The sequence below is a fragment of the Pseudoalteromonas sp. H105 genome (genome assembly GCF_001469215.1).
GTDB lineage: Bacteria > Pseudomonadota > Gammaproteobacteria > Enterobacterales > Alteromonadaceae > Pseudoalteromonas.
In genome coordinates this window covers 115,344-173,014 of sequence record NZ_LOFH01000009.1, presented here as the reverse complement: position 1 = coordinate 173,014, position 57,671 = coordinate 115,344, and the positions used below count along the sequence as shown (strand labels likewise).

47 protein-coding genes (2 of these 47 cut by a window edge) are annotated in these 57,671 nt (G+C 41.7%); 10 read left to right on the top strand and 37 right to left on the bottom strand.

What is annotated here, in order from left to right; translation table 11 throughout:
* The 6 genes from ATS75_RS15450 to lpxB all read right to left on the bottom strand — a co-directional run.
* Positions 1-223 carry the 5' portion of a hypothetical protein gene (locus ATS75_RS15450; RefSeq protein ID WP_058561317.1) on the bottom strand. 116 nt of this gene lie to the left of the window's left edge, so 223 of the gene's 339 nt are visible here — the first part of the coding sequence; the start codon lies at positions 221-223; the stop codon falls past the left edge of the window.
* Entirely contained in the window at positions 220-1,533 is a 1,314-nt protein-coding gene (gene tilS / locus ATS75_RS15445) for a tRNA lysidine(34) synthetase TilS (RefSeq protein ID WP_058561316.1), read from the bottom strand. The genes ATS75_RS15450 and tilS overlap by 4 nt, the downstream gene beginning before the upstream one ends.
* 99 nt (positions 1,534-1,632) lie before the next feature.
* Positions 1,633-2,589, bottom strand: coding sequence for an acetyl-CoA carboxylase carboxyl transferase subunit alpha (gene accA, locus ATS75_RS15440; protein WP_058561315.1), 957 nt, complete (start codon positions 2,587-2,589; stop codon positions 1,633-1,635).
* 16 nt (positions 2,590-2,605) lie between these two features.
* Entirely contained in the window at positions 2,606-6,097 is a 3,492-nt protein-coding gene (gene dnaE, locus ATS75_RS15435; protein ID WP_058561314.1) for a DNA polymerase III subunit alpha, read from the bottom strand.
* A complete protein-coding gene (gene rnhB, locus ATS75_RS15430) occupies positions 6,097-6,693 on the bottom strand; it encodes a ribonuclease HII (RefSeq protein ID WP_058561313.1) in 597 nt (198 codons plus the stop codon). Before rnhB ends, dnaE begins: the two co-directional genes overlap by 1 nt.
* A complete protein-coding gene (lpxB, locus tag ATS75_RS15425) occupies positions 6,683-7,840 on the bottom strand; it encodes a lipid-A-disaccharide synthase (protein WP_058561312.1) in 1,158 nt (385 codons plus the stop codon). Before lpxB ends, rnhB begins: the two co-directional genes overlap by 11 nt.
* A 571-nt stretch (positions 7,841-8,411) precedes the next feature.
* Here lpxB and ATS75_RS15420 point away from each other — a divergent pair.
* From ATS75_RS15420 to cydC, 5 genes are read left to right on the top strand one after another with little or no spacing between them, the layout of a single operon-like run.
* Positions 8,412-9,998, top strand: coding sequence for a cytochrome ubiquinol oxidase subunit I (locus ATS75_RS15420; protein ID WP_058561311.1), 1,587 nt, complete (start codon positions 8,412-8,414; stop codon positions 9,996-9,998).
* Entirely contained in the window at positions 9,995-11,134 is a 1,140-nt protein-coding gene (gene cydB, locus ATS75_RS15415; RefSeq protein WP_058561310.1) for a cytochrome d ubiquinol oxidase subunit II, read from the top strand. Before ATS75_RS15420 ends, cydB begins: the two co-directional genes overlap by 4 nt.
* 11 nt (positions 11,135-11,145) lie before the next feature.
* On the top strand, positions 11,146-11,298 hold the full coding sequence (gene cydX, locus ATS75_RS15410) for a cytochrome bd-I oxidase subunit CydX (protein ID WP_058561309.1): 153 nt from the start codon (positions 11,146-11,148) through the stop codon (positions 11,296-11,298).
* A complete protein-coding gene (cydD, locus tag ATS75_RS15405) occupies positions 11,288-13,048 on the top strand; it encodes a thiol reductant ABC exporter subunit CydD (protein WP_058561308.1) in 1,761 nt (586 codons plus the stop codon). The genes cydX and cydD overlap by 11 nt, the downstream gene beginning before the upstream one ends.
* The gene (cydC, locus tag ATS75_RS15400; protein ID WP_058561307.1) at positions 13,041-14,774 is read left to right on the top strand and encodes a thiol reductant ABC exporter subunit CydC; all 1,734 of its coding nucleotides are present in this window, start codon (positions 13,041-13,043) and stop codon (positions 14,772-14,774) included. Before cydD ends, cydC begins: the two co-directional genes overlap by 8 nt.
* A gap of 55 nt (positions 14,775-14,829) precedes the next feature.
* On the opposite strand, the gene lpxA is transcribed toward cydC, so the two are convergent.
* From lpxA to rpsB, 13 genes are all read right to left on the bottom strand, one after another.
* Positions 14,830-15,600 carry an acyl-ACP--UDP-N-acetylglucosamine O-acyltransferase gene (gene lpxA / locus ATS75_RS15395; protein WP_058561306.1) on the bottom strand — a complete coding sequence of 257 codons (771 nt, stop codon included), beginning with the start codon at positions 15,598-15,600 and terminating at the stop codon, positions 14,830-14,832.
* Positions 15,601-15,602: 2 nt separating this feature from the next.
* On the bottom strand, positions 15,603-16,055 hold the full coding sequence (fabZ, locus tag ATS75_RS15390; RefSeq protein WP_058561338.1) for a 3-hydroxyacyl-ACP dehydratase FabZ: 453 nt from the start codon (positions 16,053-16,055) through the stop codon (positions 15,603-15,605).
* Positions 16,056-16,065: 10 nt separating this feature from the next.
* Positions 16,066-17,106 (bottom strand): UDP-3-O-(3-hydroxymyristoyl)glucosamine N-acyltransferase, encoded by a 1,041-nt coding sequence (lpxD, locus tag ATS75_RS15385; protein ID WP_058561305.1) that lies wholly within the window; start codon positions 17,104-17,106, stop codon positions 16,066-16,068.
* Between the two features lie 7 nt (positions 17,107-17,113).
* Positions 17,114-17,632, bottom strand: a complete 519-nt coding sequence (locus ATS75_RS15380; protein ID WP_058561304.1) for an OmpH family outer membrane protein — start codon at positions 17,630-17,632, stop codon at positions 17,114-17,116.
* Between the two features lie 11 nt (positions 17,633-17,643).
* Positions 17,644-20,115, bottom strand: a complete 2,472-nt coding sequence (bamA, locus tag ATS75_RS15375; protein ID WP_058561303.1) for an outer membrane protein assembly factor BamA — start codon at positions 20,113-20,115, stop codon at positions 17,644-17,646.
* A 96-nt stretch (positions 20,116-20,211) separates the two neighbouring features.
* Entirely contained in the window at positions 20,212-21,564 is a 1,353-nt protein-coding gene (gene rseP / locus ATS75_RS15370; protein ID WP_058561302.1) for a sigma E protease regulator RseP, read from the bottom strand.
* A gap of 1 nt (position 21,565) precedes the next feature.
* Entirely contained in the window at positions 21,566-22,771 is a 1,206-nt protein-coding gene (ispC, locus tag ATS75_RS15365) for a 1-deoxy-D-xylulose-5-phosphate reductoisomerase (RefSeq protein ID WP_058561301.1), read from the bottom strand.
* On the bottom strand, positions 22,768-23,634 hold the full coding sequence (locus ATS75_RS15360; RefSeq protein ID WP_058561300.1) for a phosphatidate cytidylyltransferase: 867 nt from the start codon (positions 23,632-23,634) through the stop codon (positions 22,768-22,770). The genes ispC and ATS75_RS15360 overlap by 4 nt, the downstream gene beginning before the upstream one ends.
* Before the next feature lie 16 nt (positions 23,635-23,650).
* Positions 23,651-24,430, bottom strand: coding sequence for an isoprenyl transferase (locus ATS75_RS15355; protein ID WP_058561299.1), 780 nt, complete (start codon positions 24,428-24,430; stop codon positions 23,651-23,653).
* Positions 24,431-24,511: 81 nt separating this feature from the next.
* Positions 24,512-25,033: a ribosome recycling factor gene (gene frr / locus ATS75_RS15350; protein WP_414858292.1), complete on the bottom strand. Its 522-nt coding sequence runs from the start codon at positions 25,031-25,033 to the stop codon at positions 24,512-24,514.
* A gap of 50 nt (positions 25,034-25,083) precedes the next feature.
* On the bottom strand, positions 25,084-25,833 hold the full coding sequence (pyrH, locus tag ATS75_RS15345) for a UMP kinase (protein ID WP_058561297.1): 750 nt from the start codon (positions 25,831-25,833) through the stop codon (positions 25,084-25,086).
* A gap of 158 nt (positions 25,834-25,991) precedes the next feature.
* Positions 25,992-26,843: a translation elongation factor Ts gene (gene tsf, locus ATS75_RS15340; protein ID WP_058561296.1), complete on the bottom strand. Its 852-nt coding sequence runs from the start codon at positions 26,841-26,843 to the stop codon at positions 25,992-25,994.
* A gap of 103 nt (positions 26,844-26,946) precedes the next feature.
* A complete protein-coding gene (gene rpsB, locus ATS75_RS15335) occupies positions 26,947-27,675 on the bottom strand; it encodes a 30S ribosomal protein S2 (protein ID WP_058561295.1) in 729 nt (242 codons plus the stop codon).
* Positions 27,676-27,920: 245 nt separating this feature from the next.
* On the opposite strand from rpsB, the gene map reads away from it, so the two are divergent.
* Genes map through dapD form a run of 3 tightly spaced genes read left to right on the top strand, consistent with a single transcriptional unit; the run spans position 27,921 to position 32,198 of the window.
* Positions 27,921-28,733, top strand: a complete 813-nt coding sequence (gene map, locus ATS75_RS15330; RefSeq protein WP_268801574.1) for a type I methionyl aminopeptidase — start codon at positions 27,921-27,923, stop codon at positions 28,731-28,733.
* A 12-nt stretch (positions 28,734-28,745) separates the two neighbouring features.
* On the top strand, positions 28,746-31,361 hold the full coding sequence (gene glnD, locus ATS75_RS15325; RefSeq protein ID WP_058561293.1) for a [protein-PII] uridylyltransferase: 2,616 nt from the start codon (positions 28,746-28,748) through the stop codon (positions 31,359-31,361).
* Positions 31,362-31,370: 9 nt separating this feature from the next.
* Positions 31,371-32,198, top strand: coding sequence for a 2,3,4,5-tetrahydropyridine-2,6-dicarboxylate N-succinyltransferase (gene dapD / locus ATS75_RS15320; protein ID WP_058561292.1), 828 nt, complete (start codon positions 31,371-31,373; stop codon positions 32,196-32,198).
* A gap of 139 nt (positions 32,199-32,337) precedes the next feature.
* Here the strand turns inward: dapD and ATS75_RS15315 are convergent, their stop codons facing one another.
* Positions 32,338-33,366, bottom strand: a complete 1,029-nt coding sequence (locus ATS75_RS15315; RefSeq protein ID WP_058561291.1) for a DUF2804 domain-containing protein — start codon at positions 33,364-33,366, stop codon at positions 32,338-32,340.
* A gap of 233 nt (positions 33,367-33,599) precedes the next feature.
* Here ATS75_RS15315 and ATS75_RS15310 point away from each other — a divergent pair, with 233 nt between their 5' ends.
* Entirely contained in the window at positions 33,600-36,710 is a 3,111-nt protein-coding gene (locus ATS75_RS15310) for an efflux RND transporter permease subunit (RefSeq protein ID WP_058561337.1), read from the top strand.
* A complete protein-coding gene (locus tag ATS75_RS15305) occupies positions 36,707-37,792 on the top strand; it encodes an efflux RND transporter periplasmic adaptor subunit (protein WP_235591195.1) in 1,086 nt (361 codons plus the stop codon). The genes ATS75_RS15310 and ATS75_RS15305 overlap by 4 nt, the downstream gene beginning before the upstream one ends.
* Positions 37,793-37,864: 72 nt before the next feature.
* On the opposite strand, the gene ATS75_RS15300 is transcribed toward ATS75_RS15305, so the two are convergent.
* The 17 genes from ATS75_RS15300 to rimP form a co-directional block, all read right to left on the bottom strand.
* On the bottom strand, positions 37,865-39,820 hold the full coding sequence (locus tag ATS75_RS15300; RefSeq protein WP_058561290.1) for a methyl-accepting chemotaxis protein: 1,956 nt from the start codon (positions 39,818-39,820) through the stop codon (positions 37,865-37,867).
* A gap of 211 nt (positions 39,821-40,031) precedes the next feature.
* Positions 40,032-40,622, bottom strand: a complete 591-nt coding sequence (locus ATS75_RS15295) for a hypothetical protein (RefSeq protein WP_058561289.1) — start codon at positions 40,620-40,622, stop codon at positions 40,032-40,034.
* Positions 40,623-40,733: 111 nt separating this feature from the next.
* Complete coding sequence (locus tag ATS75_RS15290; protein ID WP_058561288.1) at positions 40,734-41,066, bottom strand: Na+/H+ antiporter subunit G; 333 nt, start codon at positions 41,064-41,066, stop codon at positions 40,734-40,736.
* 9 nt (positions 41,067-41,075) lie between these two features.
* Complete coding sequence (locus ATS75_RS15285) at positions 41,076-41,345, bottom strand: K+/H+ antiporter subunit F (protein WP_016707651.1); 270 nt, start codon at positions 41,343-41,345, stop codon at positions 41,076-41,078.
* Positions 41,339-41,875 carry a Na+/H+ antiporter subunit E gene (locus tag ATS75_RS15280; protein WP_058561287.1) on the bottom strand — a complete coding sequence of 179 codons (537 nt, stop codon included), beginning with the start codon at positions 41,873-41,875 and terminating at the stop codon, positions 41,339-41,341. Before ATS75_RS15280 ends, ATS75_RS15285 begins: the two co-directional genes overlap by 7 nt.
* On the bottom strand, positions 41,875-43,392 hold the full coding sequence (locus ATS75_RS15275) for a monovalent cation/H+ antiporter subunit D (RefSeq protein WP_058561286.1): 1,518 nt from the start codon (positions 43,390-43,392) through the stop codon (positions 41,875-41,877). Before ATS75_RS15275 ends, ATS75_RS15280 begins: the two co-directional genes overlap by 1 nt.
* A complete protein-coding gene (locus tag ATS75_RS15270) occupies positions 43,389-43,736 on the bottom strand; it encodes a Na+/H+ antiporter subunit C (RefSeq protein WP_058561285.1) in 348 nt (115 codons plus the stop codon). Before ATS75_RS15270 ends, ATS75_RS15275 begins: the two co-directional genes overlap by 4 nt.
* Complete coding sequence (locus ATS75_RS15265; RefSeq protein ID WP_058561284.1) at positions 43,736-46,528, bottom strand: monovalent cation/H+ antiporter subunit A; 2,793 nt, start codon at positions 46,526-46,528, stop codon at positions 43,736-43,738. Before ATS75_RS15265 ends, ATS75_RS15270 begins: the two co-directional genes overlap by 1 nt.
* 211 nt (positions 46,529-46,739) lie before the next feature.
* Complete coding sequence (locus ATS75_RS15260; RefSeq protein ID WP_058561283.1) at positions 46,740-47,828, bottom strand: hypothetical protein; 1,089 nt, start codon at positions 47,826-47,828, stop codon at positions 46,740-46,742.
* Between the two features lie 106 nt (positions 47,829-47,934).
* Positions 47,935-48,813, bottom strand: a complete 879-nt coding sequence (gene nlpI / locus ATS75_RS15255) for a lipoprotein NlpI (protein ID WP_058561282.1) — start codon at positions 48,811-48,813, stop codon at positions 47,935-47,937.
* Positions 48,814-48,948: 135 nt separating this feature from the next.
* Entirely contained in the window at positions 48,949-51,075 is a 2,127-nt protein-coding gene (gene pnp, locus ATS75_RS15250; protein WP_058561281.1) for a polyribonucleotide nucleotidyltransferase, read from the bottom strand.
* A gap of 341 nt (positions 51,076-51,416) precedes the next feature.
* Positions 51,417-51,686, bottom strand: coding sequence for a 30S ribosomal protein S15 (rpsO, locus tag ATS75_RS15245; RefSeq protein WP_016707659.1), 270 nt, complete (start codon positions 51,684-51,686; stop codon positions 51,417-51,419).
* 107 nt (positions 51,687-51,793) lie between these two features.
* The gene (truB, locus tag ATS75_RS15240) at positions 51,794-52,744 is read right to left on the bottom strand and encodes a tRNA pseudouridine(55) synthase TruB (RefSeq protein WP_058561280.1); all 951 of its coding nucleotides are present in this window, start codon (positions 52,742-52,744) and stop codon (positions 51,794-51,796) included.
* Positions 52,744-53,148, bottom strand: a complete 405-nt coding sequence (gene rbfA, locus ATS75_RS15235) for a 30S ribosome-binding factor RbfA (RefSeq protein WP_058561279.1) — start codon at positions 53,146-53,148, stop codon at positions 52,744-52,746. Before rbfA ends, truB begins: the two co-directional genes overlap by 1 nt.
* 110 nt (positions 53,149-53,258) lie before the next feature.
* Entirely contained in the window at positions 53,259-55,916 is a 2,658-nt protein-coding gene (infB, locus tag ATS75_RS15230) for a translation initiation factor IF-2 (protein WP_058561278.1), read from the bottom strand.
* A gap of 25 nt (positions 55,917-55,941) precedes the next feature.
* On the bottom strand, positions 55,942-57,441 hold the full coding sequence (gene nusA / locus ATS75_RS15225) for a transcription termination factor NusA (RefSeq protein ID WP_058561277.1): 1,500 nt from the start codon (positions 57,439-57,441) through the stop codon (positions 55,942-55,944).
* A 38-nt stretch (positions 57,442-57,479) separates the two neighbouring features.
* A protein-coding gene (rimP, locus tag ATS75_RS15220) for a ribosome maturation factor RimP (protein ID WP_058561276.1) crosses the window boundary here: on the bottom strand, positions 57,480-57,671 show its 3' portion. 264 nt of this gene lie beyond the right edge of the window; the window shows 192 of its 456 coding nt (coding positions 265-456); the start codon falls outside the window, past its right edge; the stop codon is at positions 57,480-57,482.

Here is a 57,671-nt window from a genome sequence, read left to right as displayed (position 1 = left end):
CAAGAGGAATACTTACACCAATAATAAAAAAGGCTCCCCCCCTTCCCAACCAGTAAGCAATCAAGGTCATTCCACAGACTAAACCACCCACGAACGAGTATAATAAGGTCAGTACATTTGGTTCAAAAACTAAGTGCGCAATCACCGCTATTAGCGCTGTAACTAACAGGCCTAAAGGCGCTTTATTAACTAACGATAAACCGACATGCGGTTGTGAATTCATCTATCAATCTCCCAAAAAACACCATCATCTGATGCATGTTTTGCACTAACGAACAACCCTACAACTTGAACTAATTCATCATTATAAAAAACCAGAGGCACATTTGCACGCAACCAAGGTGCGACTTTAGCGTCTTTAAACCAATGCTTTAGCGTATTGTGACCCGGCTTATTTAACGGTTTAATTTTCGCCTTTGGGCAATCAAATTTCACTGTGACACACTCATCGCCATGCGGAGGTCTTATCCCTTTGCCTTTGCTAAAAATGATACTCCTACCATTACTAAGGATAAACGTGTTATCGGATTGTGCTGTTACAACTAGTGGTGGTTGCTCTGTCAGCATTACAAAATACAAAAAGCCTTGATGACGATGTATGCGTCCTTCTTTTAATTGTATTGTTAACTGAGCATCGAGTTGCGCATTCATACCTTGGTTTAGTATTTGCTCGGTCTGTTTTTGTGATGGCATTAAGGTCGTAAATTGCTCAAGCCATGCGCGCAATACATTTGCTCGGCGCGCAGCATTGTAAATAGCAAGCTCATTACAGCTTAAACCCTGAGATTCATTTTGGCATTGAGCTAAATCTTGCTGAATATATTCATCAAGTAAATCTTGCTGCTGCTGCAGTAGCGAAATGCTGCGTGATGCGCTTTTTTCAAAACCTGTAAATTTATCCGATAAAACAGGCACAACTTTTTGACGAATAAAATTACGATCAAAACGTTCATCGGTATTTGAATCATCAGTAATATGTTCAAGCGAAAACGCTTTTGCAAATGACTCGATTACTGAACGTGTAATATTAAGTAGGGGCCTAAAGCAAACACGACCGCTTTTGAGTATGCGGGTTTGTCGCATAGACGCTAACCCCTTTAAACCTGAGCCACGCTTAAGGCGCAGTAAAAAAGTCTCAAGCTGATCATTCAAATGCTGGCCCAATAAAATAACACTGCCCTTGGCACTGTATTTATCTAACGCTAAATAGCGCGCATCACGAGCTTGCGCTTCTAAACTAGTGCGTGAACGTTGCTCAATAACCACAGATGCTGCGTGGAATGGCACGTTTAGTTGCAGGCACAACTTAGCACAGAACTGCTGCCAATCATCGGCATAATGACTTAACCCGTGATTCACGTAAACAGCTTTCAGTTGAAGTGTGGGTATTTCACGTTTCATTTCATGCATGACATGCAATAACACCACCGAATCCACTCCACCAGAGAGTGCGACTGTAAACGATGTTTGGTTATCATCGACAAACGGAGTAAGGGTATTTTTTACTTGTTGATATAAAGGTGTTGAATGCATGTATTAAACCGCAAAGTAATAATTGATTAGCATCTAGCTGACAAACAGTTTAAAACAAAAAAGCCGCTAAAGCGGCTTCTTTTTATCATTCAGATTATTTTAGCAATAACCAAACGACATCAAACGTTTATAACGTTGATCAAGCATTTCATCAAGCGATAACGCTTGTAGGTCTGCAAGGTCACGTTTTAGTTGGTTTTTAAGGTTACGTGCCATTGCATCGTAATTACGATGTGCACCACCTAAAGGCTCTTCAACTAAGCTGTTGATCAAATCAAGCTCTTTAACACGTGCTGCTGTTACACCCATCGCTTCTGCAGCGAGTGGCGCTTTATCAGCACTTTTCCAAAGAATTGACGCACACCCTTCAGGTGAAATCACAGAGTAAGTACTGTATTGCAACATGTTAACGCGGTCGCCAACACCAATCGCTAATGCACCACCCGAACCACCTTCACCAATAACCGTACAAATAGTTGGCACCTTAAGTGCAGCCATTACTTTTAAGTTACGTGCAATAGCTTCTGATTGACCACGCTCTTCAGCACCAACACCTGGGTATGCACCCGGCGTATCGATAAAGGTCATGATAGGCATTTTAAAACGCTCAGCCATTTCCATTAAGCGAAGTGCTTTACGGTAACCTTCTGGCTTTGGCATACCAAAATTACGCTTAATTTTTTCAGCTGTATCACGGCCTTTTTGTTGACCGATAACCATCACTGGTTGGCCTTCAAATCGCGCAACACCGCCAAGAATCGCGGGGTCATTTGCAAAAGTACGATCACCGGCTAGTTCATCAAATTCCGTAAAAATACGCTCGATATAATCTCGAGTATAAGGACGCAACGGATGACGGGCTAACTGAGAAACCTGCCAAGCACCTAACTTAGAGAATATTTCCTCTTTTTGTTGGGCACTTTTCTCTTTTAATCGGCTGACTTCCTCTTCTAACTCAAGGTCTAATTCGCCAGCGCGGCTTATATTTTGTAACTCTTCAATTTTTGCTTCTAATTCTGCGATCGGAAGCTCAAAATCAAGATAATTGAGGCTCATGCTCTAAACTACCTAATTAGTTAAATTCTAGTTCTACATCTTGCGCCGCCATCAGCGATAACTTATGAATTAAGTCATCGCTAGGCGTAACACACCATTCTGTACCTAGGGTTAATTCAGCCAACGCATCTGGACGTTGATAGAAAACCCTAATTGGACATGTACCAAACTTATAAGGTTCAAGTACTTTTTGTAAATTATCGAAGAAGTTCGCCTCGATTTGCACCATGTTCAGCGTCATTTTAATCGCTTTTATACGCTTTTCGCGCGCTTGAGCTATGGTGCATATGTCTCTAGCGGTCATTGTAATGCCACCGGAGAAGTTATCAAAGCTGACCTGTCCAGATATTACCAAGATATTGTTGATTTGCAGCATATCTTGGTACATTTCAAACTGTTCTGGGAATAAGCGTACATCAATACGGGCACTCTTGTCATCTAAAGTTATAAGCCCCCAACGATTTCCCTTCTTATTTACTAATGTACGGGCTGCAATAACAAGGCCTGCAGCCGTTGATTGGACATCACGATTAGTTGGCTGTAAGTCCACTAAACGGCCTGTGGTGTAATGCTTAAGCTCTCTGCGATATTGGTTAATCGGGTGACCTGTTAAATAAAGGCCCAGCGTTTCTTTTTCACCGTCTAACCATTGGTTATCAGTCAATGGGGTGGCTTTTATAAACGCCTGCTCTACTTCATCTGGCTCTGTGGCAAGTAGCCCAAACAAATCCGTTTGACCAAGAGACTCCGCTTTATTATGTTGATCAGCGGCGCGCATCGCATCTTTAAGGCTCGCTAATAGTATTGCGCGCCCAGGTTGGCTTTTATCTGGACCAAGTTGATCCAATGCCCCGGCGTAAATTAACTTCTCTGTGACTCGTTTATTTAAACGCTTTAAGTCAACTCGGGCGCAAAAATCAAATAAGTCTTTGAACGGCCCACCTTCACTGCGCGCCTCTAAAATTGCATCAACCGGTGCTTCACCTACGCCTTTAATAGCCCCTATGCCGTAAACAATTTCGCCTTGCTTATTTACAGTAAACTTAAACTCCCCCGCGTTTACATCAGGCGGTAATAAGGTGAGTTTCATGTTTTCACATTCATCCACCAAAATTACGATTTTATCGGTGTTATCCATATCCGCCGACATAACCGCGGCCATAAACTCAGCAGGGTAATGGGTTTTCATCCATAACGTTTGGTACGACACTAGTGCATAGGCTGCAGAGTGCGATTTATTAAAACCATAACCTGCGAACTTCTCTACCAAATCGAAGATTTTAATAGCTAGTTCGCCGTCAATGCCGTTATTTCTTGCGCCATCTTCAAATGTCGAACGTTGCTTAGCCATTTCTTCTGGCTTTTTCTTACCCATTGCACGACGAAGCATATCCGCCCCGCCAAGCGTATAACCCGCCAATACCTGAGCGATTTGCATTACCTGCTCTTGATACAAGATTATGCCGTAAGTGGGTTCGAGAATAGGCTTTAAACTTTCATGTTGGTATTGTGCGTCTGGGTATGATATTTCTTCGCGGCCGAGCTTTCGGTCGATAAAGTTATCAACCATGCCCGATTGAAGAGGACCAGGACGAAACAAGGCCACCAATGCAATCATATCTTCAAAGCAGTCAGGTTTTAGCCGCCTGATCAAATCTTTCATACCCCGAGATTCTAGCTGGAACACCGCGGTTGTCTCTGCACGCAGAAGTAATTCGATACTCTTTCTGTCATCCAGTGGGATCGCATTAATATCAACCGATTCTTTGCCTTCACGCGTTAACCGCTCATTGGTCATGTCAATTGCCCACTGTAAAATAGTGAGCGTTCGCAAACCCAAGAAGTCAAACTTAACTAGACCTGCAGTTTCAACGTCATTTTTATCAAACTGGGTAACTGGAAATTTACCCTCATCATCACAATAAAGTGCCGCAAAATCAGTAATGGTGGTTGGCGAAATAACAACACCACCCGCGTGTTTACCAGCGTTACGTGTACACCCTTCAAGAATACGACACATGTCGATGAGATCTTTAACTTCAGAGTCGCCATCGTAAGCTTCTTGCAAACGCGGTTCAACATCAAAGGCTTTAGCTAGTGTCATGCCCGGATCGCCGGGTATTAGTTTTGAAATCCGGTCAACAAAACCATATGGATGGCCAAGTACACGCCCTACATCTCGTATTACGGCTTTCGCTGCCATGGTACCAAACGTAATGATCTGCGATACCGCATCACGCCCGTATAGGGCTGATACATGATCTATAACTTCATCACGCCTATCCATGCAAAAATCGACATCGAAATCCGGCATTGAAATACGTTCAGGGTTTAAGAAGCGTTCGAAAAGTAGGTCAAACTCGAGCGGATCAAGATCGGTGATTTTAAGTGCATAAGCGACCAGTGAACCCGCACCTGAACCACGTCCAGGCCCAACAGGGATATTGTTATCCTTACTCCACTGAATAAATTCCATTACGATCAAGAAGTAACCAGGGAAACCCATTTGGTTAATAACGTCGAGCTCTATTTTCAAACGCTCATCGTACTCGACTCGCTTTTCTTTGCGGTCATTTTCATCTGGAAATAAAAACTGCAGTCGTTCTTCTAAACCATCTTGCGATACTTTAACTAAGAAGTCTTCAATGTTTAATGAGCCAGTGGGATAATCTGGTAAAAAATATGTGCCCAGTTGCACTGTGACATTACAACGCTTCGCTATTTCGACACTGTTATGTAACGCTTCTGGAATATCACTAAACAGATCAGCCATCTGCTGTGGCGTTTTGAGGTATTGCTCTTCTGAAAAGCGTTTCGGGCGACGTTTATCATCCAGGGTATAGCCATCAAAAATAGCAACGCGTATTTCATGCGCTTCAAAATTTTCAGGTTTTAGAAATACCACTTCATTCGTTGCAACAACAGGTAACTGTTCAGCTTCGGCAAGCTCTACAGCTAAATGCAGGTATTCTTCTTCTTGTGTACGTAGAGTACGAATAAGCTCAATGTAGTAATGGTCGCTAAAATGCTGCTTGTAAAAGCTAACAACTGATTCAATTGTCCCCACATTACCTTTTAAAAGCGCTTTACCTAAATCACCATCTTTCGCACCAGAGAGCAAAATAAGGCCTTCTTTGTGCTCCACCAACCAATCACGCTCAATCACTGGACGATGAAATAAATGCCCGCGCTGATATGCCTTGGAGATTAATAAGGTGAGGTTTTTATACCCTGTATTATCTTTCGCTAAGAGAACAAGTCGGCACGGCTCTTCAGGAAATTCTGGGCTATGCAACCAAAAATCAGCACCGACAATTGGTTTTATGCCTGCGTTATGTGCAGTATCATAAAAACGCACTAAACCACATAAGTTCATTTGGTCTGTAATAGCCAATGCAGGTAATTGTAATTCTTGTGCTTTAGCAACAATCGGTTTGGTTTTAGCTAAACCATCCACCATTGAAAAGTCAGAATGAACGCGTAAATGTACAAAATCTGGCGCTGCCATTATTGCTCCTGCATGGCCAGTACACGTTGTACTGGTTTAAAACTTTTACGATGTTCATCTATTGCACCGTATTGCTCAAGTGCCGCAAAATGAGCTTTGGTAGGGTAACCCTTATGCCCAGCAAACCCGTATTGAGGGTAACGCTTATCAAGCTCAACCATTTCATCGTCACGCGCTACTTTGGCTAATATAGAGGCTGCTGAAATTTCAGCTACAAGGCTATCGCCCTTTACCACGGCTTGTGCTGGCATGTTTAGGTTAGGTAGTCGATTCCCATCAACAAACACAAACTCAGGCGTGATAGTCAAGCCTTCAACAGCACGGCTCATTGCCAGCATGGTTGCATGTAAAATATTAAGCTCATCGATTTCAATAGGGCTACACCGCCCTATTGACCAACACAGTGCTTTTTCTTTTATCTCAATAGCGAGTGCTTGGCGTTTCTTATCAGTCAGCTTTTTTGAATCTGCAAGTCCATCTATGGGTTTACTTGGATCCAGTATTACCGCTGCGGTAACTACGTCACCAACCAATGGGCCACGGCCAACTTCATCAACACCGGCGATAAAGGTTAGGTTAGGTCGTTCAATTTGCATTTAGTAACTCCGCTACTGCCGCCGCGGCTTGCTCGCTGGCATTTAAACGTATTTGCTGATGAATGGCTAAAAAGCGCGCTTTTAATTCACGATTGTCGCCGTTGAGCATGGGATCAAGAGCCTGTGTTAAGTTTTGAACATTGCAGTCTTTTTGCATAAATTCAGGGACGAGTTCTTCATCGGCCAATAAGTTAGGTAAAGAAAAATATTTAATATTAAAAGTGAATAATGTTTTAAATATCCAATAACTCATCGGTTTAATTTTATACCCGACGACCATGGGTTTCTTATACAACATGCCCTCTAATGTCGCCGTACCTGAGGCTATCAAAATAGCATCTGCGGCTTGCATCGCAAGGTTAGATTGCCCATCAAGCAGCTGTATTTTAAGCGAGGGTGCGGTGGCTGCTAAAATTTCACTAAATTGCGCTTTTCGTTTTTCATTTACCAAAGGCACAACAATTTTCAAGTGAGGGTTTTTAGCTTGTAACTCGGCTGCTGTTTGAATATAGGTCTCACTTAATAAACCGACTTCTGAACCACGACTACCGGGTAACAATGCCAATACTTTATCATCATTACTTAAACCAAGCTGTAAACGGGCAGCACTGTCGTCATGTTCGAATGCAATGTCATCAGCAAGTGTATGACCTACAAAAGTGCAAGGAACGTTGTGCTTATCATAAAAAGCTTTTTCAAATGGCAGTAGAGCAAGCACCATATTGGTTGCGGCACTGATTTTATGAATACGTTTTTCACGCCACGCCCACACTGACGGGCTAACATACTGTACGGTTTTAATACCGGCATCTTTTAAAGGCTTTTCAATACGCAGATTAAAATCCGGTGCATCAATACCAATGTATATATCTGGCGGGTTATCGAGTAGGTGCTGAATGAGTTGTTTACGAATCTTTAATAATCGAGGTAAACGTCCTAACACTTCAACCAAGCCCATAACGGCAAGGTCTTCCATATCAAATAGGCTTTTACATCCCTGCGCCTGCATTTTAGGCCCTGCAATCCCTTCAAAAATGGCATTGGGAAAACGCTTTTTTAACGCATTGATTAAGCCCTCGCCTAGGATATCACCTGAAAGCTCTCCAACAACAATAGCTATTCGCAATGGCTGCGTCTCATTATTCATGTAAATTTATTTCGCATGTGGCTCAAAGGAACATGTAAGCAGTTTACCGTGTTTTAAGATTTCAATAAACGTTTAAGGGCACCATTTTATATAGGTACCTAGGGTCTGCTGACCTTTGCGGATTGAGATTTGTTCAAACTAGGGGCGATTTAATCGCGGCACGAGGTGTGTAACCTAGTGGGCCAAGCAAAACCGAGCAAAGCTTGAGCCTCCTGCTCACGCCCCTTACCATCATCCATGGTAGCAACAAAGAGTAAATCGCCCCTAGGCAAAACACGAAAGACAGCGCCTGTTTGCCATTGATGCTGAATTATCGACTATTTATGGGGAATAACCACACCACATAGGTGCAGCGTTGCCGAAAGACCAAACAGACTGCTGCAAACTTAACCTTAAAAGGTCAACAGACGCTAAACGAATGTGTATTTTTATAAATGTGAAATAGCGTCTATTATATATTAAGTTTTTCTAATATATGTTGACAACGATTGTTTTTTAATGAACAATAATTAAACTTTCAGTAATTTCTGAAACATAAATACACAAGCTACTCACTTTTTAAGGAGCACACATGATAGATGAAGCGTTTGTCGATCTATCGCGATTGCAATTTGCGATCACCGCCCTCTTTCACTTTATCTTCGTCCCCTTAACATTAGGCATGACGTGGATTTTAGTGATCATGGAGTCGGTGTATGTAATGACTGGCCGTGAAATATACCGAGACATGACTAAATTCTGGGGTAAATTATTTGGGATTAACTTTGCGGTTGGTGTGGCTACAGGCTTAACCATGGAGTTCGAGTTTGGCACCAATTGGTCGTACTATTCACACTATGTCGGCGATGTATTTGGTGCTCCACTGGCAATTGAGGGCTTAATGGCTTTCTTTTTAGAGTCGACGTTTGTGGGCATGTTTTTTCTTGGTTGGCAACGACTAACTAAACGACAGCATTTAGGTGTCACGTTCTTGATGGCTATTGGCACCAACTTGTCTGCACTTTGGATACTCGTCGCGAATGGATGGATGCAAAACCCAGTCGGTGCAGAATTTAATTATCAAACAATGCGCATGGAAATGACCAGTTTTGCTGAGCTTGTATTTAACCCCGTTGCACAAGTTAAGTTTATTCACACCGTGTCGGCAGGTTATGTTGCTGCATCCATGTTCGTCCTTGGTATTAGTAGCTGGTATATTTTAAAAGGACGCGATTTAGCATTCGCCAAACGTTCATTTTCAGTTGCGTCTGGTTTTGGTTTAGCATCAATCTTGTGCGTCATTTTGCTGGGTGATGAATCAGGCTACGAAGTCGGTGAAGTGCAAAAAGTAAAATTGGCGACCATTGAAGCCGAGTGGCATACCGAAGAAGCCCCTGCTGCATTTACAGCACTTGGTTTTCCCGATTCAGACGAACAAGTCACCCACGGTGCAATTAAAATACCGTATGCATTAGGTATTATTGCAACTCGTTCATTGGACGAGCAAGTCATCGGTATCAACGATTTAGAAAAGAAACACGAAGTCCGTATTAGAAACGGCATGATAGCCTATAAATACCTTGAAAAATTGAGAAATGGCGAAGATACCCCTGCGAATATTGCCAAATTTGATACTTTAAAAAATGACCTAGGTTATGGCTTATTGCTCAAACGCTATACCCCAAACGTGGTGGATGCAACAGAGGAGCATATTCAAAAAGCAGTGAAAGACTCTTTTCCACGGGTTGGCCCTATGTTTTGGTCGTTTAGAATTATGGTTGGCTGCGGCATGATTATGCTCGTTGTATTCGTTCTTTCTTTCTACTATAACGCTCATCGTGTCATTGAACAAAAACGCTGGCTACTCAAAGCGGCCGTTTGGAGCATTCCTCTGCCTTGGATTGCCATTGAATTTGGTTGGATTGTTGCTGAGTATGGCCGCCAGCCTTGGGCAATATCAGAGGTCTTGCCGACATTTTTAGCGACCTCGTCGTTAACTGTGAATGACTTACTTTTCACCATTACTGCGTTTGTGATTTTTTATATTTGCTTAGCCGCTATCGAAGGTTGGTTAATGCTCAAGTTTATAAAGCTCGGGCCAAGTTCGCTGCACACAGGTAAATATCACTTTGAACTTGAACAAAAAGAACAAGCAACAATTCAAGGGGTAACATCATGATTTTTGATTACGAGACACTAAAATTTATTTGGTGGCTATTGATTGGTGTTCTCTTGATTGGCTTTGCTATTACCGATGGAATGGATATGGGCGTGGCTATACTTCTTCGCCTCGTTGGTAAAACCGATTTAGAAAGACGCACTGTAATCAACACCATTGGAGCTCATTGGGATGGCAACCAAGTTTGGTTCATCACCGCTGGGGGTGCCTTGTTTGCTGCTTGGCCAATGGTTTACGCAGCTGCATTCTCTGGCTTTTACTTTGCGATGATGCTCGTGTTATTTGCATTGTTTTTACGCCCACTCGCCTTTGACTACCGATCGAAACTAGAATCAGCAAAATGGCGCAATAACTGGGACTGGGCTTTGCTCATAGGCAGTTTCGTACCCGCATTGGTGTTTGGTGTCGCGTTTGGTAATGTGCTGCAAGGGGTCCCTTTTGATATCGACAACTTATTACGTACGACCTATCAAGGGTCATTCTTCGCTTTGCTTAATCCCTTCGCCCTCATTGCAGGATTAGTAAGCATTACTATGCTGGTTGGTCATGCTGGCATGTGGTTACAACTAAGAACAGACGCTGAAGTCTCTATTCGCTCAGCTAAATTTGGTCGTTACGCATTAATTGTTTTTATTACCCTTTTTGCCGTGGCTGGCTTTTGGGTAACAAAGATGGATGGGTATCAAATTGTTTCAATGCCAGATACACAAAGCTATGCAAATCCACTTGGCAAAGTGGTTACAACAGCACCTGGTGCATGGCTTGATAATTACAGTAAAATGCCACTCACCATGGTATTCCCTGTGCTGGCTTTTGTATCAGCAATCTTAGCCATTATACTATCTAAGCTAAACAAACCGGCGTTGGCATTAGTCACAACGAGCACAATGCTAATTGGCGTTATTATGACAGCAGGCAGTGCGATGTTTCCATTTGTAATGCCCTCTATTAATAACCCAAATATAAGCTTAACAATGTGGGACGCTGTATCTAGCCATATGACATTAAATGTAATGTTTATAGCAGCGACCATTTTTGTTCCCTTGATTTTGTGTTACACGACTTGGTGCTACGTAAAAATGTGGCGTAAAGTCACACAATCTGAAATTAAAAACAACACTCATGGCAGTTATTAAGGAGACTCAATATGTGGTATTTCGCATGGATACTCGGTGTTTTACTCGCGTGTACCTTAGGCGTGATCAATGTCATGTGGTACGAATTTCAGCAACATAAAGACAGCATTGCTGATGATGAATTAGCATTACATGAAAAACTTAAACGCCAAGATGACAACTAAACATCGCCCAGATCGCGCGCAGCAAACTAAACTGCGCGCATTCTTAAAGCACCACAGTCAAAGTGGTGCCCGTTTATTAAAAACAAGCATTGCATTTGGCACACTCAACGCGGTGCTGATGATAGCGTCCTGCTATTTACTGGCTAATGCGGCACACCTTGTCATGTTTGAAAGCAAAGCTATGAATGAGGTCAGTTTTCTATTATGGCCTTTGGCTGGGCTTATACTATTAAGGGCTCTATTTTTAGCGCTAAGCGAACGATTAAGCCACTATGCTGCGCAAAAGATCAAATCTTCGATGCGCCAAACATTGCTCGCTAAGTTAAACCGTTTAGGGCCCGCGTACATTGAAAGTAAAGGCCAAGGTGCGATGTTAAACACGTTGCATGACGGTGTTGAAGCACTGCACCAATACTACGCGAGCTACTTGCCGAGCATTGCATATAGCGCGCTCATCCCCTTTGCGATCCTCATTGTTATTTTTCCAACAGATTACAAAGCAGGCTTGATCTTTTTACTGACTGCGCCCCTAATCCCCTTTTTTATGATTTTAGTAGGCCACAAAGCAGAAGAGCTAAACCAACAACGCTGGCAGCAGCTATCTGTTTTGGGGAATTACTTTTTAGACCGAGTGCAAGGCTTAACACAATTAAAACTATTTAACGCAACTCGCACTGAGCTAGCGCACATAGCAAAAATCTCTGATGATTTTCGCTCCTCGACAATGAGCGTACTCAAAGTCGCATTTCTATCTGCATTCGCGTTAGAGTTTTTTGCCACCATTAGCGTCGCTTTAGTGGCGGTAATTATTGGCTTTAGATTATTTTTTGGCACACTTGATTTTGCTACCGGCTTTGTAGTCCTGCTGCTAGCCCCTGAGTTTTATTTACCCTTGCGTCAAATGGGCACCCATTATCATGCTCGCTTAGAAGGTATTAGCGCAGCGGCAGATATGATTGACATAATAAACGCAGAAGAACAACTCCCCTCTGCGCAAAAAAAACCAGTCCCATTACCCATAAATAATATTAGTGCTAAGCAGTTAAGCTTTTTATACCCCGATAGTAAAGAAGGGATATCCGATATAAATATCAGCTTACCTGAAAGAGGGTTGTTTGCATTTGTGGGCGACAGTGGCGCAGGTAAAAGCACCTTATTTGATTGCTTACTTGGCTTTCATCATCAAGCAAATACACATATTTTTATCAATGACACCCCCCTATCTCATTATGAAAACCAGAGCTGGCTGCAAAATATAGCCTGGATCCCACAAAAACCGACTTTATTTTACATGAGTGTTGCTGACAATTTACGCCTAGCTAATGCCAAAGCGACACATACACAACTGGAGCACGCTGCCGCCAAAGCGGGGGCACTTGAGTTTATTCAGGCATTACCTCAAGGGTTCGATACACTTCTCGGTGAACAAGGTGAAGGCCTCTCTGGTGGACAAAAACAGCGTATCGCACTGGCACGTGCATTTTTAAAGGATGCACCTATCCTGATGCTAGATGAACCTAGTGCACACCTTGATAGTCAAACTGAACAGCTAATAAGTAAGGCGATCACTGACTATGCAAAACACAGCCTCGTTCTCGTTATTGCCCACAGGTTAAATACCGTTAGTAAAGCAGACAACATTTTTGTGATGCAACACGGCCACATCATCGAACAGGGTAGCTACAAACAGCTTAATAAAGAAAAAGGCACGTTCTGGCAACTTCTCAACGCAGGTGCTCAACATGGCTAACTTTATTCGTTTATTGAAACTCTGTAGGCCCCACATCGGTATGCTACTGCTTGGTGCTTTTTTATCGACCCTAACCGTTTTAGCTAATGTCGGCTTACTTGCAATATCCGGGTGGTTTTTGGCTTCAATGGCCGCGGCGGGTATTGCATCTGTCCATATGAATTACTTTACGCCTGCCGGTGTCATTCGGTTTTTAGCCATTGTAAGAACCGCTTCTCGCTATGGCGAACGGCTCATCACGCATAATGCCACGTTTTTACTGTTAAGTGACATTAGAACTCATGTATTTAAAACACTCAGTCAGTTAAATAATGTTGACTTAGCGATGAGTCGCAGTGCTGATTTAGTTAATAGAATGCAAAATGATGTCGATGCACTAGACACGTTCTACTTACATGTTTTGTTGCCGATTATCGTTGCCATATTTGCTATACCCGTCGTCATGCTATTCATGAATGCATACAACCCTAATGTTGCCCTTGTCTGTTTTACCGCATTAATGATCGTGGGCATGATAGTACCCACTTACTTAGGCATAAAGTTTAGTAAAACAGCAATACAAGAGCGAGAACAATCAGCCCTGTTAAGGGCACAGTTATCAGACACCTTACAAGGTTCGCGAGAACTAATGCTCTTCCAAGCCTCAGCTAAAATGCTAGCAACATGCGATCACTCAAGTAAAGTGTATAACCAGCAATTACATAAACGCCATTGTGCACTTGCAAACAGTAATGGCCTCACTTTACTAATCACACAATTGACAATGCTAGCGAGTGTTGTGATTTTAATCCCACTTATCAGCAGCAACCAAGTGGCTCATGTCGAGCTAGCTATGATGAGCTTATTTGTGTTGGCAAGCTTTGAGACCGTTCTTAATCTACCTAACGCGTTCATACAGCTCCCTAATACCCTCAGCGCTGCGTCGCGTATTTTTGAATTAGAGGATAAATTGACATCAGCGCCTGTCACCACAACGATGAGTGTTGAAAAGCAGCCTTTAGGTGTCTCATTTACTCATATTGATTATCGCTATAATGAACAAATTCACGCTCTGAAAAAAGTTAGTATCACTATTTCAGCAAAGCAAAAAGTCGCATTAGTGGGCCCCAGTGGCAGTGGAAAGAGTACGTTAATCAATTTATTAACAGGGCTTTGGCCAACGCAAAGTGGACAGATAAAACTGCACACACGTGAAGGTGATGTTGATATTAGTACCCTATCAACCGATAACCGCTTTGACTTACTGACCATACTTGCACAACATCACCATATATTTGATGGCTCTTTAGCTGAAAACTTACGCTACGCGCAGCCCGATGCGACTGATGAAATGCTTTTAAAGGCGTGTGAACAAGCGCAATTAGGTCTATGGCTATCGCAATTATCTTCTGGCTTAAATACACGCTTAGGGACAGCAGGACGTGCAGTGTCACAAGGGCAAGCAAGGCGCATAGCCATTGCACAAGCTTTACTTCGCAATAGCCCTATTATGATTTTAGATGAACCAACTGAAAGCCTAGATAACCACACTAAACACGAAGTGATCAATACGATAATGAGTGTCATGGCCGATAAAACAATTATCACCATTACACATGACCCCGCATTGTTGGACTCAATGGATAAAGTAATATGGCTGGAGGAAGGAGCTGTAAGAGCTGTCGATACACACAGCGCCCTACTTGAAAGTGAAATAGACTACGTGTCTTTAGTGACACGATTTTAAACATAAAAAAACCACCGATTATTACAAAGCGGTGGTTTTTTATTAAGCGGTGTAATTAACGAATAATGCCACGCTCAGAGCTTTTTACAAAATCAACCATTAGCTGAACTGCTGGGTATTTAGCCGCATCTTCACTTAATGCAGCGATAGCCTCTTCAACACCCAAACTTTTACGATACAGTGTTTTGTAAGCACGGCGTGTCGCCATCACTTCATCACTGTCAAAGCCTCGACGCTTCATGCCTTCAGTATTAATAGCCACAGGGCCTGCGGGTGTGCCAATTGTCGTTACAAATGGTGGCACATCTTTGTTAATTCCAGAATACATACCCACAAACGCATGCGCACCAATTTTACAAAACTGATGAACACCCGAGTTACCAGCAAGAATAACCCAATCACCAACATGAACATGGCCTGCAACCGAGGCATTATTTGCAAAAATAACGTTATCACCAATTACCGCATCATGCGCAACATGGGTATACGCCATAAATAAGTTATTACTACCAATTTTAGTAATACCTTGGTCTTGAATCGTACCGCGGTGTATTGTGGCACATTCACGAATAACATTATTATCACCGATAATAAGTGTTGTTGGTTCGTTATTGTATTTTTTATCTTGGCAGGCTTCACCTACTGAAGCAAATTGAAAAATATGGTTGCCAGAGCCAATAGTAGAAGGCCCTTTAACAACCACATGAGATTCAATAATACAATTATCACCTATGACTACATCGTTACCAATGTAGCTGTAAGGGCCAACTGATACGTTATTGCCTAACTTCGCACCTGATTCGATTATCGCTGTAGGATGGATCACAATTAAAGCTCTCTTCTCGCACACATGATTTCAGCAGTACACACTACCTTACCATCAACTTTAGCTTCTGCTGCAAATTTCCATATATTGCGGCGCTCTTTTAAAAACTGTACATGTAAATGCATAGTATCGCCAGGAACAACCGGTTGTTTAAATCGAGCGTTATCAATTGCGGCAAATAAGTAAAGCTCGTTTTCACTGCGATTTTCAACCGTTTTGAATCCGAGTAGGCCTGTGGCTTGTGCCATAGCCTCTAAAATAAGAACACCTGGAAAAATTGGCTGATTTGGAAAATGACCAGTAAATATAGGTTCATTCACGCTTACATTCTTTATGGCGTGTAGTGACTCGCCTGGCGTGTGATCAAGCACTCTGTCCACTAATAACATAGGGTAACGGTGCGGCAGTAAGCTCAATATTTCTTGTATATCTAAGCTATTTAATTCGTTTGCCAAAATAGCATCCTTATTGATTATCAACATTTAATGACTGAGTCAAAGTCTCTAGTGCTTTAAGGCGGTCTTTCATCTCTGGTAAATTACGCAAATGAGCAATATTACGACGCCACTCTTTATTGGTTGAGTGCGGCATACCAGAAGAATAGATACCAGGCTCTTTAATTGACTTAGTTACCATACTCATACCGGTAAGTATAACACCATCACATATATCAATGTGACCATTTATGCCTACAAGCCCTGCAAATTGGCAATTTTTACCTACTGTTGTACTACCCGCGATTACTGTGCAGGCGGCAATAGCCGTCCCCGAACCGATCTCTACGTTATGTGCTAAATGCACTTGATTGTCGATAATCACATTACTATGAATTATTGTGTTATCTAGCGCACCACGGTCAATCGTAACTCCGGCACCAATTTCAACATTATCGCCTATAACAACAGTACCGATTTGAGGTATTTTTATCCACTGCCCTTTATCATTCGCATAACCAAAACCATCGCTACCTATGATTGAGCTTGCTTGAAATAGACAATTTTCGCCAATTTCAACATCGTGATAAATAGATACATTCGACCACAGTTTAGTGTTGCAGCCTATTTTAGCCATCGCACCGATAAAGCAATTAGCACCTATTTGCACATTATCAGCAATCTGTGCCCCCGCTTCAATCACCACATTGGCACCAACAGATGCCGAATCAGCAACCTGCGCCTCAGGATGAACAACTGCGCTGGGGTGTATACCTGTTGCTGCTGATGTAGGCGTAGTATCCATTATCTGAGCAAGCTGTGCATAGCTATTATAGGGGTTAGCTGCAATAAGCTTATTTCCCTGATAATAAGAGGCATCTGCTGCAGATAATATCACCGCACTGGCATGTGTATTATCCAATTGCGGGCGATATTTCTTGTTCGCTAAAAATGCAATATGCCCAGACTGGGCATTTGCAAGTGTCGCTATTTTTGAGATTTCTATAGCGCCGTCCCCATCGAGTTCAGCGCCAAGAAGTTCCGCAATCTGCGAAAGCGTATAATTTTGCATATTTCTTCTATTGTTTACTTACTTTTTCAACAACTTTTTCTGATAAATCAGAAACTGTCTTAGGGTTAAAGTAGACAGTAGTGTCTTTTACTTTAACTTCATCATACTTGCCATCTTTAGCAACTGTTTGGATTGCATCGATAATAAGCTTTTGTACTTTAGCTAATTCCTGATTTTGACGCATTTTAATTTCTTGCTCTAAAGGACGACCTTTTTCTGCAAGGTTTTTTTGCATACCCTCAACTTTTTCGCGAAGCGCGTCTTTTTGCGCTTGGCTCATTGTTGTGCTTTCACGTTTAAATTTCTCCGCTTCAAAACGGATATCACCTTGAAGCTTCTCAATTTCTTGGCGACGTTCAGCAAATTCAGCTTGTAAAGTTTGCTCTACTTTAGCCATTTGAGGAATTTGCTTGTAGATTTCTTGCATATCTACAATACCAACTTTATGAGCAAATGCACTCGCTGAAGTACCCATCATAAGTGTGGCTAATAAGGCAATTGCCGATGATTTAAATGATTTCTTCACAAAAAACTCCTTTAGAATGTATTACTAATATTAAAACTGATGGTCTTCGTATCGTCATCTTCTTCTTGTTGCAATGGATACGCAAAACTAATCAGCATTGGGCCCATAGGTGAAACCCATTGTAATGATAAACCTGTTGATACTCTAAAACGTGCAGGATCTGAGTAGTCCTCTAATTTAGCACGCTCATCCGGCCCTAAATTCTGATAACGATCCACATTAAATTCTGTATCCCACACATTTGCAGCGTCAACGAAGAAACTAGTACGCACAGAACTCGTGTTCTCTTCATCTAAGAATGGCGTCGGTACAATTAACTCCATACCCGCAACCGCTTTCGCATTACCACCAATTCGACCTTGTGTATTTAGTACGTCAAACTCTGATGCGCCGCCTATACTGCCAGTCGGTGTGCCATCTGGCAATGGGGTGCCCGGAATTAATTTTGGTGTTCTAGATACTGCACGAGGTAGAATTGTATTACGGTCAAAACCACGTAATTCCATTTCTGTAATACGGAAGTACTCTTGGAATGGTAATGTTTGGTCGTAACCGTTCGTTTCACCATAACCATTGCCGTAGCCAAGTGCCGCACGCGTTGAAAACACCCAACGATGATCATCACTAATAGGCCAATAAAAACGCGAATCATAATTTAGCTTAAAGTAAGTTAAATCAGAGTTAGGCGTAGTGCCTGTTAAATTAAGTGTTTGACGTGAACCTGCTGTTGGGAATAAACCGCGGTTTACCGTTATACGTGACCAACCTACGCTTAACTCATACTTGGTAAAGTCAAAGCCTGCATCTGGGTTCTCTGGGTCTAAGAAGGTTTCACGCATAACGCGTGTTTGCTCATATTCAGCAATTTCAGAGAGCTCTTCTTGAATCCATTTAACACCAAAATTCACACGATTAACGGCATCGATTGGGAAACCAACATTTGTACCAATACCGTAGCTCTTCGATTTATAATCGATAAGACTAAACTTACTTGCATCATAGTTACTGTAAAATATGCTGCTACCTTGTGATACACCATCAGGCGTAAAATAAGGGTCTGTGTATGATAGGCTTACACGCTCAGAACCACGTGACGTATTGATATTAAAACCAATTTGGTTACCCGTTCCTAAGAAGTTTGACTCAGTTACACCAATATTAAACTGCAAACCAAGGTAAGAACCATACGCAAGTCCTGCATTAAAGCTACCGGCGGATTGCTCTTTAACATTAAAGTCAACGTCCACTTGGTCATCTACACCAGGGACTGGCACTATATTAAAGTCAACTGTTTCCATATAAGGTAAACGTTGAATTTGCAATTTAGAACGCTCTAGATTTTGGTTTGAAAGCCACGCACCTTCGAGCTGCGTCATTTCACGGCGTAATACTTCATCTGAGGTATTTTGGTTACCACCGACAATAATACGTCGTACATAAACACGCTTACCTGGGTTAACCGATAATGTTAGTTGTACTTCTTTGCTTTCATCATCAATCTCAGGAATCGTACGCACTTCAGCGTTAGCATAACCAAAGCGGGCTAAGTAGCTTTTGATAAACTCTTCAGACGATGTGACCACTGAACCATTGTAAAGCTCTCCTGCTCGAAGTGGGATTACGCTTTTGATTAATTCTTCACGCCCAAGCAAGTCACCGATGAAATCAAAGCCTTTTACTTTATATTTGACACCTTCTGTGATGTTAGCCGTAACATAAACAGATTCACGTTCTGGACTGACAGATACTTGAGTCGAATCGATATTAAAGCGAAGATAGCCACGATCTAAGTAATAACTACGAATATTTTCTAAGTCACCTTCAATGGTTTGTTTTTGGTAACGATCGCTACCCATAAACTGCCACCAAGGTAAATCTTGCTGTGACTCAGCAAGTGCTAATAACTCTTCATCAGGGAATAGTTCATTACCCACTAAGTTAATTTGGCGAATTGAAGCAGCATCACCTTCGTCAAACTCTAATTTCAATTTAACGCGGTTTCGTGGCAACTTTGTGATGCTAATATCGATTTTTGCATTGTATTTACCAATACTATGAAAAAACTCAATTAAGCCTTTCTCAATATTATCAACCACTGTTTTGTCTAGCGGTTCACCTTGGCGAATATCCTGCTGCTCTAAAGACTGAGTTAACTGCTCGTCCTTAATATCTTTATTGCCATCAAATTCGATAAAACTGATCGTCGGGCGCTCTGTTACTTTAAAAATAACATTGTTGCCATCTCGTAATGCTTTTATGTTGTCAAAGTGACCTGAGCTATACAACGACTTAATTGTTTTTGAAATTGTATAGTCATCTACACTGTCACCGACATTGATTGGAATATGCGTTAATGCAGCACCCAGTGCTACACGCTGTAAACCTTCAACTTTTAAATCGTCAACAATAAAGGAGTTTTGGCCAAGGGCTGCAAAACTTGCCCCTAATAAACTTGTTACTGCCAAATGTTTTTTTATAGCCATTTTATTATCTTTATCCTTTACAACTGTATTACCGCTCAACACCACATTAAAGCAGTGTTTTACAATCGTGTTTTTTAATTCGAGACTGTCGCCATTCTATAATCGCGATACATCATTGAACAAAGCGAAACATGTTAGAAAAATGAGTAGCAAGGCTCCCACTTTAAAACCAAATTCTTGTGTCTTTTCAGAGACTGGCTTTTTACGGAAAAGTTCAATTATGTAATACATTAAGTGCCCACCATCAAGTACTGGTAAGGGTAATAAATTAAATACACCCAAGTTAACACTTATTAATGCTAAAAAGCTTAAAAAGGCAACAAAACCATAGCTTACGCTGGTTCCTGCGCCGACAGCAATCCCCACGGGACCACTTAAATTCTTAACGGATACTTGACCTGTAATTAAATTACCGATCATATCAAAACTTAAACTAATTAAACGCCATGTTTCTTTTACGCCGAGCACAATACTATCCAGTGGACCGTAATGTCTAGTCTCTACGTAGCCATCTGGCCATTGTTCAACAACTGGCGCAACACCTAAAAATCCTTGTTGTACACCGTTGCCTATTGCTCTCCCTTGAGGAGTTACAGTTAACAACACCATACTATCTTGTCTTTTTACACTAAATTGTAAAGATTTGTTAGCTGATTGCTGAATAAGATTAACTAATTGCTGCCAACTGGCTATTGTTTCGCCATCCACCATCACAATTTTATCACCCACCCTCAAATCAGCCATTGAAGCCGCTGAGTTTTTAGTGATTGCTGCAACTTCTAGCGTTGCATCTGGCCTAAACGGCACAATTCCCAGTGATGCCAAAGGAGGCACATCTTGTTGGTCTAACTTCCAACCATCAATATTAATGGTTTTAACTTGCTCAAGGTACTCATTAGTGCGAACGGTCACATCAACACGTTCATCACCAAGGCTTGCCATTAACGCAAATGTCGCGTCTTGCCACGTGGCTATATCATCATTACCAATTTTAATAATTTGTTGGTTAGGTGCAATACCAGCAAGTTCGGCTCGACTGCCCTCTTGTACCGTACCCACTACTGGCTTTATTGATTGCACACCGATTAAATACATGACTGCTAAGGCAACAATGGCGAAAATAAAGTTTGCCATAGGGCCTGCTGCAACAATGGCAATACGCGCTTGAACAGACTTTGCATTAAATGAAAGGTGACGCTCAGATTCAGGCACATCATCAACACGCTCATCGAGCATTTTGACATAACCTCCCAAAGGAATAGCTGCAATGACATACTCTGTGCCAAGCTTATCGTGCCACTTTAACAATGGTTTACCAAAACCAATTGAAAAACGCAGGACTTTAACCCCTGCTTTACGCGCAACCCAAAAATGGCCGTATTCGTGAACGGTTACTAAAATACCCAGTGCTAGAATAAAGGAACCTAAATTCCAAAAGAAATCGAACATATCAACGTTGTACCTTACGTATTTGTTGTACCGCTTGCTCTCGGGCTAATTTATCACACATTAAAATTTCATCTAAGGTGTGGACGTTCACATCGCTAGTTGCATCCAGTGTTTGTGAATTTACACGGTAAATATCCGTGAACGCAATTTCCCCCTTTAAGAAGGCCGCAACAGCAACCTCATTGGCTGCATTAACCGTTGTTGTTGCTCCTTGGCCTGCTTCGCATGCTGTGATGGCCAACTTCAAATTTGGATAACGAGAAAAATCGGGGGTCGTAAAAGTGAAATCAGCTATTTGAGAAAAGTCCAGCGGTTTAACGCCTGCATCAATGCGCTGCGGATAGGCAAGTGCGTGAGCAATAGGCGTGCGCATGTCTGGGTTCCCCATTTGCGCAAGCACAGAACCATCTTGATACTGCACCATCGAATGTATAATACTTTGAGGGTGAATAACCACTTCAATATCATTAGCAGCACAGTTAAATAACCACTTTGCTTCAATAAACTCTAAGCCTTTGTTCATCATCGTTGCAGAATCTACGGAAATTTTCTGCCCCATAGACCAATTAGGATGTGCAACAGCCTCTGCGATAGTGACTGTTGACAACGTTTCGATATCACGCGTTAAAAAAGGACCACCAGACCCTGTCAGTAAAATTTTACTGACACCATGCTCGGAAATTTTATCCGTCGTCTTAGACCCTTGTAGAGCGCTGGGTAAGCACTGAAAAATAGCATTATGCTCACTGTCAATCGGTAAAAGTGTCGCCTTATGTTGTTTTACTTTATCAATAAACAACTGCCCTGACATTACAAGGGACTCTTTATTTGCAAGCAGTACTTTTTTGCCAGCTTCTACTGCGCTTAAGGTTGGAATAAGTCCTGCTGCGCCCACAATGGCTGACATCACAGCGTCAACACTAGGGTGAGCGGCAAGCTCACTCATCGCATCACTACCGCTTCGAATGACTGTTTTGCACCCGGTACCCAAAAGAAACTGTTTTAATTGCTCAGCGGCGCTATCGGAAGCCATAACCGCAAAGACCGGATTATGAGCAAGGCACAGCTGAGCCATAGACTTGGCGTTTCCACCAGCGGTAAGGGCAAACACTTCAAACTGGCTTTTGTTTCTGGCAATAACATCTAATGTGCTAGTACCAATCGATCCAGTCGCGCCTAGAATTACTAGCTTTTGCCTACAATTCATAGACTCAGTGTCCATGCATAACACAATACAAAAATAGGTGCCGCAGCGGTTAAACTGTCTAACCGATCTAATATACCACCGTGTCCAGGTAAACATGAACCACTGTCTTTTAAGCCTGCTTCACGTTTAAACATGCTCTCTAACAGGTCGCCAATTGCAGAAAATAAAGCAATAAAAATAGTCATGACAGCGTATATAGGCCAAACAGCCATATCAACATCACTAAAATGGCAGAAGACCAGTACAAAAGTGACTGCGGCAATAACGCCACCAGCTAGACCTTCAATCGTTTTGTTAGGGCTCACTTTTGGCATAAGCTTATGCTTGCCAAAATTCTTACCTGTAAAATAAGCGCCAATATCAGCACTCCAAACAATACCAAGGACGACGAGTATCAATATAGAACCAAAATGGGTGGATTCTAAGTAATTAGCACTTCTGAGCGTATTAAGCGCAAGCCACAATGGCACTAAAGTTAAAATACCCGCGATTGCTCGCATAACAATTCCATCGTTCCACGCTTTAGCCATTGCTGGATAACGCCACACTAAGTATGTAGCAACAACCCACCAAGAGAATGACAGCGTGAAAATATAATTTGCATCCCCCACGAGCTGACCATCAATCCATAACGACTCTATGGGCCAATGCCAATTCAAAAGTGCAAGTAAAAGCGCAATAAATACGACAAAAGCAAAACGTTTAAGCTTATCGCATAACCCCATAAAGGCAGACCACTCCCAAGCCCCGATTAAAACAATGGCGCCAGCAATGTAGCTGAATAAAGTTAGTGGTGTATAAAAAACTAATAACAGCGCCAAAGGCGCTAACACTAAAGAAGTTAAAATTCGTTGTTTTAGCAAAGTGTTACCCTTTTAATTAGGTTTCGGCGAGTAATTGTTTTATTTGTTCGCCGGTACAACCAAATCGTCGCTCTCTGGCAACGTAGCAGGCGATAGCATCAGCAAAAGCAGCTTCATTGAAGTCTGGCCAAAGCGTATCGGTAAAATAAAGCTCAGCATAAGCTGCTTGCCATAATAAAAAGTTACTAATGCGCAAGTCTCCCCCGGTTCGAATTAGCAAATCAGGTTCTGCCTGATCGTGCATACTCATTTGCGAGGCAATATCTTGCTCAGTAATATCGTTGGGATCTAGCTCTCCTGCTGCTATTCGCTTACCAATTTGTTTAGCTGCATTTGTTATATCCCAACGGCCACCATAATTGGCCGCGACGTTTAGTTTCAGCCCTGTATTATCAGCAGTTAATGCATGTGCTGCATCCACTTTACTACGCAGAGTGTCAGAGAAGCGTGATAAGTCACCAATAATGGTTAATTTTACATTGTTTTTGTGAAGTTTTTTTACTTCCTTGCTTAGCACGAATAAGAATAGCTCCATTAATGTGCTTACTTCATCTTCAGGACGTTGCCAGTTTTCACTGCTAAACGCAAACAAAGTCAGCGACTCTACTCCCAATTTAGTACAAAACTGTACAGATTGACGAACCGCGTCCACACCCTTTTTATGTCCGTAAACACGCGGCCTATTCTTAGCCTGCGCCCAACGACCATTGCCATCCATGATTATAGCGACATGCTTGGGTAAACATTGCTGGGAAATTTTATCAGCGTTAAGAACCATAAATATCGAGTATTCCATAAAAAAACGCCGCCTAGTATACCCTAGACGGCGTTTCAAAACTAATAAATTTCATAACCTAGGTTCAGGTTATTTAGCGACTTAGATTTCCATCAATTCAGCTTCTTTCGCTGTCAGTTGAGTATCCATTTCTTTGATGAATTTGTCAGTCAGCTTTTGGATTGCATCTTCAGCTTGACGTGCTTCATCTTCAGAGATGTCTTTATCTTTAAGTAAGCTTTTAACATCACCGTTTGCATCACGGCGAATATTACGCACTGCAACACGGCCGCCTTCAACTTCACCACGTACGATTTTAATTAAATCTTTACGACGCTCTTCAGTCAATGGAGGAAGTGGAACGCGAATAACCGCACCCGCTGACATAGGGTTTAAGCCTAAGTCAGATGCCATAATTGCTTTTTCTACCGCTTGCGCTAGAGACTTGTCAAAAACACTCAGTGCAAGTGTGCGTGAATCTTCAATGGTTACATTCGCGACTTGGTTCAACGGTGTTGGCGCACCGTAATATGACACCATTATGCCATCTAAAAGTGCTGGGTGAGCACGACCAGTACGAATTTTAGATAATTGACTGCCAAGTGCCGTTACACTTTTCTGCATGCGTTCTGCAGCATCTTTTTGAATATCGTTAATCACGGTTCAATCCTAATCTAGTTAGTTACTTCATCTGAGGCTTGTGAAGAGATAAGTGTTCCTTCTTCTTCGCCCATAATAACACGCTTTAATGCGCCTGATTTATTCATATTAAATACGCTCAAAGGCATATTATGGTCACGTGCAAGAGTAAACGCAGCGAGATCCATTACTTTTAATTCTTTTTCAATAATTTCATTGTAGCTTAGGTGACGATAAAGTGTGGCTTCTGGGTTTTTAACCGGATCATCACTAAATACACCATCTACTTTTGTTGCTTTTATCACAGTATCAGCTTCAATCTCGATGCCACGTAAACATGCAGCTGAATCTGTTGTAAAGAACGGGTTACCCGTACCTGCTGCAAAAATAACTACTCGACCCGTTTTTAACAGGCTAATTGCTTCTGCCCAATTGTATGCATCACACACCCCATTTAATGGAATCGCAGACATCAATCGACAATTAACAAATGCACGGTGTAATGCATCACGCATTGCAAGGCCGTTCATAACTGTTGCGAGCATACCCATATGGTCACCAACAACTCGGTTCATACCCGCTTCTGCAAGAGAGCCACCACGTAAGAAGTTACCGCCACCGATAACTAAACCCACTTCTACGTCGAGTTCTACAAGCTCTTTAATTTCTTGCGCCATACGATCAAGCACTTTTGGATCGATGCCAAAGCCTTCATCTCCCATTAAAGCTTCACCACTTAATTTGAGAAGAACACGTCTAAAAATAGGTTTACGATTGATAGTCATAGTATTGGGGCCAACTTTTATTAAATTATGGATAAAAAATAACCGCGCTTATGATAAACATAAAAGCGCGGTTATTTTAAAGAATTTCTAAGCATGACGCAAAAGCAAATAGTACTTTAATTGCATGTATTTTCCTTTCACATCATGAATAGTTAATCTTACTGACCTTTAGCAGCAGCAATTTGTGCAGCAACTTCAGCAGCAAAATCTTCTTCTTTCTTCTCGATACCTGCACCAACTTCCATACGTACGAAGCTAGTAACTGTCGCGTTTTTCTCTTTAAGAATTTCGCCAACAGACTTTTTAGGTTCCATGATGAAAGCTTGACCAGTAAGCGAAACCTCACCAGTGAACTTCTTCATACGACCAATAACCATCTTTTCAGCGATTTCAGCAGGCTTGCCTTCATTCATCGCGATATCGATTTGAACTTGCTTTTCTTTTTCTACAACGTCAGCAGGAACATCTGCAGGCGTTAAGTAATCTGGGTTTGAAGCAGCAACGTGCATTGCAACGTGCTTAAGTGTTTCTTCATCAGCAACACCTGCAACAACAACACCGATACGCTCACCGTGACGGTACTCAACTAGTTGTTCACCAGCGATGTACTGAAGACGACGTACATTGATGTTTTCACCAATCTTAGTCACAAGCTCAACACGGTCTTCTTCGAACTTAGCTTGTAAGTCTTCGATAGAAATTGTGTCAGCAATAGCAGCATCAGCAACTTTGTTAGCAAATGCTAAGAAGCTTACATCTTTAGCTACGAAGTCAGTTTGACAGTTAACTTCTACCAGTACTGCAACACCTGCGTTTTGCTTGATGATGATAGTACCTTCAGCAGCAATGTTACCTGCTTTTTTAGCAGCCTTTGCAGCACCGCTCTTACGCATATTTTCAATCGCTAACTCGATGTCACCATCAGTCTCAGTTAACGCTTTTTTACAATCCATCATGCCAGCGCCAGTACGCTCGCGTAATTCTTTAACTAGGGCAGTAGTTACAGCCATTAGTAAATCCTCAAATCTGAATTCAGGTTAGATAAGCGGGTTAACCGCTCTACAAGAATAGCAAGTCTTCATCTTATTTAGATGAAGACTTGATGACAGCTAATTACTCAGCTTCAACGAAATCGTCTTTCTCAGCTTGAGCAACGATGTTGTTTTCACGACCTTCAGTGATTGCAGCAGCAACAGAAGTAGTGTAAAGGTTGATTGCACGGATAGCATCATCGTTACCAGGTACGATGAAATCAACACCGTCTGGGTTAGAGTTAGTATCAACGATTGCAACAACTGGAATACCTAGGTTGTTAGCTTCACGGATTGCAATGTGCTCGTGGTCAGCATCGATAACGAAAAGCGCGTCTGGAAGACCGCCCATGTTTTTGATACCACCAAGGCTTTTTTCAAGCTTTTCCATTTCACGGTTAAGCATTAACGTTTCTTTCTTAGTTAATTTCTCGAAAGTACCGTCTTGGCTTTGGATTTCAAGGTCTTTAAGACGCTTGATTGATTGACGAACTGTTTTCCAGTTAGTCAACATGCCACCTAACCAACGGTGGTTAACGTAAAACTGATCGCTTGCGATTGCTGCGTCTTTAACTGCTTCGCTTGCTGCGCGTTTTGTACCAACGAAAAGTACTTTACCTTTGTTTGCTGCAGCACCAGATAAAAATTTAAGTGCGTCGTTAAACATTGGTACAGTTTGCTCAAGGTTGATGATATGAACACGGTTACGAGCGCCAAAGATGAAAGGCTTCATCTTAGGGTTCCAGTAACGTGCTTGGTGACCGAAGTGAACACCAGCTTGAAGCATATCGCGCATTGAAACGTTTGCCATTTTGTAAATCCTCTATGTTGTTTAGGGTTAGGCCTCCACATATCCCATAGCACCAACACCGAAGTTTAATTAACTTCAAATGCACCCAAGTGTATGTGACGATACGTGTGTGTGTTAAAATAAAATTGTGTTTGCCTTAAATACAAAAAATCATTTAAGAATTTATTTGTAAAAAGACGGCGCGCTTTATACCATATTAAAAATAAATATTCAACGTCGCGCGCAAAAATTGTGCGACAGTAAATGTGTTAAAACTCGACTATGGAGCCTCTATGAGTGCTGTTATCAAGACCCCTGAAGAAATAGAGAAAATGCGTGTAGCTGGGCGCTTAGCGGCAGAAGTGCTAGAAATGATAGAGCCACATGTAGTGCCTGGTGTGACCACTGATGAATTAAATACTATTTGTCATAATTATATTGTCGATGTACAAAAAGCCATCCCTGCACCTTTAAATTACCATGGCTTCCCCAAATCAATTTGTACCTCTGTAAATCATGTTATTTGTCACGGTATCCCGAATGATAAAGCATTGAAAGATGGCGACAGCGTAAATATTGATATTACCGTTATCAAAGATGGTTACCACGGTGACACCTCTAAAATGTTTCATGTGGGTACGCCTAATATACAAGGTAAACGCCTTGCTCAGGTCACTCAAGAGAGCCTTTACCTTGCTATAAAAATGGTAAAACCAGGTGTGCGTTTAGGTGACATTGGTGAAGCTATTCAAAAGTACGCTGAAGGATTTAACTATTCTATTGTACGTGAATATTGCGGCCACGGTATTGGCGCTGAATTTCATGAAGAACCCCAGATTATGCATTACGGCCGTGCAGGCACTGGTGAGGCATTAAAAGCAGGTATGTGCTTAACAATTGAACCTATGGTTAATGCTGGTAAGCGCCAATGTAAGTTATTAAAAGATGACTGGACTGTCGTTACAAAAGACCGTTCTTTGTCAGCTCAGTGGGAACATACATTGTTAGTAACTGAAAATGGTGTTGAAATTTTAACGCTCCGATCAGATGATACGATAGACAGGATCATCGAACATTAGGAGCCGGCCCACGTGGCATTACCCAATAAAGTAAAAAAGTTGCTCAGCGATGCTGAGCAACTAAACGAGTACCGTGACTGCTCTAGCTATTTTTATAAATGGTTGCAAAACGAGTTTTCAAAACAACCCGTTGGTAACTTAATCAATGCCCGCGCTGAATTTATAGACCGCTTATTAATTAAGCTTTTTCATGTCTACGACCTCGCTCACGAACCTGACTTAGCGCTGATTGCCGTCGGTGGTTATGGTCGCGGCGAGCTCCACCCCTACTCAGATATTGATTTTTTATTGCTTGTCACAGAACAACCCAGTGACGCAATTTGTGAAAAAATCGGTCAATTTGTTACTATGTTATGGGATTTGGGGCTAGAAATAGGTCACAGTGTACGGACTATTGAGCAAGCAATTGACCAAAAACGTGAAGACGTTACGTTTGCCACCAGTCTACTTGAAAGTCGATTATTATTTGGCAATCACATTGAGTATGAGAAGTTAAAAAACCATATACTTGATACACCTATTTGGCGCTCTGATGATTTCTTTTTAGCCAAAGTAAAAGAACAACAGTTACGGCATAGAAAGTGTCATGGTACTGCTTACAATTTAGAGCCCAATATTAAAGAAAACCCAGGCGGACTTCGCGATTTACAAACCATTATTTGGGTAGCAAAAAAGCATTTTAGAGCTGAGACACTTCAAGAACTTATCAATCATGGTTATTTAACACACGAGGAATACCAGGAACTTTCAGAGTGTTTAGAGAACTTATGGAATATCCGTTTTGCTCTTCACCTTGCGGCTGAGCGCTCGGAAAATCGCCTGCTGTTTGATCATCAACCCCTTGCAGCAGAAATACTCGGTTTTGGTAGTGATGGTAAAGCCTCTGTTGAGCGTATGATGAAACGCTTATTTAGAATAATGAGTCGAGTTCGTGAACTTAACCAAATGTTACTATCTTATTTTGAACAAAGTATTTTGCCAGAAACAAGCGAACAACCGGTTATCGAATTAGACCAAAGCTTTGAACGTGTTGGTCATCAAATTAAAGTTAAAAACCCTTCAGTATTTTTCCGCCGAGACCAACTCTTTGTATTGTTTGAACACATTGCTGATAACCCTGCAATCACACATATTTATCCAAGCACTATTCGGACTATACGCCAAGTACGCCGTCGTTTATTAGGTGACTTGCAAGATTACGCGGCGTGCCGTGAAGCATTTTTACGTATTATTAAACACCCTAATGGTATGGGCCGTGCGTTTACCTTAATGCATAAACACGGCATGCTCGCCGCCTATTTACCACAATGGCGTAATATATTCGGGCAAATGCAGTTTGATTTATTTCACGCTTATACAGTGGACGAGCATACTCATAAGTTAATTAATAATATTTACCAATACTTTGATAAATCCAGTAGCAATGAGTTTCCTATATGCTGCGAGATTGTGACGCGTATGGATAAGCCTGAGTTGCTTTATTTAGCCGGTATTTTCCACGACATTGCCAAAGGACGAGGGGGTGATCACTCTGAACTTGGATCTGTTGATGCAATAGCGTTTGCAAAGTTACATCGTTTTACAAATTCTGATGGCAAGCTTATCTCATGGCTAGTAGCTAATCACTTACTTATGTCTGTCACCGCCCAACGCAAAGACATTAATGACCCTGATGTCATTAAAGAATTTGCATCACGCGTAAAAAACGAACGCCAACTTGATTACCTCTACTGTTTAACCGTTGCCGATATACGCGCAACCAACGACAACTTGTGGAATGACTGGAAAAACACGCTGCTACGTGAGCTTTATTTGCATACGCAAAGAGCGCTTCGTTTAGGGCTTGAAAACCCAATGGATCAGCGTGACCAAATCCGTGATAAAAAACGTCAAGCTAAGCAACGCTTAATTAATTTGGGGTATAGCGAAGAAAAAATTGATTTAATTTGGAGTCGCTTTAAAGCAAACTATTTTACCGCTTTTAGCGAACAACAAATATCATGGCACAGCGAACACTTAATAAATTCAGATCTAGCAAAGCCAAGCGTCATCGTCTCTAATAAGGCGATGCATGGCGGGACACAAGTTTTTATTTATAGCCCTTACTCTGGCGCCATTTTTGCGCGCTTAGTGAATGTGATTGGCTCGAAAAAAGCACAAGTTCAACACGCTCAAGTGCTTACAACACGCGACGGCTATGTGCTGTTCAGCTTTGTTGTGTTAGAAGTGAGTGGTGAGCCGATTGCTAGTGGTCGTGCACAATCTATAAAGCGCGGACTTGATCAAGCATTAGCGGATCCCCGCAAAAAGATTCGCTTTAAAAAGAATCGCTCACAACGCTTTAAAGACTTTAACATTAAACCTAAAATTATTTTGCGCCCTCACCCGCGAAAAGACCGTAGCTTAATCGAAATACAAGCAGTCGACATTCCAGGGTTACTGACCAAAATAGCCGAAGTTTTTCAAGCACATTTATTACATATACACGCCGCCCGTATCACTACAGTGGGTGAACGAGCAGAAGATTTCTTCGTGGTATCGAATAACGAATACCAAGCCCTTACCGACGAAGAGCAGGAAAAAATTTATCAAGCATTGCGTAAAAAACTCAATGCAGAAACCGAATAAGAGGATCTTATGTCTGATTTAAAAACCACGATCGAAAATGCCTGGGATAACCGCGACATGATTAGCCCAAGCACTGTCACTAGCGACGTAAAACAAGCAATAATTGATGCACTTGATTTGCTTGACAGTGGGGCTGCCCGTGTCGCTGAAAAAATCAGTGGTGAGTGGGTAGTACATCAATGGTTGAAAAAAGCCGTGTTATTATCGTTTCGAATTCGCGATAACGAGCCAATGAACGACGGTGTAAACCAGTTTTACGATAAAGTGCCGCTTAAATTTAGTGACTACACGCCGGAGCAATTTCAACAAGGCGGCATGCGCGTAGTACCAAATGCTGTTGCACGTAAGGGCAGTTTTGTTGGTAAAAACGTAGTATTAATGCCATCGTACGTAAACATTGGCGCCTATGTTGACGAAGGCACCATGGTTGATACATGGGCCACTGTAGGGTCATGTGCACAAATAGGTAAGAACGTTCACCTATCAGGCGGTGTGGGCATAGGCGGTGTTTTAGAGCCGTTACAAGCCAATCCTACAATTATTGAAGATAACTGCTTTATTGGCGCACGTTCTGAAATTGTAGAAGGTGTGATAGTTGAAGAAGGCGCTGTGATCTCAATGGGCGTTTACATCAGCCAAAGCACGCGTATCTATGACCGTGAAACAGGCGAGATTCATTATGGCCGCGTACCAGCGGGTGCTGTAGTGGTGCCGGGTGCACTGCCTTCTAAAGATGGTAGTCACAGCTTATATGCGGCGATTATCGTGAAAAAAGTTGACCAGCAGACCCGTGAAAAAGTCGGTATTAACGCCCTACTACGCTCAATAGACGAATAGGCGCTTTAAGCTGATCTGATTTTAATTGCTGGGATTGACTGTATCACTCCCAGCGATTGCAGGTTCACCTGATAAGACTGAATTAAAGCCTAAGGTCTACTTTACCGAAGTATGCACAAACAACTAAAAACACTCATACCTACCATTTCGCATAATGATCTTCGGTGAAACCCCATTCGCCATTCAATGTAATCACTTCTTTCGCTAACCTTATTTCACCATAGAAGCGGCCAAAGTGTTGGGTGAAATTAGTGGCCACTACGAGTAAGTTGGTTTTATCTTGACGAACACCTGCAGGCTCAAACGTTAAATTAATGACCCCATCGTTTGAACGTAATTGCCATTTATTATCGGATGTGTCATTTGAATAACGTTGAAATTGAAAGTCTACCATATCGATTTTATGTAGAGCCCCATCAAGCCACAAAGCATTTTCTGTAAAGCTCGTTTCAACTACGCCCGCTGCTAAATTAAATCCTAACCTGCGACCGTCTGCCAAAATACAGGCTAAACTACCCCAGTTCCAACTGGTTTCCCTGCGCATATAACCTGCGCTCCAATCAACACTTGCCAGTGCACTTATTTCTTCAAGCAAAATGCGCTTGCCCTGCCATTCAACACTCCCTGAGCATAATAATGCAGCACTTTTCTGGGTAAAATGAAATCCCGTAAATCCAGCACGAGTGCAAACAGACAGTGGTTGGTAAACTGCAGATTCATTTATCTCTGCGTGTATTTGAAGGCCACTTTTTAAGTTAACGCGTACTACTCGCTTTTTTGTGCTAGCAATAACATTGATTTCAATTCTATTTCCGCCTTTCTCAAAATATGCATTACCGTTTTTAGGGCTTGGGTCTATTTGCGTTTTTATGCCAAATAAATTAGTAAAACTAAACTCTTCAAAGTGATGGCTTTTAGGATCGTAAAGGTAAATAAAGCAGTTACTTGCAATTTTTAAATCAACAATTGCAAGCCCAATCATTAACTGTTCACTGGTAAAACTAATAAATTGAAACTGGTTAAACTTCAATTTTTTTGCAAAAAAACTTTTAGGCTTGCCCATCGCATTGCGTAAATCAAAATCCAGGTAGTTTATGCGCTCAACCCCATCAGAGAAAACACCAAATTCGGCTTGCCCGTGATGATTAATTAATTCACTTTTTACCATTGCAGTTTCTTCCTTAAGCTTGGTTTGCAGATAAAACGATGATCCGGCAACAACTCATTTAGCGGTTCAGGTATAACCTATTTTAGTTAAATTGTTACAGAGTATTACGAAAACACATTTCAACGCTGATTTTATGCCGCCTATCGCTCTCTTTGTAACATACTTTATTTACGTGGCTGGTATTTTTTTTAGCGGACACTACAATGCAGCAAAGCAATATTGGAATAGCCACAATGAATTTGACGAGAAGCTCGTTAAAAAATCCCGCGAGCGTTATAGTCATCTTGGTGTTAATTATTTTATTTGGCCTTTTAAGTATTTTTAAACTGCCAATTCAATTAACCCCAGACATCGAACAACCCCAAATCACCATTTTTTCTGGCTGGCGGCAAGCCGCTCCTGAAGAAATTGAATCGGTCATCATTGAGCCAATAGAAAACGCCGTTAAGAACACGCCTGGTGCGCTCGAAGTCAATACCAATATTAACCGCGGAAATGGATCTATCACACTGACTTTTGCTGTTGGGCAAAATATGCAGCAAGCAATGCTCGATGTATTAACAAGTTTGAATCAAGCACCGCCACTGCCACTCGATGCGTTTGACCCTGTCGTGTTTGCTGGCGGAAATAATGGTGAAGCTGCTGCGACATTATTGGTGACACCTAAAAATTATCAGTCGGATAATTTAGACTTTGATATGGCGCAATTTCAAAAGCAAATTGATGAGTTTATTGAGCCCCGCTTAGCACGTATACCCGGTGTTGCGCGTGTTGACTTAGCCAGTGAACGACCGAAAGAGTTAAGAATTACATTCGACCCCCACAAAGCGGCTGCATTAGGCATTAGCTTAAATCAAATTAGCAATGTACTTGCTAGCTCTCGCGATACCTCAGGTGGCTTAGCAAATGTTGGAAGACGCCAATATACAGTAAGATTTACCGGCCAATACGACTTAGCGAGTATGGCGCAAATGCGAGTTGGCTACTCAAATAACCGCCCGATTTATTTAGGTGATATAGCCAGTGTAGAGCGTACTTATTCAGATAGATTAGGCATGAGCGGCCGTAATGGTAAGCCGGCCTATTATATACGCATTTCACGGGCTAATAATGCTAACACAGTGGCGTTATTGGATGATATTAATGTAGCAATCAAAGAGCTAAACCAAGGCCCACTTGCAGACAATGGCTTATCCATCGAACTTAGTTTTGATGCATCTGTGCATATACGTAACGCGCTTTCGTTAGTCAAAGGTAACCTAGGGCTTGGCGTTGTATTATCTTGCCTTATTTTATGGCTATTTTTTAGAGGACTAAAAGCGACTTTTATCATTGCAGCGACAATTCCAATTTCGTTAATGGTCGCATTTTTAGCATTACATATTTTTGGCCGCAGTTTAAACGTTATCTCATTAGCAGGCTTAGCCTTTGCAGTAGGCTTAGTATTAGATGCTGCAATCATAGTGCAAGAAAACATAGCCAGACTGCGTTCTGAAGGCTTAGACAATAAAAAAGCCGCTTTAAAAGGCGCCGCGCAAGTAACAGGCGCTTTGTTTGCTTCAACTACCACGAGTGTGGCAATATTTTTACCTATTTTGTTCATGGCCGGTATTGAAGGGCAGCTGTTTTCAGACTTGGCATTAACGCTATCTATTGCTGTTATCACTTCCATGATATGCGCGATTACGCTGATCCCATTAGCCAATCATTTATGGCCTGACACAAAACTTAAATCGGACCCTTATCACCTTTATTGGCAAAAACTGAGTTCATTCATTATGAAACTCACTAACAACCGCGTTAAACAGCTAACGTGGATTGGACTCTTGCTTGGAGGGTCAGTACTGACTACGCTCACTATGTTACCCAAAACAGATTTTATGCCACGCGCGCCGACAGATGGCTTCTTTTTTAACTTGGCCACACCACCGGGCGGAAATGTGCAATTTATGGAAGAAGAACTGTTGATGCGAGTCAAAAAGCGTTTAATGCCTTATTACAACGGTGAGAAAGAACCGGGGATCAAAGATTTTAACTTTTACGCATTTGGCTCAAATGCGGGAGGCTTTATTTATTCTGCTGATCCGCAACGAGTTGAAGAGCTAATGAAAGTTGCACGTGAAGAAATATTTATAGACTTACCAGATACACAAGTGTTCTTTTTCAGAGGTTCAATGATTCAAGTTGCTAATGGCGGTGATGGTCGTGCAATAAATATTGATTTAACTGGACCAAACATGGACGACTTAGTGGCCGGTGCTAACGTAGCACTGCAGGCTGTAAAAGCAGCACTCCCTGAAGCAACCGCGCAACCACAACCTCGCCTAGACATGGCTGAACCTGAGCTTAGGCTAACCCCCAATGACCGTCGTATCACACAAGCAGGATTAACGCGTCGCGATGTATCGCAAGCTGTTCAAGCTTATACGGGGGGATTATTTATTAATGAGTACTTTGACGGTAATGAGCGAATGAATGTTATCTTGCGCGGTGTACCATGGCAAACTCCAGAACAGCTCAAAGCACTACCCATTGTAACCCCCCAATCGGGAATTCAAACCTTAGGTGAACTGGCAAATGTAGAGCGCACGGTAGGGCCAACACAATTACGCCGTGTTAATGGTCGCCGTACTGTGAGTGTTGTGGTTACGCCTCCTGCGAACATGAGTCTGCAGCAAGCGCAAGCAATTTTAACCGAGCAAGTAATGCCGAAAGTCAGAGCGAGTTTACCGAGTAACGCTGGGGCGATATTGGCGGGTAATGCACAAAAAATGAATTCAGCAATGACTGAAATGTCTCTCAATTTTGTGCTTGCATTATTTATATTATTCTTGCTTATGACGGCGCTATTTAAATCAGCAAAAGACAGCGCTTTAGTGCTGCTTGTTATGCCTCTTGCTATCGCCGGCGGTGTACTCGCGCTGTTTTTGCTTAACTTATTTACGTTTCAATCACTCGATTTACTCACCATGATAGGGTTTATTATTTTACTAGGTTTGGTGGTCAATAATGCAATTTTATTAGTTGATCAAACCCGTGTAGCAATGGCTAAAGGGCTTAATCGTGAAGCAGCAGTAAAACAAGCCGTGCTACTTCGCTCACGGCCTGTCTACTTGAGCACCTTAACGAGTCTATTTGGAATGTTACCATTAATGCTTATGCCCGGTGTTGGATCAGAAATTTACAGGGGTCTCGCAACCGTTATTGTCGGTGGAATGGCAATTAGTGCCCTGTTCACACTCATTTTAATGCCGAGTTTATTGCAACTTGGCGGTAAACGGACTCCTCCCAAAATGGAAAAATCAGCAAAAAATGTTTCACAAAGCTTAGAGACTAATCAATGAATATCGAGAGTAAATTAATGTATAATTTAAAAACAGCCATCTTCCTCTTTAGCCTAGGTTGTTGCTTTGTGATAACCAATGCCATCGCGGTTGTTCCAGTTAGTGTAGATAGCGTTACCAAAGCCCCCCTTACGAGTGAAATTGAAGTCAATGGCACACTTTATGGTAAAGACGATGTGACACTTACAGCAGGTATCAGCGGACGGCTTTTGTTTGTAGCTGAACCTGGTGCGAGTATTAACAAAGGCGATATTCTAGTTCGTATGGATACGCTTCCTCTTGAATTAGATAGAGTTCGTCAACAAGAAATGCTTAACCGTGCCAAAATCAATTTACGTCTTTATCAGCAAGAACTCACACGACTCAAAGAATTAGCAAAATCGAGTAGTGCCGCAATAAGTCAAGTTGATCAGGTCCAAAATAAACATGACCTAGCACGCTCTGACATTGCCCTTGCACAACTAGAGCTCAAAGTTATTGACGATAAACTTGAGCGAGCAACTATCCGCGCCCCTTTTGCTGGCATTGTCAGTGAGCGGTTTAAACGCGCCGGCAGGGAAATAAATCGGGCCGATGAATTACTGACTTTGTTAGATATAAATCATTTGGAGGTCAGGCTTTACGTACCAGTAAAATACTTAAAGTACCTAAAGGTAGGTATCAAGCTACCGATAAAAGCAGGCGATTTATCGCAACTTCAAAACTCATCTGCAATAATCAATGCAGTAATCCCATCTACGGATCCACGCTCACAGACGGTTGAGATACGCGCAATGCTAAATACTAGCAACGAACATGCGTGGGCGATTGGGCAATTAGTTGACGTGGCGGTACCGTTAATCAGTAAACATGCGATGTTATTAGTAAACCGTGATGCAATCATCATTCGCAAACAAGGAACACACATCGTTAAAATTGACTCACAAAGCAAAGCGTTGCAGATACCTGTCATCGTAGGTGAAGGTAAAGGCCAACTTATTGCTGTCACCCCCGTTGAAGCAGGGAGCCTTATTGCAGGTGATAGAATAGCTATTCGAGGCGCTGAGAGGCTTCAAACAAACCAAGAAGTAGAAGTACAATAGCCCATATTATTAATGAGAAAGCCGGACATTCAAGTAACGTTAATGCTTCCGGCTCTTTTATTGTTAAATCGTTTAAACCACTCTAAATTGTTTAACTATCTGATCTAGCTCATTAGCCGTTTGCGATAAAGAGTTTGCAATATTTGCAGCTTGCTCTGCTCCAGCCATTGTCTCATGTGCTTTTTCATTGACGTGTTGTACACTTTCACTAATTTGCTGACTCACAACATTTTGTTCTTCAGAAGCACTGGCTATTTGTACATTCATGTCTTTAATTGTCCCCACTGATTGAGATATCTGGTCTAATGCCTCACCTGTTTGCTCTGTTTTCTCGGCAGTTTGTTCAACACTCGTCATACTCGACTTCATGGATTCAACAGACTTCTTCGCTTCGTTTTGAAGATTTGAAATCATCACTTGAATTTCTTCAGTGCTTTGTTGCGTGCGGCTTGCTAAAGATCGCACTTCATCTGCAACAACCGCAAACCCACGCCCCTGTTCACCAGCACGGGCAGCCTCAATTGCTGCATTTAAAGCAAGTAGATTAGTTTGATCTGCAATGCCTCTGATCACATCGAGTATTGAACCTACAGACTCAGTTTCAGCCTCTAAGTTAGCAATGGTTTGACTAACATTCATCATAGTTTCAACAAGTTCACCCATGGCAATATGGGTTTGCGACACAACCTGTGAACCATTTAACACTTCATTATCAGCGTTTGAGGCCGCATCCGCCGCCATTTGCGCGCTTTGCGTGATCTCGTTTACAGTTGCAGACATCTGATCCATCGCGGTAGCAGTTTGCGTTAACTGAACAGATTGTTGCTCAGCACCCGTTTTTGACTCTGCGGTAATTGACGTTAAGCTCAATGAAGTCTCTGATACCTGAGTGGTTGACTCCCTTATTTGAGATAACATCTGATTAAGCTTCAAAGTCATTTCTTTCATTGCTAGGTAAATACCTGTTTCTTTTCCTGTATTGTCAAATTGGTGGCGCAAATCCCCTTCAGATATTGCTTGTACTATCTTAGCAATCTCCAATGGCTCTCCACCAATCGGGTTTTTAATTAAGCGACTAATAAAAATACTTAACACAATACCTAAAACGATAACAATAATAGAAAAAATGATGATGGTATTAATCGCATTTCGGTTACTCGATTGAATTGAAGGCCCTATTTGATCTTGGCGTTGTTGGCTATTTAATTTTATCTCTTCTATTTCCGCGGCTACTTTTGGCCCAATTTTATCAAGGGTACCTGTGATGATCAGATTGCGTTCGTCAATCGTTTTATGGATCTGGTCGATACCATCAACATACTTAGCAGTACGGTTTATAAACTCATTCACTAATGCTGTTTCTTGTGGGCTATTGGTAAATAACGCTAATTCTTTAACCCGCTTACTCACTACGTCAAATTCTTCAATTGAACGCTCAAACTCAGCTTGCGTATTATTAATTAAATATTTACTAACATAGAGGCGCCCTAACAATAACGATTCTTGTAATTGTGATGCCTTTAATAAGCTGTCGAAGTTTGCTTGTTGCTGACTAATCTGGATGAGTTGAGTAACGGCCTTTCGCATATCGACGCCATTCTCATCTAGCACTGATCCCACAATATTATTTCGCTTGTTAACTAGGTTTACAAGTTTGTCGAAACCCGTTTTATATAATTCTATCTCGTCAGATATTTTATTAATTGCCGTTAATTTAGCAGGATCTGTAAATTGCTTTTTACCCGTCTCGACTAAATCTGTTAATAATGAATGACGATTATTGAATTCGTTAATATTGCTTACATTTTGATCTTTAAGATATTTGAGAGCTTCGAGCCGAAGAGTAAGTACATTTGATTGAATGAGTGCCGATAGATTACTATCGCGGGCATTAGTTCTGTATTCTACAAAATTTTTGTAGCCCGAGTTAAGGGCGAATAATGCAACGATGCTGACTACACCGAGTAGCAATATCATAGCACCGAATGCAAAGTTAAGTTGTGTATTAAGTTTTAGTTTAGCCAACATATGCAGTGGTCTCTCTTAATTTTTTGAGCGCATCCATTGCATATAAAATCCTTTAGTTAAATATCCTTTAAGTATAGAAAGTTATGAAGTTATGGCTAGATTTAATACTTAGACTTGATGAATTTATGAAATTTCCGATGCCTTTCAATCACTAATAACCAATAAGATGCAAGCTATATAGATTTTCGTTCAGTTAAACAGCATAAAAGTTTTAGTTAAGTTTTGGGCAGCTAAACATACTTATATCTATTTCCTTAAATTGCTTACCCTTTACAGTGTAATCATTATGCTCGATAAGCAGCCTATTGTTTTCAGAGGTGAATGAAAAATGCCCTAGCCACGCTAAAGTCACAATGGGCATTAACGTATAAAAGCCTTGGTTATCTGTACATTGATATGAGAAGTAATGTGTCGCTTCGCCGAGTATATTTGAGTCAGCAGTATAAACACTTATATTACCCTTGAGTTGATAATTATCCGCATTAGTCCCAATGACAAGGTAGAGCGTGCAGATGGCAATCAGCACAATTGATTGCAAACCCGCTAATAAAAACAGAACAATATTAAAAAATTTTTTATAAAAGGAAAGAGCTTGTTCTGTAAGTACTTGCGTTTGTTTAACTAATAAATAGCCCCCTGTAACTACCATAAAGAGCTTTACTGGCATTAAATAAGCTTGCAATAGATACATTGTTTGCTCATTTCGCCAATGCATTGCGAAAGCTGTGGGAACAAATACACTATCGATAAAAGGAACTAAGATAAGTAGTGTAGCTAAAATATGTGTGGTCGATTTTTGCATTTATTCGTGATAATAGTAAGTTGTAATATGAGTGTACAAATAATCTGGACCAATAAAAAGCCCGCTAAATAAGCATAGCGGGCTTTTTGTTTAAATTAAGCTCAACTAAAATTAATCGTCTTCAACATTATCAAGCCCTTTAGTGCCTTTTTTCGCTTTTAATTTGTGGTGTATTGCTGATTTTATTAGCATATAACCACTAATAGGCGCTGTTATTAATAAGAATATTGTAATTAACAGCTCTTTTACACTGATCCCACTTTGCGTACTACTAAAAAAAACCATAGCAGCAATCAGCACACCAGCCATACCAAGCGTTGTTGCTTTCGTTGGGCCATGTAATCGCATAAAAAAGTCTGGCATTTTAATTAAGCCAATTGAGCCTATTAGGATAAATGCGCCACCAATGAGCAATAAGATAGATACTATCCATTCACTGTACATATTTTTACCTTATTCGATGATATCGCCGCGCAGCAAATACTTACACACCGCCACAGTGCTGACAAACCCAAGCATAGCAATGAGCAATGCCGCTTCAAAATAAAGACCTGTTCCCATACTCATACCATAGAGAATAATCAACGCAATCGTATTGATATACATAGTATCAAGCGCCAATATCCTATCGGGTACTGATGGACCTACAACCAGTCGCCACAAATTAAGTAATAGCGATAGACCAATCATCGCGAAGACGATTAAAAAAACCGTTTCTAACATTGAAATATCTCCTTAAGCGGTGCTTCATAACGTGTTTTAATTGTGTTGATTAACGCTTCTTCATCGGCCAAATCAAGTACATGAATCAGTAAAAAACGCTCAGTTGGCTCCTCTCCTTCAGGGAGAGATTCAGGTATGGGGTATACCTCTGCGCTTACCGTCCCAGGCGTTAAAGATACCGTGCTTGCTAAGATAGTAATGGGCATTTCATGGCTTAAATCTAATGGCACTTTTACAAAGGCAGGCCGTAGTTTTTTCACTGGCCCCAAAATTAATAATGCCACTTGCAAGTTCGCGGTGACAATATCATACAAGACAATAAACAACTGCTTTATTGCCAATCCTGGTTTTAAGATCAGCGGTTGAGGGTCACGAAATGGAAACGTCGCAATCGGGATTAATATCGCGAAAATAGTCGCTAACACGATATGACCTGCAGATACGCTATTGTTTAATAATAGCCAAACAACAAAAAGCAGTAAGCTGCGAAATGGTGTTGGTAGCCAACGGTAACGGGATTCTAAACGCATTATAAGCCTCCCTTAAGTACGGTATTTATACCACTTGTAATATCATGTAGTTGAGTGGCTGCAGCAATCATATACTCTGTGATTGGTCCACCAAAAATAACCATCAATGGCGAGCAAGCAAGCAGTCCTATAACAGCTATCACCTGTAAAGGCTTAGCATTTTCTACTTCAAGGTGGTCGCGATCTTGATGTTTTCGCTCCCAAAATAAACTAGTTCCTGCACGTGATAACGCGACAAGCAAAGCGAAGCTAGCAATTAAATAGACAGGCCAAAATACTAAAGCCCTCTCACTGTCTAACGTCGTTTTTAATATCCATATTTTTCCAATGAAGCCTGACAAAGGTGGCATACCTACAACAGCAAGCGCAGCAATAATAAAACATGCACCAAGCAAAATTGGCTGCCCTACACCACGTCCAGGCGCAAGCCTGTCTGCCACCTTACCTCGCTGATGCGAAATAAGATCGGCAATTAGAAATAACGCGGCACAAATAAGCGTTGAATGAACAAGGTAATATAACAATGCTGCTGTTGCACTAACATGTTGAATAGCAACCAACGCCACTAACGTGCCAACAGAAACAACAACCAAATTTGCAGTGAGCTTACGTAAGTCCTGAGCTGCTAATACACCAATGGCACCAATAACAATCGTCGCGATTGCTAAGCCCCAAAGCCATGGCTGAGCCATGTGGTTTAATAATCCTGCATTTTCGCCAAATATCACCGTGTAAACACGCAGCATGGCATAGACACCTACTTTCGTCATAATCGCAAATAATGCTGCAACCACTGGCATCGCACTTGCGTAGGTGTTCGGGAGCCACAAATGTAAAGGAAGTAATGCTCCTTTTAATGCAAATACTATGAGTAATAGCAAGCCACCGATTTTAGCTAAAAATACATCATCGCCTTGAAGCATTGATACCTTTTGTGACATATCGGCAATATTCAATGTACCTAGTACGCCATATAAAATACCTAAAGCAATCAAGAACACACTTGATCCTATAAGATTGAGGATAACGTATTGCAATGCTGCGCGCGTTTTATGCTTATCCCCTGCATGCATTAACAATGAATAAGATGCGATAAGCAACACTTCAAAAAATACAAATAAATTGAATAAATCACCAGTAAGGAAAGCACCGTTTACACCTAGTACCAAGAAGTGCAATAAAGGGTGAAAAAAGCTGCCCTTCTCGTCGTCGCCAACACTACTGTATAGCGCAACGCTAAGCGCTAAAAATGAAGTCAGTGCGACTAATAATACCGACAGTAAATCAGCAACTAACACAATACCAAATGGCGCTTTCCAACCACCAATCGCATAGACAATTGGGCCATTTTTATAAACGTATACCAGCAAAGCAATGCTGATAATCGAAGTGAAAAGTGACATTGTTATCGATACGACACGACGTATTGGAATACTCTTTCCACAAGGCGGCATCAATAATAATATTGCACTGAGCATAGGAATGAGCACAGGCCATGATGCGATATGCTGAATCATTTTTGCTCCTTATTATTACTTTTTACAAGATGACCATCTACATGATCATTACCTAAATCAGCGCGTCCTCTGATAGCTAAAATAACCACAAAGGCAGTCATTGCAAATCCTATCACGATTGCTGTAAGTACTAACGCTTGTGGCAATGGATCCGCGTACTCAACACCAGTACCTAAAACTACCGCTTTGTTAATTGTTAAGCGGCCAGCAGAAAACAAAAATAAATTAACAGCGTAAGAGAGCATAGTGAGGCCCAATACCACTGGAAAAGTACGTGCTCGTAAAAGTAAATAAATACCACAAGTCACTAATACACCAACGCATGATGCGTATAATAGTTCCATTAAATATTCACCTCTTCTTTGGCTGCATCTGCAGTCAGCTTACCAAGACTTGCTAATATCATAAGTGTTGCACCAACGACCGTTAGATACACACCTAAATCAAAAACAATGGCACTTGCCAATTCGGTTTTACCAACCAATGGAATATCAAAATAATCAAACCATGTGGTTAAAAATGGTCGATCAAACACCCAACTACCAAGACCTGTGAACATGGCGATAGCGATGCCCGAAGCAATAATTTTACGGTAATTAACATCAAAACGTGATGTGATCCACACTGAGCCCCTAGCCATATATTGCAAGATAAAGGCAATTGACGTTACTAGGCCCGCGATGAAGCCTCCGCCAGGTAAATTGTGTCCGCGCAAGAAAATATATGCCGAGACTAATAACGCGAGCGGTAACAGGCTTTGCGAGATACTTGATAGTAAAAGAGGGTAACGTTCGCGCGCCCATGGACGCCCCTCACTATCACTAGCTGGCATAAATAACGGTAAGTTTGTTAGTACTTTATATATACCCAACGCTGCGATGCCTAACACAATGATTTCGCCCAAAGTATCAAATCCCCTGAAATCAACCAATATTACATTGACTACGTTGGTGCCGCCCCCACCGGTTTTAGCATTTGCGACAAAGAAATCAGAAATAGATTCAAGTGGCCGAGTTAATAAAGCATAACAAACGCTTGCAACCACTACGCCCATTGCCGATGCAATACCTAAGTCTCGTAGAATACGTAATGAACTCGATTCTTTAGGCGTGCGTTGTGGTAAGAAAAATAACGCCAGCATTAACAAAATAACAGTTACAACCTCAACAGTAAGCTGAGTTAAAGCTAAATCAGGTGCAGAAAAGCGTGTGAACGCAACCGAAACCATTAATCCCACTATTGATAGCATTAATAATGAAACCATACGTGAGCGATGCCATAGCACCGTGCTTATAGCGCCAATAATCAATAAGCCAGCACCGATACCATTATGAAAATCAATGGGTGTACTAGGCGCAGTGCCTGCTAAAGCCCCCATTTCAAATAACGGCCAACCAGCAGACAGGAGTACCACTCCAAGCATGATAACAATATAGCGTTGTAACGAACCATTTTCTGTACTGCGGATTTTATTTTGACTCCATTTAACAACACTGTACAACACTCTTTCGAACGTCTTTTTAGCATTTAAAGTAGGAAGTGATGCCTGAAATTGAAATAAATGTTTTCGCTGAATGTAAATAAATACACCACACACAGTAGCAATAAAGCTCATTAATAGAGGTAAATTGAACCCATGCCAAATCGATAATTTAAATTCTGGTGTCGCATCACCAAGCACAGCAAGAGAAGCGGCAGACAAAATACCGTCCACAACAAAATGGGGAAACATCCCTACTAGCAAACACAGTACCACTAAGATTTCGATTGGCACTCTCATATAGCGCGGAGGCTCATGCGGTGTTTTAGGTAAATCAATAGGATCACCATTAAAGAAAACATCGTGAATAAAACGTGCTGAATAAGCAACAGAAAACGCGGCGGCTAAAGTAGCTAAAACGGGAATTAACCACGACATAGAGCCAAGTACTTGCTGATGTAAAGTCTCAGCAAAAAACATTTCTTTGGATAAGAAACCATTCAATAATGGCACACCTGCCATTGCAGCAGCTGCTACCATTGCGAGTGTTGCTGTATAAGGCATATATCGCCACATACCATTGAGTTTACGCATATCCCGCGTACCCGTTTCATGGTCAATAATACCTGTTGCCATAAACAAAGACGCTTTAAAAGTTGCATGATTTATAATGTGAAAGATTGCCGCTACCGTCGCAAGCTCAGTATCTAACCCTAGGAGTAGAGTGATTAAGCCTAAATGGCTAATTGTAGAGTAAGCAAGTAAACCTTTTAGATCATGTTTAAAGAGTGCAATATACGCACCGACTAATAAGGTCGCCAGACCTGTCATGGCAACTAAAATAAACCAAGTATCATTACCAGCTAGGGCTGGATGAAAACGTGCGAGTAAGAAAATACCCGCTTTGACCATGGTTGCTGAGTGCAAGTAAGCACTTACCGGTGTAGGTGCTGCCATTGCATGAGGCAACCAAAAATGGAATGGGAACTGGGCAGACTTTGTAAACGCTCCAAGTAATACGAGCACTAGCGCGAGCTCAAATAGCTCATGTGATTGTATGAGTGCACGACTTGCTAAAATAGTGTCTAGGTTGTAACTACCAACTATATCACCGATAAGAAGCAAGCCACCCAATAATGCCAGACCACCTGCGCCAGTGACAGCCAGCGCCATGCGAGCGCCTTTGCGGGCTTCTGATTTATGCCACCAATAACTAATCAACAAAAAAGAGCTAATACTGGTAAGCTCCCAAAATAGCCATAACTGGATAACATTATTAGACATAACAATACCCAACATCGCAGTCATAAATAACATCAAGTAACTGTATAGTTTGGGCATCGAATCATTACTGCTCAGGTAATAACGGGTATAAAAAATAACGAGTGAGCCAATCCCGAGAATCATAAAGATAAATAACAGACTTAAACCGTCTAAGCGCAGAGAGATTTCCATGCCCAACGCAGGGATCCAAGCCAAGGAATAACGAATTGTTTCACCATTTAATACTGCTGGTGCATGGTAAATTGCAATCGCAAGCGCACTCAAAGGTGCGAGTAAAGTTAACCCTGTCGTTTGGTTACGAGATAATTTGCCGGTGCATGAAGAGATAACACTGCCAATTAAGGATAACAAGGGTATCCAGAGCAAAGTCATAATGAGGAACCTTTTAAAGTCATAAGAATATCAATACGCTGCTAGTTAATTTTAGTTGTGTACTGTTCATTGAAATGGTTTTTAATTTAGCTTAAATGAATATTATACAAAGGTATAGTTATACTGATTGAGTCGCATTTTGTCTATAGGAAGTACGCCTATCTGATGGAATTTTAAGCTGAATTCCCAAGGATACGACTAATATCAAGATTTACTCAGTCACCTGCTTAATTACGCGTTTGTCATTTAAGACGAGAGACTGGCTCAGCATGGTAAAGTATTCATGATACCGAACTGGTTTATAAAGATTGTTTTCAATTTGGTTTGCCCATAATTTTCTATATTTTGGGGATAATAAAATTTGCTGATAACGCATTATTGACCATTTTTTACTTGGTTTATAAGACTTTACTGTACCTTCACAAGTTTCGCTCAGCCCCCATCCTGCAGGCGGTGCTGTGTTATTTGCAATAAACAGGTTTGGGGCAACATGCCCTTTTTGCTTACACAACCACGCTTGCTTTAACTTAGGTACAGCGTATTCATCCTCAAAACCACTAAAATGCATTAGTTCATGTAAAAACAATTGATAGTGACTTTTTGAGCTTAATTGCATCACCCCACCACGCACATTTCCACGTCCTTCGCGTGGCATCATCACTATAAAATCATACTCCTTTGGCCACGTATAATTCGCTATCATAGGGCGCCAATCACACCCTGCGGCTTTTAATGGGTCCGTTTGACATACTATATTGTTGCCAAGATAAACAGGTTCAGAAAAACAAAAACTGTTTTCACTGGGCTCTGGTGATTGTGAATATGTGTTTGAAAAGCTCCTTAGCTTAATAAGTCCAGCACGATGATCACTCATCATCAACACATTATAATCGCAACGAAAGTTAGCACTTAGTTTTGTTGGGGAAAGTAAAAAACCAGCTTTAAATGCAAATATACTGGAGATAGATTCTGGGGGATAACTCAAGTAAAGTTTCACTTGCTCTAAAATAACAGATTCGGGAACTAAACCGCGCTCTGTTAACTCGCTAAGCTCCTCCCAACGATTAAGATCAAACAGCAACTGTGCTAATTGTTGGCGTTCGTTGCGAGTTAAACCCGCTACCGTATTTTGCCAATAGCGCTTTGCTTTATCAGCCTCACCGAGCCTAAGCAACCTTTTAGACCAGTTAAACATTGCGGATTCTGATCCATTAAGTGCTAAATTCTCAACACTTGCATCAGGTAACACCTTTAAGTTTTGTTCGAAGATATGTGGAAACTGATGATAACCATCAAGCACGCTGCTATGACCTTGTAAGGTAAGCCACAGTGCTATATGGCCGTGACGGTTTACTGAGCTTGTCAGAAGAACTAAACTCAGGACCGAGAAGCAAAAAAAACGTAGTTTAGCTAGCGTTATCACCAGTCATAAGCTCAAGTTCTAAACGTGCATATTTATATTCAATATATTCATGTACGTTAGTTGCTAAAGCAAGACGGAAATATTCAACTGCGTGATTCAGTTCTCCTTTAGCTTGATAAATTTTAGCCAAGTAAAAATAGGCTTCGCATAAACGTCTCGTATATTCTCGCTCTGATTGTACACCTTCAACAATACCTGCTAGAAATTCATCCTCTGCGATTTCACCTAAAAACAACGCGATGATTTGATAACCCCACACTGTCTCATCAACACCTTGCGCATTGGCTTTTAAATCAATAAGTGCCTGTGTTTTATCGAGATTAGATTGCGCTAAGTATTGCCATAGTATTGGAAAAGGTTGCTGCGCAGAATTCGCTACAAATGTTTTGAAATCTTGAGTAGCTAAGTAATGTCGTTCACCATAATAAAGAGCTATGCCGCGATTTAAGTAGGCATACTGGTGTTGTTCGTTAAGCTCCAAGGCTGAGTCAAAGGACTCATATGCTTTTTCATATTGCTGCATCAAGGTATGGTGAATACCTAAAAAATTATATACTTCAGCTAAATCAGGCTTCATTTTCACTGCACGATTAAAGTCGTAGTGAGCTAATGTCGACATGCCTAAACTATCAAATAACATTCCACGATCATAATATAACATCGCTTGTTGTTCGGTGGTTAAATCTGCACGTTTAAGTAACTCTGTATGACGTGCAATTGCAATCTCGCTTCTAAAATCGGACGCCAAAGGCGCTGAAAAAGGTACATTAAGAACTGGAGTTAATTTTGCTGGTGTGGTTGTTTGGCACGCACTTAAAGAAAAAAAGGCCACTGCTGCAAACGCTACATGTTTAAAAGTCATTAAAATCCTTAATACTTCAAGAGTAAACCATATAGACAAAGTGTATCTAAAGAGGTTTCATTAAAGCATAAAAAAAGGGGCTAAACAGCCCCCTTTTTATGTTATCCAGTAAATAACTGGGCTAACTATCAACAATTAAGCGTCAGCTGGTGCATCAGCTGCAGGTGCTGCTGATTCCATTGCTTCTTTGATGCTTAAACGTACGCGACCCTGACGGTCTACTTCTAGTACTTTAACTTTAACTTCCTGACCTTCAGAAAGGTGGTCTGCAACGTTATTTACACGCTCAGTGCTAATTTGAGAAATATGCACTAGACCATCTTTACCTGGTAAGATATTTACAAATGCACCAAAGTCAACGATACGTACAACTTTACCTTGGTAGATAGTGCCTACTTCTAGTTCTGCTGTTAATTGCTCAATACGGCTGATTGCATTCGCTGCACTTTCACCATCTGTAGCGGCAATTTTGATTGTACCGTCATCTTCGATTTCAATCGTTGTACCCGTCTCTTCAGTAAGTTGACGAATTGTAGCGCCACCTTTACCGATAACTTCAGCGATTTTCTTCGCAGGGATTTTCATCGTATAGATACGTGGAGCGAACTGAGAAAGCTCTTCAGACGGTGCTGCAATTGCTTCGTCCATCACACCTAGGATGTGTAAACGTGCCGCTTTTGCTTGCTTAAGTGCAATCTGCATGATCTCTTGCGTGATACCTTCAATCTTGATATCCATTTGCAATGCAGTGATACCGTTTGATGTACCGGCTACTTTAAAGTCCATGTCACCTAAGTGATCTTCATCACCTAAGATGTCAGAAAGAACTACGAATTTCTCGTCTTCTTTAACTAGACCCATCGCGATACCTGCAACAGATGCTTTAATTGGTACACCTGCATTCATAAGTGCTAGTGACGTACCACATACAGATGCCATTGAAGATGAACCATTTGATTCAGTGATTTCAGATACTACACGGATTGAGTAAGGGAACTCAGTTAGTGTAGGCATTACAGCTGAAATACCACGCTTAGCTAGGTTACCATGGCCGATTTCACGACGCTTAGGAGAACCTACAAAACCAGTTTCACCTACGCAGAACGGAGGGAAGTTGTAGTTAAGCATAAAGTGATTTTTATGTGTGCCTGTTAAATCATCGATTAACTGTGAATCGCGTTCTGTACCCAATGTAGCAGTAACAAGTGCTTGTGTTTCGCCACGTGTAAAGATAGCAGAACCGTGAGTACGCGGTAATACGCCAGTCATAACGTCAAGTGCGCGGATCATATCTGGTTCACGACCATCGATACGTTTTTCGCCAGCAGCGATACGGCCACGAACGATCTTCTTCTCTAATGAACCGAATACTTTACCCACTTCTTGCTTGTCTAGAGACTCGCCTTCAGCAAGTTCGCTTGTAAGTGCTTCAACAACTGCATCTTTTGCTGCCGTTAATGCTTCTTTACGCGCTACTTTATCAGTGATGCGGTAAGCTTCGCCTACTTTATCAGCCGCTAAAGAGGCTACTTTTTCTTCAAGCGATACGTTTTTCTCAGGTGCAGTCCAATCCCACGTAGGCTTGCCTGCTTCTGCTTTAAACTCTTCAATTGCGTTGATGATAGCTTGAGATTGCTCATGGCCATACACAACCGCACCTAGCATTACGTCTTCAGCAAGAACGTCTGCTTCTGACTCAACCATAAGTACTGCGTTATCAGTACCTGCAACAACTAAATCAAGTTGGCTTTCTTCAAGCTCTTTTAGTGTTGGGTTAAGTACGTACTCGTTATTAATATAACCAACACGCGCTGCACCAATTGGGCCGCTGAACGGAATACCTGAAATAGCAAGTGCTGCTGAAGTACCAATCATCGCAACCATATCAGGTTGGATTTCAGGGTTAACAGAAACAACAGTAGCAATAACTTGTACTTCGTTTACAAAACCATTTGGGAAAAGTGGACGAATTGGACGGTCAATAAGACGTGCAATAAGTGTTTCGCCATCGTTAGGACGACCTTCACGCTTTAAGAAACCACCCGGGATACGACCCGCAGCATACATACGCTCTTGGTAGTTAACTGTTAGTGGGAAGAAATCTTGACCTGGTTGTGCTTCACGCTTACCAACAACAGTCACGAGTACTGACGTGTCGCCGATGCTTGCTAATACTGCGCCGTCTGCTTGACGTGCGATTGCACCTGTTTCTAGGGTAACTGTGTGTTGACCTAGTTGAAATTCTTTAATAATTGCTTGCACTTAAAATATCCTTTAAATCTAAATAAGTGTTCCATCAAAGTACCAATTACAGTACATAATTGTATTCAGTTGGAAATCAATTAAGTACTACAATTGGCAATGATGTAAATAACCGTAGATAAACCTTTTTATCTACGCGCATAGTATATACCAAAGCCACGTAAAAATGCGAGTCTAGCAACTAGATTATAGTACGCGTGTTACTCGAGTACATAGTTCTAAGTTATGGTGGGGTGTTTAGCTGATTTTTCAAGCGTTATTGGATGAAAACTGCAAGGTATGCGACAAATTTCAGGCACAAAAAAAGGAGCCAAAAAGCTCCTTTTTAGGTAATCTAGATCTTAGCGACGTAGGCCAAGCTCTTGGATTAACGCAGTATAACGTGCAATGTCTTTACCTTTAAGGTAATCAAGCAGTTTACGACGAGTGCTTACTTTACGAAGCAGACCACGACGTGAGTGGAAGTCATGCTTGTGATCAGCAAAGTGACCTTGAAGCTTGTTGATATCAAAAGTTAAAAGTGCAACTTGTACTTCAGGTGAACCAGTGTCGCCTTCAGCACGTGCGAATTTTGCGATGATATCGATTTTTTCTTGATTGCTTAGTGACATAGTAACTCCAAAAATAAATGTAAAAGGTGCCTTAGCCGATCACTAATTCAGCCAAAACGATTAAGCGGGCATATTCTACCAGCTTTAGTCATAACTACAAGATAAACTTAGCCTGGCGTTTCTTGCTGATTAGATAAACCGCGTTTAGACTTTAAATGTCCATCAGGATTACGCTCACCAGTGCCTATAAAAACGCCATCAGCAAGTACTTTAATCGCTCCTTCAGGCAAGACTTTGCCAAGTACTACAGCTTGACCATGACTAAACGACATGCCCTGCTCTTTTGTTATCTCAACAACCGGTAAATCAACCAGTGCGGTATCCATAGGCAGTAGCAGCTCATCAAGATAACTCGAAGGCGCAAGTTCTTCAGCCTTGGCTTTTGCTAATAATGCTTCAAGCTGCTCAAGCGAGACCATTTTATCCGCAGGGTAATGCCCCACCGCTGAGCGATGTAACATAATCACATGCGCGCCACAGCCTAGGTTTTCACCTAAGTCATCAACAATAGTACGGATATAGGTGCCCTTTGACACATGGGCTGTCATTTGTACTTCGTTGTTCGCTTCATCAAACTCATCAAGCGTTAAACTAAACACATTGATTTTTCTGCACTTACGCGGCACTTCAATGCCTTCTCTTGCATATTTATACAAAGGTTTCCCTTCATATTTTAACGCTGAATACATTGACGGGTATTGATCTGACTCACCTAAGAATTTAGCAATTTCTTGCTCAAGCAGTTCTTTTGTCACGTTAACATCACGTGTTTCTACCACTTCTCCATCAGAATCTGATGTTGTGGTACGCTCACCTAATTTTGCTCGGACAACGTAAGTTTTATCTGTGTCGAGTAAAAATTGGGTAAACTTAGTCGCTTCACCAAAGCAAATCGGCAACATCCCTGTGGCTAAAGGGTCAAGTGCCCCGGTATGCCCAGCTTTTTGTGCAAAATAAATACCTTTTGCCTGCTGTAAGGCTCTGTTCGATGAAATACCTTGTGGTTTGTTTAACAACAAAATGCCATCAATCGGACGGCCCTTACTGCGTCTTGCCATTAGTCTTTAGTGCCTTCTTCGCTGTCGTTTTCGTCTACATGTTTAGCATTATCTTCACGGATAACTGAATCTACTAGGTTAGAGATGCGCATCCCTTCCATTAGTGAGTTATCAACCACAAATTTAAGCTCTGGCATAATACGAGCACGAATACGCTTGCCCAATAACGAGCGAATATAACCTGTTGCTTCGTTAAGTACTTTTGCACTTTGCTTAGCTGCGTTTTCATCTTCAGTATTAAATACCGTGATAAATACTTTGGCGTAAGATAAGTCACGTGATACTTCAACGGCTGATACAGTGACCATGCCTAAACGTGGATCTTTAATTTCGCGTTGTAATATAACAGCAATTTCTTTTTGAATTTGCTGAGCAACACGATCAGTGCGAGAAAATTCTCTCATTGCTCTTCACTCTAATTTTATAACTCATTGAGAAATATAAATAAGTTAATTTAATAATGGATACACAAATGGGGGCTGAGCCCCCATTTATCATCTTAATATGCTAACAATTAAAGTGAACGTTGTACTTCAACTGTTTCGAATACTTCGATTTGGTCACCAACGCGAACGTCATTGTAGTTCTTAACGCCGATACCACATTCCATGCCATTACGAACATCTTGAACGTCGTCTTTAAAGCGACGAAGTGACTCAAGTTCACCTTCGTAAATAACCACGTTTTCACGTAATACACGGATTGGTGCGCTACGCTTAATAGTACCTTCAGTAACCATACAACCAGCAATTGCGCCAATTTTTGGAGACTTAAATACGTCACGTACTTCAGCAAGACCGATGATCTCTTGCTTAAACTCAGGCGCAAGCATACCAGACATCGCTTGCTTAACTTCTTCGATTAAGGCGTAGATTACGCTGTAATAACGAAGGTCTAAGTTTTCAGTATCAATCACTTTACGCGCTGATGCATCCGCACGAACGTTAAAGCCAACTACGATTGCGTTTGATGCTGCAGCAAGTGTTGCATCAGTTTCAGTGATACCACCTACGCCAGAACCGACAATCTTCACTTTTACTTCATCAGTAGAAAGCTTAGTTAGTGAATCTGAAATTGCTTCAATTGAACCTTGAACGTCTGCTTTAAGTACCACGTTAACTTCTGATACATCGCCTTCAGCCATGTTAGTAAACATGTTTTCAAGTTTCGCTTTTTGCTGACGAGCCAATTTAACATCACGGAATTTACCTTGACGATAAAGAGCTACTTCACGCGCTTTACGCTCATCTTTAACAACAGTCGCTTCATCACCTGCCGCTGGGATACCAGAAAGACCTAAAATCTCTACTGGAATTGATGGACCCGCAGAGCGAATATCTTTACCATTTTCGTCTTTCATTGCACGAACACGGCCGTATTCAAGGCCACATAGTACGATATCACCTTGGTTAAGCGTACCTGACTGAACAAGGATAGATGCAACTGGACCACGGCCTTTATCAAGACGCGATTCGATTACAACACCGGCAGCCATGCCTTCGCTTGGTGCAGATAACTCTAGAAGCTCTGATTGCATAAGAACCGCTTCTAACAAGTCATCAATACCTAAACCAGTTTTAGCTGAGATATGAACGTACTGTGTATCGCCGCCCCAATCTTCTGGGATAACGTCTAGCTGTGCTAGTTCGTTCTTAACGCGATCTGGATCCGCGCCTTCTTTATCCATTTTGTTTACAGCGATAATTAAAGGAACGCCAGCTGCGCGAGCATGCTGTACCGCTTCTTTGGTTTGTGGCATTACACCATCATCTGCTGCAACCACTAGGATTACGATATCAGTCGCTTTAGCACCACGTGCACGCATTGATGTAAACGCGGCGTGTCCTGGAGTATCTAGGAAAGTGATCATGTTGCCGTTAGTTTCAACATGGTAAGCACCGATGTGCTGCGTGATACCGCCGGCTTCGCCTGATGCCACTTTCGCTGAACGAATGTAATCAAGCGTTGATGTTTTACCATGGTCAACGTGACCCATTACAGTTACTACTGGCGCGCGCGGCTCAGACTTACCATCTTCATGACGGTCATTTAGTACTGTTTGCTCTAATTCATTTTCTTTAACGATGATAACTTTATGGCCCATTTCTTCTGCTACAAGCTGTGCAGTTTCTTGGTCAATAACTTGGTTGATAGTAACCATGTCACCCATTTTCATCATCGTTTTAACAACTTCAGCGCCTTTAACTGCCATGCGCGATGCAAGCTCAGCGACTGTAATTGTTTCGCTAATACGCACTTCATTTTTAACATCAGCCGTTGGTTTTTGGAAACCATGTTGTAATGACGTTGGTGCTTTTAGCTTGCCTTTACGGCCTTTAGCTGCAGCAAATTTATCTTTTGCTGGAGCCTTTTTCTTTTTCTTAGCACGGCGCGAACCTTGCTCATCACGCGCATCAGCAACATCTTCTGCTTCACGTGCATAGGTAGAAGTCGTAAGATGGTGATCCGCTGTTTCTTCGCGTTTCTTACGTTCTTCTTCTTCTTTCTTCCAGCGTGCTGAATTCTCTTCAGCTAGCTTTCTTGCTTCTTCTGCTTGACGTTTAGCTTCTTCTTCAGCTTTTCTCAATGCGGCCTCTTCTGCTTCTTTTTGCAGACGCTCAGCTTCGATGCGATCTTTCTCAGACTTAGCACTTTGCTCTGGGGTCATCTGCTTCTGTTTTGCTACACGTTCAGCATCTGCTTTACGTTTAGCTTCTTCTTTTGCTTTACGATCAGCCTCTTCTTTGGCTTTACGCTCTGCATCTTGTTTCGCTTTAAGCTCAGCAGCTTCTTGAGCAGCTTTTTGCTCAGCTTCACGGCGCGCAGCTTCTTCAGCGGCGATACGTGCTTGCTCTTGCTCTTGCTCAATGGCGCTTTTCTTAACATAAGTACGTGTTTTGCGTACTTCTACTTGCACTGACTTTGCCTGACCCGTAGAGCCGGTCACACTTAATGTGCTTTTGCTCTTACGTTGCAATGTCATGCGAGCCGGACCTTCAGAGCCCGTGCCACCATGTGACTTGCTCAAATGATCTAGTAACTGTGCTTTTTCTGCTTCAGTTACATTCTCACCCGCTTTCTTCTCTATACCGGCTTGTGAAAACTGCTGTAGCAATTTATCAACAGTTGTACCAATATCCCCGGCTAGTTTTTCAACATTTACTTCTGCCATAGTGTCTAATACCTCCGTTAATAAATTACTCGTCTGCGAACCAACAAATGTTACGCGCAGCCATAATCAGCTCACCTGCTTGTTCAGGTGAAAGCTCAGTGATATCAACTAGTTCATCGATACCCTGCTCAGCTAAATCTTCAAGCGTTACTACACCTTTACTTGCCATTACAAATGCAAGATGACGCTCTAACCCTTCAAGTCCTAATAAGTCTTCAGCAGGCTCCGCACCCTCAAGGCTTTCTTCAGTTTTTAATGCTTTGGTTGTTAACGCATCTTTCGCACGTGAGCGCAGTACATCAACAGTATCTTCATCTAAACCATCAATTTCTAAGAATTCAGATGCAGGTACGTAAGCTACTTCTTCAAGTGTAGAGAAGCCTTCATTAATTAATAACGTTGCGAAATCATCGTCAATGTCAAGGTTCTCAGTGAACAAGTTGATTAACTTATCTGATTCAGCCTCGTTCTTCTGACGCATCTCTTCAACAGTCATCACGTTAAGTTCCCAACCTGTTAGTTGGCTAGCAAGACGTACGTTTTGACCATTACGACCGATCGCTTGGGCTAGGTTATCTGCTTCAACAGCGATATCCATTGAATGCGTATCTTCATCCATTACAATAGATGCAACTTCTGCAGGTGACATCGCATTGATAACAAATTGTGCTGGGTTGTCATCATAAAGAACGATATCAACACGCTCACCACCTAATTCAGTAGAGACCGCTTGAACACGTGCGCCACGCATACCTACACACGCACCAACTGGGTCGATACGTTTGTCGTTAGACTTAACCGCAATTTTAGCACGAGAACCCGGATCACGAGCTGCAGCACGTAATTCAATCATCTCTTCACCGATTTCTGGCACCTCAATGCGGAATAATTCCATCAGCATTTCAGGCTTAGAACGCGTTACGAATAACTGTGCACCACGCGCTTCAGGCTTAACTTCGTAAAGAAGACCACGAATACGGTCACCTGGACGGAAGTTTTCACGAGGAAGCATGTCGTCGCGGTAAATTACCGCTTCAGCGTTATTTCCTAAATCAAGCACGATTGCATCACGTGTTGCTTTTTTAACAACACCTGTTACAAGTTCGCCTTGCTGATCTTTGTATGCATCAACAACAAGTGCACGTTCAGCTTCACGTACTTTTTGTACGATAACTTGTTTCGCCATTTGCGTTGTTATACGGTCAAATTTAATTGACTCTATTTGCTCTTCAACAAAATCACCAAGTTGTAAATTTTCGTCTTCAACTTGTGCTGCTTCAAGCGTAATCTCGCTGTATGGGTTCTCTAAAGAGCCATCTTCAAGTACTTGTGCAATTTGCCAACGACGGAACGTATCGTAATTACCGGTTTTACGGTCAATAGCTACACGTACTTCAATTTCGCCTGTGTGCTTTTTCTTTGTCGCCGTCGCTAATGCGAACTCTAGCGCTTCAAAAATCTTTTCTTTTGGTACCGCTTTCTCATTGGAAACGGCTTCAGCAACCAATAATATCTCTTTTGCCATGGGTAATGCCTCGCTTGCCCTATTCCTTCGCACTCGAACTAAAACTTTGCGATTATGTTCGCACGTTCAATGTTGCTAAGCATGATCATATGTTCAGCACCATCACTAGATAGTGTGATCATATCACTGCTAACTGATACTAAATCGCCTTTAAAATTACGACGACCATCTTGTGGAAGCTTAGTACGCACGCGTACTTCCTCTCCTTGCGCCTTCTCGTAGTGATCTTG

Excerpts from the sequence above, each read along its gene's own strand:
- cydC (WP_058561307.1), top strand. The coding sequence starts at position 13,041 with ATGGCTAACTTTATTCGTTTATTGAAACTCTGTAGGCCCCACATCGGT.
- frr (WP_414858292.1), bottom strand. The coding sequence starts at position 25,033 with ATGCAGAAAAGTGTAACGGCACTTGGCAGTCAATTATCTAAAATTCGT.
- cydB (WP_058561310.1), top strand. The coding sequence starts at position 9,995 with ATGATTTTTGATTACGAGACACTAAAATTTATTTGGTGGCTATTGATT.
- ATS75_RS15290 (WP_058561288.1), bottom strand. The coding sequence starts at position 41,066 with ATGTACAGTGAATGGATAGTATCTATCTTATTGCTCATTGGTGGCGCA.
- ATS75_RS15275 (WP_058561286.1), bottom strand. The coding sequence starts at position 43,392 with ATGATTCAGCATATCGCATCATGGCCTGTGCTCATTCCTATGCTCAGT.
- lpxD (WP_058561305.1), bottom strand. The coding sequence starts at position 17,106 with ATGCAAAATTATACGCTTTCGCAGATTGCGGAACTTCTTGGCGCTGAA.
- accA (WP_058561315.1), bottom strand. The coding sequence starts at position 2,589 with ATGAGCCTCAATTATCTTGATTTTGAGCTTCCGATCGCAGAATTAGAA.
- ATS75_RS15295 (WP_058561289.1), bottom strand. The coding sequence starts at position 40,622 with ATGCAAAAATCGACCACACATATTTTAGCTACACTACTTATCTTAGTT.
- infB (WP_058561278.1), bottom strand. The coding sequence starts at position 55,916 with ATGGCAGAAGTAAATGTTGAAAAACTAGCCGGGGATATTGGTACAACT.
- ATS75_RS15420 (WP_058561311.1), top strand. The coding sequence starts at position 8,412 with ATGATAGATGAAGCGTTTGTCGATCTATCGCGATTGCAATTTGCGATC.
- ATS75_RS15280 (WP_058561287.1), bottom strand. The coding sequence starts at position 41,875 with ATGCGTTTAGAATCCCGTTACCGTTGGCTACCAACACCATTTCGCAGC.
- rpsO (WP_016707659.1), bottom strand. The coding sequence starts at position 51,686 with ATGTCACTAAGCAATCAAGAAAAAATCGATATCATCGCAAAATTCGCA.
- ATS75_RS15265 (WP_058561284.1), bottom strand. The coding sequence starts at position 46,528 with ATGACTTTGCTCTGGATACCCTTGTTATCCTTAATTGGCAGTGTTATC.
- nlpI (WP_058561282.1), bottom strand. The coding sequence starts at position 48,813 with ATGACTTTTAAACATGTAGCGTTTGCAGCAGTGGCCTTTTTTTCTTTA.
- cydX (WP_058561309.1), top strand. The coding sequence starts at position 11,146 with ATGTGGTATTTCGCATGGATACTCGGTGTTTTACTCGCGTGTACCTTA.
- bamA (WP_058561303.1), bottom strand. The coding sequence starts at position 20,115 with ATGGCTATAAAAAAACATTTGGCAGTAACAAGTTTATTAGGGGCAAGT.
- dnaE (WP_058561314.1), bottom strand. The coding sequence starts at position 6,097 with ATGGCAGCGCCAGATTTTGTACATTTACGCGTTCATTCTGACTTTTCA.
- lpxB (WP_058561312.1), bottom strand. The coding sequence starts at position 7,840 with ATGAATAATGAGACGCAGCCATTGCGAATAGCTATTGTTGTTGGAGAG.
- nusA (WP_058561277.1), bottom strand. The coding sequence starts at position 57,441 with ATGGCAAAAGAGATATTATTGGTTGCTGAAGCCGTTTCCAATGAGAAA.
- ATS75_RS15285 (WP_016707651.1), bottom strand. The coding sequence starts at position 41,345 with ATGTTAGAAACGGTTTTTTTAATCGTCTTCGCGATGATTGGTCTATCG.
- rbfA (WP_058561279.1), bottom strand. The coding sequence starts at position 53,148 with ATGAGAGAATTTTCTCGCACTGATCGTGTTGCTCAGCAAATTCAAAAA.
- pyrH (WP_058561297.1), bottom strand. The coding sequence starts at position 25,833 with ATGACTATCAATCGTAAACCTATTTTTAGACGTGTTCTTCTCAAATTA.
- ATS75_RS15355 (WP_058561299.1), bottom strand. The coding sequence starts at position 24,430 with ATGGAATACTCGATATTTATGGTTCTTAACGCTGATAAAATTTCCCAG.
- ATS75_RS15270 (WP_058561285.1), bottom strand. The coding sequence starts at position 43,736 with ATGGAACTATTATACGCATCATGCGTTGGTGTATTAGTGACTTGTGGT.
- ispC (WP_058561301.1), bottom strand. The coding sequence starts at position 22,771 with ATGAATTGTAGGCAAAAGCTAGTAATTCTAGGCGCGACTGGATCGATT.
- rpsB (WP_058561295.1), bottom strand. The coding sequence starts at position 27,675 with ATGGCAAACGTTTCAATGCGCGATATGCTTCAAGCTGGTGTTCACTTC.
- ATS75_RS15315 (WP_058561291.1), bottom strand. The coding sequence starts at position 33,366 with ATGGTAAAAAGTGAATTAATTAATCATCACGGGCAAGCCGAATTTGGT.
- cydD (WP_058561308.1), top strand. The coding sequence starts at position 11,288 with ATGACAACTAAACATCGCCCAGATCGCGCGCAGCAAACTAAACTGCGC.
- rseP (WP_058561302.1), bottom strand. The coding sequence starts at position 21,564 with ATGTTCGATTTCTTTTGGAATTTAGGTTCCTTTATTCTAGCACTGGGT.
- tilS (WP_058561316.1), bottom strand. The coding sequence starts at position 1,533 with ATGCATTCAACACCTTTATATCAACAAGTAAAAAATACCCTTACTCCG.
- dapD (WP_058561292.1), top strand. The coding sequence starts at position 31,371 with ATGTCTGATTTAAAAACCACGATCGAAAATGCCTGGGATAACCGCGAC.
- ATS75_RS15300 (WP_058561290.1), bottom strand. The coding sequence starts at position 39,820 with ATGTTGGCTAAACTAAAACTTAATACACAACTTAACTTTGCATTCGGT.
- ATS75_RS15310 (WP_058561337.1), top strand. The coding sequence starts at position 33,600 with ATGAATTTGACGAGAAGCTCGTTAAAAAATCCCGCGAGCGTTATAGTC.
- truB (WP_058561280.1), bottom strand. The coding sequence starts at position 52,744 with ATGGCAAGACGCAGTAAGGGCCGTCCGATTGATGGCATTTTGTTGTTA.
- rnhB (WP_058561313.1), bottom strand. The coding sequence starts at position 6,693 with ATGCAAATTGAACGACCTAACCTAACCTTTATCGCCGGTGTTGATGAA.
- tsf (WP_058561296.1), bottom strand. The coding sequence starts at position 26,843 with ATGGCTGTAACTACTGCCCTAGTTAAAGAATTACGCGAGCGTACTGGC.
- ATS75_RS15305 (WP_235591195.1), top strand. The coding sequence starts at position 36,707 with ATGAATATCGAGAGTAAATTAATGTATAATTTAAAAACAGCCATCTTC.